We start from the raw sequence: 57,671 nt of genomic DNA, 5'->3' as shown, positions 1-57,671 counted from the left end.
GCCGCCCGCCCGGGCCGCTCACCTCACGGACACGGCGGGCGCGGTCAGAACGCGCCCGGATACCCCTGGCCCGGATCGGGCGCCGAACTCGGCGCGACGATCCACCCGGTGCCCACATGCGCCTCCCGGTCGAAGAACGGGCGGGTGTTGCGGCGCAGCCACATCACGACCGGGTCGTAGTCGTCCGCCATGTCCACGCTGGAGACGGGCAGTCCGTCCGGCGCGGCGGCCACCGACTGCCGCATCATCAGCCGCGCCGACTCCACCGGCCCCGGTCCGCTGTCGTACAGCTCCAGCCCGATGGCGAGGAACGGCGCGCCCAGCGCCGGATGCACCCAGGCCCTGCGCAGGGAGCGCACCGCCGAGGTGTGGTGCGCGTTCTGCGTGAGCAGGGCGTAGAACTGCGGGATGTCCAGGGTGGGTTCACCGATCCGGAACGGCCCGGCGGGCACCCGGTCCAGGCCGTTGGCCAGCCGCCGCAGGTCCAGCCAGGGAACGCCCAGGCCGCCGTTGCCCGCGTGGGGGTTGAGCCAGATACCCCAGCGCTCGGGGAAGAGGGCCGCCGCGATGTCCCGGCCGCTCACCACCTCGTGCGCCCGGTTCCAGCCGGAACGGGCCAGCTCCTCGGACGAGGTGACGCAGGGCGCGTAGCCGTACCCGGCGACCTCCATGTTCCCGTACTGGGCGTCCGGCGAGCCCGGCTCGCCGTTCCAGAGGAGCATCCACAGCTGGCTGTCCGCCAACGCGGACAGCAACTCCTCGTAGGCGCCGTACTCTCCGGGCGTCACCTGCCCCAGCAGGCGCTCGACCGTTCCCCCGCTGCCCCCGTTCACCTGGCCGCCTCTCCTCCACCGCGTTCCCGGCGTTCTCCGGTATCCGTCACACCGGGGGCCACCCGGCACCTGCCGCTCCGCCCGCGCCCGTCCCACCGCGCGGGGCCGGCCGGCGACCACCCGCCGGGCACCAGCTTACGAGCCCCGGCCACCACCGGCGTACCCTGCCCACCGCCCGGTCGGGCGCCGGGCCCACGGCGCGCGCCCACGACCGGGGACGGCGTCGCCCGCCCCGGCCTCAGGAGACGCGGGAGTAGAAGGGGCGCACGCACTGCCGCATCCACTCCACCACCGGGTCCCGCGCCGCGTCCAGCAACACCAGCTGCACCGGCCAGGGCACCGGCGCCTGCCCCAGCGCGCGGCTCAGCGCGTCATGGACGGCCTGCCGCGACTCCGGCTCCAGCAGGTCGAGTTCGACCCCGACGAACAGCGCGGGCGGGTCGCCCTCCGCGCTGGCCAGCGCCCGGCGCGCGCTCCGCACCGGACCGAGCGCGTCGAACTCCCGCCCGGCGGCGGCGAGGAAGGTGACCGGGTCCTCCTGCCAGTCCGGCTCGAAGAGCCGCACCCGGGAGCCCCGGCCGCCGCTCAGCGCCTGCTCGGCGGCGGTGCTCTTGCAGAGTTCGGCCACCGCCTCCGGCGGCAGCGGCACTCCGACCGTGCCCTCCGGGTTCACCGCGATCCCGACCCCGGGCGGCAGCCCGCGCGCGAACTCCCGCGCCGGAGCCACGGTGTGGCTCATATGCGCCCCGGAGACCTGGCGGAACTGCTGCTCGGAACTGAACACCGGGACGTACGGGGCGCCCCCCAGCTCGATCGTCGGCACGTCCAGGTCGGGGCTCTCCGGACCGCCGCCCTCCGGCAGTGGCAGCCACACCCGGCTGCGGCCCAGCACCTCCAGCAGCCGCGCCCCGGCGTTCGGCGTCTCCAGCGACGCGGCCAGGGTCTCCTCCAACTCGTTACCGGGCCAGCCGCCGCCGGGCCCGGGGTCGTCATGCTGCGGGAAGCTCATGGCCGCACATGGTAGGCCACCCCGCTCGCACCGGACCCCGCGCTCCCGGGCGGGGGCGGAACCCCTTCGGACCGGGAACGGCGGGGCGCGGCGACGACGCGAGCCGGCCGGGGGCGACGGCTCAGCGGGGGGCGGGCAGCCGTGCCGCGCCGGAGCGCTGACCGAGGTCGATCCGGTCCAGCCGGGCGGCGGACTGGCGGTCCAGCAGCACCACCGAGGCGCAGCCCCGCGGCAGCACACCCGACTCCGCCTCGGTGATCAGCCGTCGCACCGCGCGGCGGTGGCGGAGGAAGGCGTACCCGGAGACACCACGGCCGCGTTCGCTCTGCCCCCGGAGCGCCACCTCGGGCGGCACGTCGAGCAGCAGCAGATGGAGGGTCCGCCCGCGCCGCCGGCTGTCCCAGGCGAGCCACCGCCGCACCCAGCCCTGGGTGCCACAGTCGTGGACGACGACACCGGCGCCGGAGGCCAGCGCCGCGTACAGCCGCAGGTAGTGGGCGATCCGCACCAGCGGCCGGTAGACGGCGTACGGCAGCCAGCGCAGGGCGTCCGGCAGCGCGCGCTCCCACCGCTCCCTGGTGTCCTGCGAGTCGATCCGGCGCACCTCGGCGGACGCGCCGGGCGAACCCGCGCCCGCGCCGGAGGTTCCCGCGGCCCCGCCGGTGGGGCGGGTGGGGCCGGGAAGGGTGTCGGGCACGGTGCGCCGGATGAGCGTGGACTTGCCGCTGCCCGGCAGCCCGGAGATCACCAGCCGGGCCCCTTCCGGGAGGCGGAGGGTGCGGTGGCCGGGGTCCGGCCGGACCTCCGGGGCCGCCGTCCCGGCCGGGCCGGGGGCGGTGCCGCGCAGGTCCCGGACCCGCCCCATCCGCGGGGGCGGACGCGGTACGGGGGGACGGGTGCCCTCCCCCGCACGGCGCCGGGCCGCCGCCGTCACGCCCTCCGCCACCGTCGCGTACGCGCTGCGCAGGTTCGCCACCTAAGTCGTCCTCCCCGGATCCGACCGCTCCGCCGCGGCCCTCCGAGAGTGTCAACAAAAGGTAATGGGGTTCAAGAGGATTGCTCGCCTACCAGGGGGCCCATGTACCGCCCTCCCGTGCCATGATGGGCGGGCCACCAACTGCATACCGGCCGTTAGAACCCGCGCGGGAGAGTCCCCGGAGCGCAGCGAGCGCGTCGGGGCGCCGAAGGAGCAAGATCCTCCCTTGAATCTCTCAGGCCCCGATACCGCGCGGGTGAGGCAGATCTGAAAAGCGAGCCGTCCGCGGCTCCACCCACGGTGCAAGCCGGTCCAGCGCTACCGGCGAACCTCTCAGGTTCCGATGACAGATGGGGAGGACATCCCCATCACCCTGCCCGGGAGCCTGACATGAGCGCACAGTCCCCCCGTACGACCGCGCTGGACGCGAAACACCGCGCCCTCGGCGCCACCATGACCGACTTCGCCGGCTGGGACATGCCGCTGCGGTACGGCAGCGAGCGCGAGGAACACCTGGCGGTCCGCGCCCGCGCGGGCCTCTTCGACCTCTCCCACATGGGTGAGATCACCCTGAGCGGCCGGGACGCGGGCGCCCTGCTGGACTACGCGCTGGTCGGCAGCTTCGCCAAACTCGCCGTCGGCCGGGCCCGCTACACCATGATCTGCGACGAGCGCGGCGGCATCCTGGACGACCTGATCGTCTACCGCACGGAGGAGGACGTCTACCTCGTCGTCGCCAACGCGGCCAACGCGCGGGTGGTGCTGGACGCGCTGACCGAGCGGCGGGAGGCGTTCGCGGCCACCGGCGGCGAGGCCACCGTCCGCGACGACCGGGACGCCTACGCGCTGCTCGCCGTCCAGGGCCCGGAGGCCGCCGGGATCCTGGCCACCCTGACCGACGCCGACCTCACCGGCCTGCGGTACTACGCGGCGACGCCCGGCAAGGTCGCCGGAACCGAGGCGCTCATCGCCCGCACCGGCTACACCGGGGAGGACGGCTTCGAACTCTTCGTGACGCCGGACGCGGCCGTGGCCGTCTGGGAGGCGGTCAGCGAGGCGGGCGCCGGGGCCGGGCTGGTGCCGTGCGGCCTCAGCTGCCGGGACACGCTGCGCCTGGAGGCCGGGATGCCGCTCTACGGGCACGAACTGTCCCGCGAGACCACGCCGTTCGACGCCGGTCTGGGCCGGGTGGTGAAGTTCGGCAAGACCACGAACGGGGGCCGTTTCGTGGGCCGCGCGTCCCTGGAGGCGGCGGCCCAGCGCGCCGAGTCCGCTCCCCCGCGGCGGCTGACGGGGCTGGTGGCCACGGGCCGCCGGGTCCCCCGCGCCGGTTACCAGGTGACCACGGTGGACGGCACGGTGATCGGCGAGGTCACCTCCGGCGCCCCCTCCCCCACGCTGGGCAGGCCGATCGCGCTGGCCTACGTGGACGCCGGGTACGCCGAGCCGGGCACCCCCGGCGTGGCGGTCGACATCCGTGGCTCCCGAGAGCCGTACGAGATCGTCGCGCTGCCCTTCTACCAACGGGAGCGGTAGCCGGGGCCGGGCCCCGAACCCGGCGCCGCGTCCGGTCGGTGCGGTCGGCGTCTGGTCCGGTGCGGTCGGCGCGGGTCGCCTCGCGAGCCGTCCGGGGCGGGCGGGTCGGTCCCTGTGGACGGTGGCCGGACCGACCGTCCCGTACCGGCCAGCCGCCCGGTGGCCCACGCCGGAGCCCGCGCCCGATCCCCGTCCGCCGGGGTGGGCCGCGCCCCGCGCGCCGGGCGGGGCTCCGGTTCCCCCGAACCGGGACCGGGCGCGCCGGGTCACCCGCGGACGGTGTCCCGTACCGGCCCCGCCACCGCCTCCCGGGCCGGGCCGCCGCGTGCGTCCCGGGAGGCGGGGCGGCGCCCGTCCCCCGTGGCGTGTGAGCCCCAACTCCCCGTCCCCTGACCGCGATCCGATATATCCGAAACTCCACCCCCCGAGGTCACGGCGCCTGTCAAGGACGTGACTCCCATCCCACCCGCCCCCGCCGTTTTCCCCGTAGGCACTCTCATCCGGGAGAATCACCTCATGAGCAACCCCCAGCAGCTCCGCTACAGCAAGGAGCACGAGTGGCTGTCGGACGCCGTGGACGGCGTCTCGACGATCGGTATCACGGCACACGCCGCCGAGGCCCTCGGCGACGTCGTGTTCGTCCAGCTCCCCGAGGTCGGGGCCCAGGTCACCGCGGGCGAGCCCTGCGGTGAGCTGGAGTCGACCAAGTCGGTGAGCGACCTCTACGCGCCGGTCTCCGGCGAGGTCACGGAAACCAACCAGGAGGTCGCCGACGACCCGGCGCTGGTGAACTCGGCGCCGTTCGAGGGCGGTTGGCTGTTCAAGGTACGGATCGAGGGAGAGCCGGAAGGACTGCTCACCGCCGACGAGTACGCCGCGTTCGCCACGGGCGGCTGAGCACCGGAGCCAGTCCGCCCACGTCACCCTCCGCGCCCGCAGGATGGAAGGTTTTCATGTCGCTTCTCAACAGCTCCCTCCACGAGGTGGACCCGGACGTCGCCGCCGCCGTCGACGCCGAGCTCCACCGTCAGCAGTCCACCCTTGAGATGATCGCGTCGGAGAACTTCGCGCCGGTCGCCGCGTTGGAGGCCCAGGGCTCCGTCCTCACCAACAAGTACGCCGAGGGGTACCCCGGCCGCCGCTACTACGGCGGCTGCGAACACGTCGACGTCGTCGAGGACATCGCCCGGGACCGGATCAAGCGGCTCTTCGGCGCCGAGGCCGCCAACGTCCAGCCGCACTCCGGGGCCCAGGCCAACGCGGCGGCGATGTTCGCGCTGCTCAAGCCGGGCGACACCATCATGGGCCTGGACCTGGCGCACGGCGGCCACCTGACCCACGGCATGAAGATCAACTTCTCCGGCAAGCTCTACAACGTCGTCGCCTACCAGGTGGACGGCGAGACCAGCCAGGTCGACATGGCGGAGGTCGAGCGGCTGGCCCGCGAGCACCGGCCCCAGATGATCATCGCGGGCTGGTCCGCCTACCCGCGCCAGCTGGACTTCGCGGCCTTCCGCCGGATCGCGGACGAGGTCGGCGCGCTGCTGATGGTGGACATGGCGCACTTCGCCGGACTGGTCGCGGCCGGGCTGCACCCCTCCCCCATCCCGTACGCGGACGTGGTGACCACCACGACCCACAAGACCCTCGGCGGCCCGCGAGGCGGCGTGATCCTCTCCAGGAAGGAGTACGCGAAGAAGATCAACTCCGCGGTCTTCCCCGGTCAGCAGGGCGGCCCGCTGGAGCACGTGATCGCGGCGAAGGCGGTCTCCTTCAAGATCGCGGCGAGCGAGGAGTTCGCGGACCGCCAGCGGCGCACCCTGGCCGGTGCCAAGATCCTCGCCGAGCGGCTGCTCCAGCCCGACGCGGTGGCGGCCGGCGTCTCGGTGCTCTCCGGCGGGACCGACGTGCACCTCGTCCTGGTCGACCTGCGGAACAGCGCGCTCGACGGCCAGCAGGCCGAGGACCGGCTGCACGAGGTCGGGATCACGGTCAACCGGAACGCGGTCCCGAACGACCCGCGCCCGCCGATGGTCACCTCCGGGCTGCGGGTGGGCACCCCGGCGCTGGCCACCCGGGGCTTCCAGGAGGAGGACTTCCGGGAGGTCGCCGACATCATCGCGGAGACCCTCTCCCCCTCCTACGACGAGGCCGCGGCCAAGACCCTGGCCGCCCGCGTCACGGCACTGGCCGAAAAGCACCCCCTGTACCCCGGCCTCAGCGCCTGAGCGTCACCACTCCGGGCGCCCCGCGATCCGCGGGGCGCCCGCCCCATCCCCGCGGCGTCCCCGGCCGCTCCCCCGCACCACGCCACCGCCCGCACCACGGACGAGGGAGTCCGAACGCCATGGCCATCTCCGTCTTCGATCTCTTCTCGATCGGCATCGGCCCGTCCAGCTCGCACACGGTCGGCCCGATGCGGGCCGCGGGACTGTTCGCGCGGCGCCTCAAGAACGAGGGCGTCCTCGCGCACACCGTCACCGTCAGCGCCGACCTCTACGGCTCGCTGGGCGCCACCGGCCACGGCCACGGCACCCCCAAAGCCGTCCTCCTCGGGCTGGAGGGCGAATCGCCCCGCACCGTGGACGTCGAGGCGGCCGACGAACGCGTCGCCGCGATCCGGCAGACCGGACGGCTGCGCCTCCTCGGCGCCGAGATCGGCGACGCGCACGAGATCGACTTCTCGGAACGGCGCCACCTCACACTGCACCGCCGCCGCTCGCTCCCCTACCACGCGAACGGCATGACGCTCACCGCCTCGGACGCCTCCGGCGCCGCCCTGCTCACCAAGACCTACTACTCGGTCGGCGGCGGCTTCGTCGTCGACGAGGACGCGGTCGGCGAGAACCGCATCACCCTCGACGACACGGTGCTGCGCCACCCCTTCCGCACCGGCGACGAACTCCTGCGCCTCACCCGGGACACCGGGCTCTCCGTCTCCGCGCTGATGCTGGAGAACGAGCGGGCCTGGCGCACCGAGTCCGAGATCCGCGCCGGACTGCTGGAGATCTGGCAGGTCATGCGGGACTGCGTCGCCCGCGGCCTCTCCCGCGAGGGCATCCTGCCCGGCGGCCTCAAGGTCCGGCGCCGCGCCGCGCCCTCCGCCCGGCATCTGCGCGCCGAGGGCGAACCCGAGGCCCGCGCCATGGAGTGGGTCACGCTCTACGCCATGGCCGTCAACGAGGAGAACGCCGCCGGGGGACGCGTGGTGACCGCCCCCACCAACGGCGCCGCCGGGATCATCCCCGCCGTACTGCACTACGCGGAACGCTTCGTCCCCGGCACCGACGAGGACGCCGTCGTCCGCTTCCTGCTCGCCGCCGGCGCCATCGGCATGCTCTTCAAGGAGAACGCCTCCATCTCCGGCGCCGAGGTCGGCTGCCAGGGCGAGGTCGGCTCCGCCTGCTCCATGGCCGCGGGCGGCCTCGCGGAGATCCTCGGCGGCTCCCCCGAACAGGTCGAGAACGCCGCCGAGATCGGCATCGAGCACAACCTCGGCCTCACCTGCGACCCCGTCGGCGGCCTCGTCCAGATCCCCTGCATCGAACGGAACGGCATGGCCGCCGTCAAGGCGGTCACCGCCGCCCGCATGTCCCTACGCGGCGACGGACGCCACCACGTCTCCCTCGACAAGGCCATCAAGACCATGCGCGACACCGGCGCCGACATGAAGGTCAAGTACAAGGAGACAGCGCGCGGCGGGCTGGCGGTGAACGTCATCGAGTGCTGAGGACACCGCCTCGGGCGGGAGCTTCCGGCCGTCGCGCGACGGCCGGGCGCCGGAACGGGGTGGACGTGTCGGCGGCGGGTGGTGGGTGGGCACGGGTGTCCTCCGGGGCGTCCCGGTCCGGCACCCCGGCCAGCACGGCCTCGTGGGGACACTCGTTCGTGCATCGGTGCTCCCTGGTGCCGTGCTCCGGTTCGTGGCGTGTTCCGGGCGTCGTGGGACCCGGCACGGCGTGCGGCGTCGGCGGGAAGCCAACAACGGCATGAAAGGCGGGACCGCCTGGCGCGCGGTCGGGTGTGCGAGGGTCGAGCGCGGGGGTCAGGTGGGGGTGGAGTCCGGGTCGTTCGGGGTGTTCGGGGCGCTCTCGGCCGCAGTCGGGTCGTCGAGGGCGCGGCGGGCCTCCTCGACGAACCTCCGCTTCGCGCGGTGGAGTTCGTCGGGTGGCTGGTGCCGCCGCAGGGACTCGGCCAGCCGTTCGGCGGCCTCCACGACCTCGGCGGGTCCTTCCAACGCGAGGGCGCCCAGGGCACGTTGGAACCCGGCCTCGTCATCGGCCCGGCCGCGGCCGGTGCGTTCGGCGAGGATCCGCGTCTCGGCGGCACCGAGGAACTCGGCGTAGGTCTCGCGCCGGAGCGCGAGGGCCCGCTGCCTCGCCTCACGCCGGAACGTCATCCGGACCGACTCCAGCAGCGCGTCGGCCTGCCGTTCGCCCGCGTGCCGCGCGGCCTCGGCCTGCCGGATGCCGCCGCTGCGCGAGTACCAGCCGGTGACGACTCCGCCCGCGATCGCGGCCCCGGCGGCGATCAGGGCGACACCCAGCTCACTCATTCCCCCATCCTCCCGGTCCCGCGCGAGGCTGTCCGGCGCTCGCCCCACGTGCGTCGGGGATCACACACGGGGGGGGGCGTCGCGCCCGGTTGGAGCGGGCGCTTCCCGTCGCCGACGCGGCGGAGCGGGCGGCGAACCGGCGGCGGAACCTGCTCCGACCTGCGAAAACAGGCATCCTTCACGGCCCGCGTCCCCTAGGATGGACAATCGTGACGGGCGACGGGCGACGGGCGACGGGCGACGGGCGACGGGCGACGGGCGACGGGCGACGGGCGACGGGCGACGGGCGACGGGCGACGGGCGACGGGCGACGGGCGACGGGCGACGGGCGACGGGCGACGGGCGACGGGCGACGGGCGACGGGCGACGGGCGACGGGCGACGGGCGACGGTGCTGCTGGCCGCCCGGTCGGCGGTGGCGCTGTACCGCCTGCTCGACGTGCTCCCGGCCCTCTCCGGTGACGACCGTCTGACCCGCCTGTTCACCCTGGTACCCGGTTCCGACTTCGGGCCGGGTGTCCTCTCCGCCATCGATCGTGTCGGTGGCCGGGTCATCCCCTGGAGCGAGGCGTGCGCCCGCACCCACGACCTGGTGGTCGCTGCGAGTCCGAAGGGCGAACTGTCCCTGCTCCGGGGTCCGCACGTGCTGCTGCCGCACGGCGCCGGGTACAACAAGTCGATTCCCGGGGAGGGTTCGGCGGACTCGGCGTCCGGGCTCGATCCCGCGCACCTGCTCCGCGCGGACGGCGACGCGCCGCTCGGACTGCACGCGGTCGCCCATCCCGACCAGCTGGCGAGGCTCTCCACGCTCGGCCGGTGGGCCAGTGGCCGGGCGAGGGTGGTGGGCGACCCCACCCTGGAACGCGTCCTGGCCTCCCGCCCGTTGCGGGACCGCTACCGGGCGGCGCTGGGCACCGGCCCCCGCACCCTCCTCGTCCTGGCGTCGACGTGGGGACCGGAGTCCCTGCTGAGCCAACGGCCCGGTCTGCCTGTCGAGTTGGCGACCCGCCTGCCGCACGACGAGTACCAGGTGGCGCTGGTCGTGCACCCCAACGAGCACAGTCGGCTGGGCGGTTACGAGCTGAACGAACGGCTGGCCCCGGCGCTGGAGGCGGGTCTGGTCCTGGCGGCACCGCACGAGGAGTGGGCGTCCCTGCTGGTGGCCGCCGACGCGCTCGTCACCGACCACGGTTCGACGGCCCTCTACTACTGCGCCGCCGGGGACCGGCCGATCGTGAGCGCACCGCACGGCGGCACCGAGTTGATCCCCGGCAGCCCGATGCACACGCTCCTGCGCCGGATTCCACGGCTGGAGCCGCCGGAGACGGCCGGGGCGGCCGGGACGGTGGCCGCGGTGGCGGAGGCCCTGGACGCGTACCGGCCGGGGCCCGGACGCGAGGCCGCCGAGGCCGCGTTCGCCTGCCAGGGCGACGCACTGGACCGGCTGCGGACCGAGGTGTACGCCCTCCTCGGGCTCGAACCTCCCCCGCTCGCCAACCCGGTCCGGCCACTGCCGTCCCCAACTCGCCCCGGGCGCGGGCCCGTCGCCTTCGACGTGCACGCCGAGGTCGCCCCGGACGGTGTCCGGCTCGCGCGGCGCGCCCTCGGTGACACGCCCGGGCACCATCTGGCCGTGGAGTACGGCGCGGCGAGTGAGCCGCTCACCCGCTCAGCCGGGCTGCTGTTCCTGCGGCCAGTCAACTCCTCTGTGTCGCGGGCCGAGTTGGCCTGGACTCCGGAGGGCTGGACGGAGCACGCGCTCGCCGCCTGTCCGGGGTGCCGTACCGCGGCGGCGATCCTGCCCTCGGGCCACTGTCTGCTGCGGGTCCGTGGCCATCCCCGTCCGTACGTGGTGCGCGCCGAGCCCCGGCGGGAGGGGGGACGCACCGCGCGCGCCGATCCGGCCGCCGCCGCGTCGGCGGCGCACGCCTGGCTGGTCGCCCACGGGGCGACGCCTACGGCCCCGGTCCGGCTGGAGTGTCACCTCGGGGAACGGGCATACCGGCTCGTGCTCCGCCCGGTCGGCGCCGGGCCGGAGGACCCGAGCGAGTGCCCCTCGCCGCACAGCGGCTGACCTCGCCTGGACGGCTGGTGGCCCCGGCGCCTCGCGGGTGCGGGAACGGGGACGGAGCCGCCGGGGCCACGCCGGTGTCCCAACGGGCGTTGGCCCGGACGGCGTTCGGCCGGGGCGCGCCCGCCGGGTGCCAGGGCAGGGGCGGGGCCGTGTTCGTCCCGCCCGGGTCCGCGCCCGGCGTCTACGTGGAACTCCCGTCCGGGGCGAGGCCGTTGCGCCGCCGGATGTCGTGGGACGCGGCGCGGTTCTCCGCGGCCTCGGCGTCCCGCCCCTCGTCCGCGGCCAGTTCGGCCAGCGCGTCGTGGACGCGTGCCTGGTCGAAGTCCGAACCCCGCTGACGGGCGGCGCGCAGCGACCGCTCGTACAGCGGCCGGGCCTCGGCGGTACGCCCGAGTCGCCGCAGGACACCGGCGAGCGCGAACCCGGTACGCCCGGTCATCCGCGCCCGGCCCAGGGCTTCCGCCTCTGCGTGCGCCTCGGCCAACAGTTCGTGTGCCGCGTCGAGTTCGTCCAGTTCCAGGTGGGCCTCGCCCAGCCGGTAGGTCATCAACATGACCCCGTAGCGGTTGGGGATCTCCCGGTGGGCCTCGCGGGCACGGACGAAGGCGTCAGCGGCGGCGCGCCAGTCACCCCGCGCCGCGTCGTACACGCCCCGGAACTCGATCGCGGAGGCGCGCAGCTTCCGGTCATCGTCGTCGTTGCCGAGGAGTCCCAACGCCGCCTCGGCGGCGTCGAGTTCGCTTCCAGCCTCGGACAGCCGGTCCGACTCCCACAGGGGGCGGGCGAGTTGGAGCCGGGTCCGCACCAGCCACGTCGCCCTCGCCCCGTGCCGGACGGCGGAGGAGACGGCGAGGCGCAGCGCGCCGACCACGTCGGACTGGTGCGGATGGTCCAGGGCGTACGTCCACAGCGGTTCGGAGAGCGCCACCGCCTCGGCGTCCAGCCCGCGTTCGTGGGCCAGCCGCAACGCGGCGAACAGGGTGAGCCGTTCGCCGGTGAGCCAGCGCGCGGCGGCCTCGGCGCGCACGGTCCGCGTCGCCGGGTCGTCCGTCTGCTCCGGGTCCGCCAGTGGGGCGTCCGGCGCTCCGGCCAGGGGGGCCACGGGGTCGGCGACGGTCAATCGCCGCCCGGCGGCGAACAGGTCGGCTCGCTGCGCCTGCCGGACGAGCCAGCGCAGCAGCCGCGTCTGGGCCTCGGCCACCTCCCCGTCCGCGGCCTCGCGGCGGGAGCGGCGCAGGGCGTGCGCGCGCATCGGCCCGCACAGCCGCATCCGGCCGTCCTCCGTCTCCATCGCGCGCAGGTCCAGTAACCCGGCGCCGTCCAGGGCCTCCAGGGCCTCCTCGCCCTCCGACGGGCCCCGTCCGAGCAGCGCGGTGGCCGACTCCAGGGTGAACGTCGTCCCCGGGTGGTGCGGTAGCAGCCGGTAGAGCAGCCGGGCGGCGTACGGCAGTTCGTCACACACGGCGTCCCACACTCCTTCGACGTCGGGTCCGGCCCCGGCCTCCCGCAGATCGCACCGCAGGCTGGGGATCAGCCGGGACAGCGGGCGCAACCGGTGTGCGCGCACCCGCCGTCCGGCGACGTGCAGGGCGGCGGGCAGTCCCGCGCAGGAGCCCACCAGCGCGCGGGTGGCCTCGGGGTCGGCGGCCAGCCGGGGGTCCCGCGCGACGAGGCCGAGCAGTTCGGTGGCGGCCGTCTCGTCCAGCGGTGGCAGCGTCAGGCCGACGGCGGCGCCGTCCGCCAGATCGTGCAGCGGGCCGTGGCTGGCGACGATCACCAGGTTGCCGCCGGACGCCGGGAGCAGCGGGACCACCTCCGAGGCGTACCGCGCGTTGTCCACGAGGACGGTGAGCCGGGTGCGGGAGGTCAGGTCCCAGTACTGACGGCAGCGCGCCGGGAAGCCCGTGGCCACCAACTGCGGCTCCACGCCGAGGGATTCCAGGAACCGTGCGAGCACGTCCCCGGGGTCCAGCACCTCGTCGAAGCGGAAGTCGTCGAGGTCGACGGAGAGCACGCCGTCCGGGTGGCGGTCGCGCAGTGCCCGGGCGAGCAGCCGGGCCAGCTCGGTCTTGCCCATGCCGGCGGGGCCGTCCAGCCGGAGCACCGGGGGCCGCGCGTCGTCCCGCCAGTCGCGCACCGCGCGCAGGGCCGTCTCCCGCTCCTCGTCCCGGTTGACGAAGTGCACCGGTCCCGGCGGCAGTTCCACCCTCATCCGTTCCCTCCCAGGTCTCTCGTCCCCGCGCGGTCGGCTCCTCGGGGGAGGCCGCCACACACCCGCCCGGCCCATTGTTCCCCCACCTCGCGCTCCGGAGACGCCGCGCAACACACGCCGCGCGCAGGGCAGTTCAGACGCCTCCGCGTTCCCCGTCACGTCCCCCCGGGGCGGGCGGGACCAACCGGCACCCGCGGGACCACCGCCGCGACGGACCCGCGCTGCTCCAACGCCCCGGAAGCCGGGGGCGGTTCGGCGTCTCGCCCGCCACCGGCCCCTCGGCGCCGGGCGGTTCGCCATCGCCGGGACACCCGTACCGCGTGGCACACCGGCACCGGTACCGACATCGGGAGCGACGGAACCACCGGGGTACCGCGAGGAGGACCTCCGCGAGAACGCGCCGGAGTACGCGAGGGGAGTCGGGCCGGAACGTGGCGGGAGAGGCGGCGCCGCCACCGACGGTGACTCGTGAAGTACGCCGTGAAGGATGACGGGAGATACGACGGGACGTGCGCCGGAACGGAGCTTGGAACGGCTGGGATAACGACCCGGGTAGCGACCGGAGTAACGACCGTCAGCACCCCGGGAATTGATGAGCACTGGCACGAGAGGACGAGCGGAGAGGCGCGGTCCGAGCATCACCGGAAAGAAAGGCCGGGGCGTTCGGGAGGTCCGGGAAAGCGCGACGGGAGACGCGGAAAAAGAAAAGAGCGAGGGGCCGTCCGCCCTTCGCCACTCTCAACGTATAGCGCACCGGGGGGCTTGCGGCAAGGCCCGGGGGGTGCCGCAGAATCGCTGACCGTTACCAGAACCTGCGGGAAACGGGGGATTCACGGCATGTGTGCGTGGTTGTCGGCTGCCGGTCCGGGCGTGGACGGCGGACCGGAGGGGGCGGGCGAAGCGGCCCGGTCACGGCCCCCACGGAGCGGCGCGGTGGGCGTGGCGCGGGTCCGGGAGTGCGGCCCGGGATCGGAGCCGCGGCGGTGAGCCCCCTGCCCACCAGCGCGTTCGACCTTCCGGGGCGGCTGTCGGCCAAGGCCGCCCCGGCGCTGATCGCGGAGGACGAGCGGCACTTCGCGGACGTCGAGCGGACGCTGGAGGAGACGATCGCTGACGTGTCCGGGCAGCTGGAGGCGGCCCGCCGGGCGCCGGGAGGCCTGGGCCGCGCGGCGATGGACCGGGACACGGAGGTCCACCGGCTCAGCGGCCGGCTGCGCGCCCTGCGCCGCTTCGGGCTGGACCTGTGCCTGGGGCGCGTCGTCCCGGCGGACGGCTCCCCGCCGCGGTACGTGGGACGGCTGGGCCTCACCGACGGCGAGGGGCGGCGCCTGCTGCTCGACTGGCGCTCCCCCGCGGCCGAGCCGTTCTTCGCGGCGACGCACGCCAACCCGATGGGGCTGGCGAGCCGCCGCCGGTACCGCTGGACCGGTGGCCGGATCAGCGACTACTGGGACGAGGTGTTCACCCCCGACGGGCTGGAGGGGCACGCCGCGCTCGACGACCAGTCGGCGTTCGTCGCCAGTCTGGGCGGCAGCCGGTCGGAGCGGATGCGGGACGTGCTCGCCACCATCCAGTCCGACCAGGACGCGATCATCCGCGCGGGCTCCCGTGGCGCCCTCGTCGTGGACGGTGGCCCGGGGACGGGGAAGACGGTCGTGGCTCTGCACCGCACCGCGCATCTGCTCTACTCCGACCCCCGGCTGGGCCACCGCGGGGGCGGAGTGCTGTTCGTCGGCCCGCACCAGCCCTACCTGTCGTACGTCGCGGACGTCCTGCCGAGCCTGGGTGAGGAGGGCGTGCTCACCCGGACCCTGCGCGACCTCGTCCCGGAGGGCGCGGGGGCGCGGGACGAGACCGATCCGGAGGTGGCGCGCCTGAAGGCGTCGACGGGGATGGTGGACGCGATCGAGCGGGCGGTCCGGTTCTACGAGGAGCCGCCCACCGAGGGCATGACGGTCTCGACCGACTGGGCCGACCTGTGGCTGGGCCCCGGCGACTGGGCGGAGGCGTTCGACGCGGCCGACCCCGGCACCCCGCACAACGAGGCGCACGAGCTGATCTGGGCGGAGCTGTCCGAGATCCTGCTGGCCAAGTGCGGGGACGAGGTACCGCCCGAGGCGTTCCGGCGGGCCCTGCGCCGCGACCGGGAACTGACCGTTGCGCTCTACCGGGCGTGGCCGCTGCTGGAGACGCCCGACCTGGTGGGCGACCTGTGGTCGGTCCCCGCGTACCTGCGGATGTGCGCCCCCTGGCTCAGCCCGGAGGAGGTCCGGCTGCTCCAGCGCGCGGATCCGCACGCCTGGACGGTGTCCGACCTGCCGCTGCTGGACGCGGCGCGGCAGCGGCTGGGTGACCCCGGGGCGGCGGCGCGGGAACGGCGGCGCGAGGCCGCGGTCGCGGCGGAAAGGGAGCGGGTGTCCCTCGTCGTCGACGATGTGCTCCAGGCGGACGACGACGGGGAGGGGGCGGTGACGATGCTGAGCGGGCGGGACCTCCAGGACAGCCTGATCGACGCGGCGGCGCTGCCCGGCACCGTCCGGGATCCGCTCGCCGGTCCGTTCGCGCACGTCGTCGTGGACGAGGCACAGGAGCTGACCGACGCGGAGTGGCGGATGCTGCTGGCCCGCTGCCCGTCGCGGAGCCTCACCGTCGTCGGGGACCGCGCCCAGGCCCGGCGGGGGTTCGCGGAGTCGTGGGAGGAGCGGCTGCGCCGCGTCGGGCTGGACCGGGTGGACGTGGCCTCGCTGACCCTCAACTACCGGACGCCGAGGGAGGTCATGGCGGAGGCGGAGCTGGTCATCCGGGAGGTGCTGCCCGACGCCAACATGCCGGTCTCGGTGCGGAGCGGGGGCGTCCCGGTGGAGCGCCGGCCGGCCGGGGAGCGGGACGCGGTCCTGGACTCCTGGCTCGCCGGGCATCCGGAGGGCACCGCCTGCGTCATCGGCGATCCCACGTTCCGGGCGCGGCCACGGGTGCGGTCGCTGACGCCGGAGCTGTCGAAGGGGCTGGAGTTCGACCTGGTGGTGCTGGTCGCCCCGGCGCGGTTCGGGGGTCCGGAGCCGTGCGACGGCGCGGGGTGGACGCGGGACGCGGTCGACCGCTACGTCGCGATGACCCGGGCCACTCAGCGGCTGGTGATCCTCGGCGGGGCCTGAACGGCCGCCCGCCCGGTGGGCGGTCCCCTCCGGGCGGGCGGCCGTTGACCGGTGGCCGCGGGTCGCTAGGACTCCTCGGTCCCGGACTTCCGGGACGGGCCCGCGGTGAGGGAGTGCGTGCCGGTGACGTAGGTGTGGACGAGTCCGACGAGCACCGCGACGGCGGCCACGGAGATGCTCCACCGCGCCACGGTCCCGGCGAACTCGCTGATCGCGCCGCCCGCGGCGCCACCGAGCGCCAGGGCCAGCAGGAACAGCACGGCGATGAACGCGGCCAGTCCGGTGGCGAGCAGGGCGAGCGCCCCGTACACGGTGGTGAGGGTCTTCTTCACGGGTGCCTCCGGTCAGATTCCGATGATGGGCAGCAGCCCGGCGAGCAGCACCATCGACATCAGCAGGTGGGCGGCGACCCAGACCAGCGCGGATCTCGCGGTCTTGCCGAACTCCGATCCGGCGATGCCCATGGTGACGAAGAGGCCCAGGGCCAGGGGTGGGGTCATGCCCTCCAGCGCCCCGGTGAGGGCGGGCAGCATCACGCCGAGCAGGATCGGGTCGCCGCCGAGGGCGGCGAAGGCCGCTATGAGGGGGGCGCCGAGGATGGCCACCTGCGCGGTGCCGGGCAGCACCATGCCGAGGACGGCGAAGGCCAGCGGGACGATGATGACCAGTGCCGTGCGGCTGAGGTTGAGGCCGGTGAACCAGTCCTCGATCTCCTGGTCGGCGTTGAGTCCGGCGAACGCCTCGGAGATGGCGTAGGCGAAGTAGACGGTCGCCGCGACGGGGACCACCTTGCCCAGTGAGTCCCGCAGCGTCCCCAGCACCGGGGTGAGGCGCAGCCTGCCGCCCGGCAGCGCTCCGCGGCCGATGACCAAGGCGTAGACCACGGCGATGCCCGGGGTGAACATGAGGACCGCGTCGGAGAAGGCCGTGGCGCCGTCCTCGCCGAGCCGCGCGACGAGCAGGTCCTCCGCGACCACGTCGAGGATGAGCGGCACGAAGATCAGGATCGGCAGGAGCAGCGCCGCGCGCCCCTCGCGCCAGGCGGCCCGGAAGGTGGGGCGTTCCTCGACCGGGATCGGCTCCACCTTGGTCACGCGGCAGATGACGAACAGCACCAGCAGCTTCTGGAGCAGGAACCACAGGCCGACCGCGAAGGACGCGAGCGTCCACGCGCTGAGGCTGATCCGGCCGGGTTCGACGCGGTCGATGACGCCGTAGGAGAGGAAGATGATCCCGGCGGGCGGAATGATGTTGCCCAGCATGCTGGCGGACATCTCGATGGACGCCGCGACGTGGGGCTTGAAGCCGGACCGCTTCATCATGGGGATGGTGAAGGCGCCGACCGCCGCCGCGTTGCCCGGGCCGCTGCCGGACAGCGCGGCCATGAACGCGCTGGCCATCGTGGCGACGTAGCCGGATCCGCCACGGAACCGGCCGATCAGGGCCAGCGCGATCTTCACTATCCGCCCCACCACGTCGGTGGCGTCGAAGATCACGGCGACGACCATGAACGTGAAGATGACGTAGAACAGGCTGGCCTGGGCGGGATAGAGAAGGTATTCCCCAAGACTCCCCCACTGCCCGGAAAGAGCCACGAGCAGTACCAGGCCGAGGGCCATGTTCTCGTACATCGGCCGCTTGAGGACCAGGAACATGACGCCGATGAACGCGATGAGGACTATCAGGAGCACGAGTGCTTCCGGCAACCCGAACAAAAGCACCTCCCTGCCGGAGAGTTACTCAGTAACCAGTGGTCTTACTGGTCATGTCATGGTCGCGGACGCTAGCACGCGGCCGGTCCCCGGAGAAGGGATCGATCGCACTTCGTTCGTCCACTTTCCATCCCTGCGTACGGCGACGGTTTGCCTTCGGGGAGTGGCGCCGATCAAGATGGGGACCGAGCCCGCAGACGACCAGAGGTCATCATCACCGGGGGAGTGTGTGAGGTGCTGAACCGAGAAGGCGGTCTCCCGCTGTACGCGCAGCTGGTGGAGGACCTCCGCCAGGGGATCGAGTCCGGTCAGTGGCCGGTGGGCAGTCGGCTCCCCTCGGAGCGGGAGCTGTGCACCCGGTTCGACGTCAGCCGCATCACCGTGCGCCACGCCATCGACATAGCCCAGCAGGAGGGACTGCTGGAGCGCGTCCACGGGGTGGGCACCTTCGTGGCCCAGCCGCCGGTGGAGCAGACGCTCAACCACGTCAACAGCTTCGAACAGACCCTCGCGCAGCGGGGGCTGGTGGCCGCCACCTCGATCCACTCCGCCAGCGCGACCGTCGGCGACCTGGCGCTCGCGAGCGTCCTGCGTCTGGAGGCCATGGAGCCGGTGACCAACCTCCAGCTGGTCGGCCGGGGCAACGACGAGCCGGTCGTCTTCTACGACAGCTACTTCCCGCAGGACGTCGGGGAGCAGGTGGTGTCGGCGGCGAAGCGGGCGCAGCGGAAGGGCTCCCCCTTCTCCACGCTCGACCTGTACCGCGACTCCGTGCGGGCGGCGCCCGACCGGCTGGAGCAGACCTTCGAGGCCATGGTGGCCGACCGCGCGCTCGCCGACCTGCTCGCGGTCTCCGAGGGCTGGCCGGTGCTGCGGGTCATCTCGGTCATGTCCCAGGCGGGCAGGCCCATCGAGTACCGGATGGCGAGCTACCGGGGCGACCGGTACCGCTTCGCGGTCGAACGGGACCTCCCCACCCACGGCTGACCCAGCCCCGGCTGACCCGGCCACGACCGGGCGGGCCACGGCTGATCCACCCCCGGCGGAGCCGCAGCCCGCCACCCGTGCCCGGCGACCCCCGGGGCGCCCGCGCTCCGGCCCACCGCGCTGGCCCCGGCACGCCCACCTCACCCCGGCAGGCCCGGCCCGGCGTCCACCCGCGACCTCGGCCGGGCACGGGGCCGCCGCTCCACACGCCCACCTGGCGGTTCGCCAACCACCCCGGCCCACCGGCCGGTTGGGGCGGGGGACGGCGAGCCGGAGGCTTCCCCGGACGAGACGCCGGACGAGACGTTGACAGTACATGCGCCTGATGTCAGCCTGTCGCCAGTGGTCATAACCAGTACTGAGCGAGGTCTTATGAAGACGGAACTCCGCATCGTCAGCCCCAACGGGCACCTCGGGTTCGCTCCCACCAAGGAGGAGAGCTTCCGCATCGCCGCCGCGACGCGACCCGACTACTACTGCTGCGACTCGGGAAGCGACGACATCGGCCCGGCCGCGCTGGGCTCCGACCGTTCGGTGAGCATGTACGAATGGCAGCGGCACGACCTGGAGCTGATGCTGCTGGCCGCCCGCGAGCAGGGCGTCCCCATGCTCATCGGCTCCTCCGGGGACTGCGGCACCAACAGCCGCGTCGACATGTACGTGCGGATCATCCGGGACCTCGCCGCCGAGCACGGGCTCCCGCCGTTCAAGCTCGCCTACTTCTACTCCGAGACCGACACCGCCGAGCTGCGCTCCCGGATGGACGGCGGGGTGGTCTTCGAGGGCCTGGACGGACGGGGCGAACTGACCGGCGAGGCCCTGGACATGACCACACGCGCGGTGGCGGTGGCCGGTGTCCACCCGTTCATCGAGGCGCTGCGCCAGGGCGCGGACGTGGTCATCGGCGGACGGGCCAGCGACTGCGCGGTCTTCGCCGCCCCCGCCATCCACGAGGGCTTCCCGCCGGAGCACGCGTACTACCTCGGCAAGGTGCTGGAGTGCGCCTCGTTCTGCGCGGAGCCGTACGGCGCGAAGGAGAGCGTGATCGGCACGATCACGCAGGACGACGTCAAGGTCACCGCGATGGCGCCGAACCAGCGCTGCACCGTGGCGAGCGTGGCCGGCCACGCCATGTACGAGCGGAGCAACCCGTACTACGAGTACTTCGCGGGCGGCATGCTGGACATGTCCGAGTGCCACTACGAGCAGTACGACGAGCGGACCACCCGGATCACCGGCCAGAAGTACGTCCCGATCGAGGGGGACGTGAAGGTCAAGATCGAGGGATCGGCCTGGCTGGGCGAGAAGTTCATCGGCATCGCGGGGATCCGCGACCCCTACACGATCGCCCACATCGACACGGTGCTCGACCTGGCCCGCGGCGAGGTGGCGGCGCAGTTCCCCGGCATCGACTACCGCCTGAACTTCCGGGTCTTCGGCAAGAACGGCGTGATGGGCGACCTGGAGCCGGTCCGCGAGATCACCTCGCACGAGCTGTGCGTGGTGGTGGAGAGCGTCGCGGAGACCAGTGAACTGGCCGAGAGCGTCGCCCTGATGGGCACCCGGCAGATCTTCTACGCGCGGCTGCCCGAGGTGAAGGGGACCGCGGGGACCGCGTCCTTCGTGGTCGACGACGTGCTCCCGGCCGGCGCCGCCTACCTCTGGACGATCAACCACACCCTGCCGGTGGCGGATCCGATGGAGCTCTTCCCCCTCACCACGGTGGAGATCGACGGCACCGCGCGCTGAGCGCCCCGCCCACCACCACAGCACCGCAGGTTCGAGCAGCCCACCACCACCGGGAGCGAGCATGTCCACCACCACGCTGGCGGATCTGGCGAAGACCATCCGCAGCAAGAACGCCGGTACCGACCGCATCACCTTCGACGTGATCTTCCCGACCGAGGAGACGTACGAGCGGGTCAAGCGGAGCGGCGCCCTCACCAGGGAGACCGTCTCCGCCCTCTTCCGCGTGGACGACGAGCGGATCGTGGACTTCGTGTACTTCGATCCGGCCTTCGCCATCAAGTTCACCCTGTCCCGGGCGGCCCCGAGCGGCAGCCCGGGCGAGGGCGACGTGTTCGGCTGCCAGCAGTACCCGCCGCTGCTGGGCATCGTCGTCCCGGAGAACTGAGCCACCCGGCCCACGGTGGGGCGGCGGAGGACGCCTCCGCCGCCCCACCGCCGTCTCACGCCGTGGCCGGGGGCTCGTGCGCGGTGTACCGCTCGCCGAGGGCCGGGGGCGCCGAACGGTAGACGGGCGGGGTGGCGGAGAGCCCGATCGGATTGCGCGTCAGCCGCGCGACGCCGCCGTCCGCGCGCTCCACGTCGACCAGCGGGTCGAGCCCCAGCGACTCGGCCAGCGCGAAGGCCCCGGCGATGTCGTTGACCTGCCCGGCCGGGACCCCGGCACCGGTCAGCTCGCCGGTCCATGCGGCGGCCGGGCGGGCCGCGAGGGCGGCGACCAGCAGCTCCCGAAGCTCCACCCGGTGGGTGACGCGCAGGTCGTTGCCGCTGAAGCGCGGATCGTCGGCCAGCTCGGGGCGGCCCAGCACCCGGGCGAGGGAGCGGAACTGACGGTCGTTCCCGACGGCCAGCACCAGCTCCCCGTCGGCGGTGGGCAGCAGCTCGTAGGGGGCGATGCTCGGATGGGCGTTGCCCATGCGCGAACCGACGTGCCCCGCCAGGGAGTACGCCGAGCCCTGGTTCACGAGGGCGGCCAGCAGGGAGGAGAGCAGATCGACCTCGACGCGCTGCCCCTCGCCGGTGCGTTCGCGGTGACGCAGCGCCGCCAGCACGCCGACGCCGCCGAACAGCCCGCAGACCACGTCGACCAGTGCGACACCGACCTTCTGCGGTTCGCCCTCCGGGTCGCCGGTGATGCTCATCAGCCCGCCCACGGCCTGGACCAGCAGGTCGTAGCCGGGCAGCGCCGCGCCTGCCCCGGAGCCGAAGCCGGTGATGGAGCAGTAGACCAGCCCGGGGGACTCGGCCCGGAGCGTCTCGTAGTCCAGTCCGAGGCGGTCCATGACGCCGGGGCGGAAGTTCTCCACGACGACGTCGGCCCCGGCCACCAGGCGCCGCGCCTCGGCCTGCCCCTCCTCGGTGCGCAGGTCGAGGACGACGCTGTCCTTGTTGCGGTTGGCGGCCTGGAAGTAGGTGGACTGGCCGGCGTCGTCGTACGGCGGGCCCCAGGAGCGGGTGTCGTCGCCGGTGCCGGGCCGCTCCACCTTGATCACGGTGGCTCCGAGGTCGGCCAGGACCATCGTGGCGAACGGGCCCGCGAGCACCCGGGAGAAGTCGACGATCCGGAGGTCTGTCAGGGCTTGCGGCATGGGGCGGCTCTCCGGTGAGGGAAACGGCGCTCAACTGTTGAGCGGACGACAGAACATGTGATTTTCTAGTTTAGATTTTCGAAGTTTCTACCCACTGTCAAGAGAAGGACATTCCATGAGCGGGAAGAGCAACTCCGGCGGTTCGGGTCCGCGGCCCGAGGACTTCCTCGACATCGACCACCAGCTGTCGGACGAGGAGCGCGACATCCGGGACACCGTGCGGTCCTTCGTCGACGATCGTGTCGTGCCGTACGTCGGCGACTGGTTCGAGGAGGCCCGGATCCCGGCCGAACTCCCCGGCCAGCTCGGCGGTCTGGGCGTCCTCGGCATGCACCTGGAGGGCTACGGCTGCGCGGGCACCAGCGCCACCGCGTACGGCCTGGCCTGTCTCGAACTGGAGGCGGGCGACAGCGGGGTGCGCAGCCTGGTGTCCGTGCAGGGCTCGCTGGCGATGTACGCGATCTGGCGGTGGGGATCGGAGGAGCAGAAGAACCACTGGCTGCCGGGGATGGCGGCGGGCACCACGGTCGGCTGCTTCGGCCTGACGGAGCCGGACGCGGGGTCCGACCCGGGCGCGATGCGCACCCGCGCGCGGCGGGACGGCTCCGGCTGGGTGCTGAACGGCCGGAAGATGTGGATCACCAACGGCACGCTGGCGGACGTCGCCGTGGTGTGGGCGATGACCGAGGACGGACCCCGCGGCTTCGTCGTCCCCCGGGACACCCCCGGGTTCTCCGCCCGGGAGATCCACAAGAAGCTGTCGCTGCGCGCCTCGGTGACCGCCGAACTCGTCCTGGACGACGTGCGGTTGCCCGACGACGCGGTGCTGCCCGGCGTGACCTCGCTGCGGGGCCCGCTGTCCTGCCTGAACGAGGCCCGCTACGGCATCGTCTGGGGCGCGGCCGGCGCCGCCCGCGCCTGCTTCGAGGCCGCGCTCCGCTACAGCATGGAGCGCGAGGCGTTCGGCAAGCCGATCGGGGGGACCCAGCTCCAGCAGCAGAAGCTGGCGACCATGGCGCTGGAGGTCAACCGGGCCACCCTGCTGGCGCTGCACCTGGGGCGGCTAAAGGACGCGGACCGGCTGCGTCCCGCGCAGATCAGCATGGGCAAGCTCGCCAACGTGAACGCCGCGCTGGAGGTGGCCCGTTCCGCCCGTCAGGTGCTGGGTGCCAACGGCATCTCGCTGGAGTACCCCGTCATCCGGCACATGAACAACCTGGAGTCGGTGGTCACCTACGAGGGCACCGCGGACGTCCACGCGCTGGTGGTGGGCGGCGCGCTGACCGGGATCCAGGCGTTCCGGTGAGCGGTGGCCGCGTGCCACGGACCGGCGGGCGCCCCGGTGGCCCCCGCCGGTCCCCTCCCGGGCGGGGGCGGGGCCGTGGGGGCGACGGACTATGCTCCCAGCGGTGAACGATCCCCAGCGCCGCGCACCGGCCACCGCCCAGCAGCACGCCGTCGACGCCCTGCGCCGCCTGCTGGTCTCGGGCGCGCTCCGCCCCGGACAGCGCGTCAACCAGGAGGACGTCGCCGCGCACGCCGGGCTCAGCGTCGCGCCGGTGCGGGAGGCGCTGCGGGCGCTGGAGCAGGAGGGCCAGGTGACCTACCGGCCCCGGCGGGGGTACTTCGTCACCGAACTCGCCTACGCGGACCTGCGGGAGATCTACGAACTCCGGCAGGTCCTGGAGGAGCGCGCGATCCGGCACGCCCTGCCGCTGCTCGGCGAGGAGACGCTGCGCGAGGTCGACGAGGCCGCCCGGGAGTGCGCCCGGGCGGCGGAGGCCGGGGAAGTGGCGGCCGAACTCGCGGCGAACCGGCGGTTCCACCTCGCCCTGATGGAGGCGCCGGGCCAGCGTCAGGTGCTGCGGCTGATCCGGCTGCTGTGGGACTCGACCGAGGTCTACCGGGCGATGTACTACAACCTGCCGGAGGAGCGCACCGCCTCCGTGCACGCCCACGACCGCATCGTGCGCGCGGCCCGGGAGGGGGACGCCGACCGGCTGGTCGGCGAACTCGACGAGCACCGCGAGCGCGCGCTGGACGTGCTGCGCGAGGTGCTGGACCGCCCCGCCGACTGAGCCACCCCGCGGCCATGACCCCAACTCCCCCTCGCCGGACGGGCGATGGGTCCGTGCGGGCCTGCCGTCCGCCCGGGGCCGGAGATCCGGCGGCGGGCGGACGGTCAGGCGCCGTAGGACGGGTCGAGCGCGAGGGTGACCACCATCGCCCCGCACAGGACGAACCCCGCCAGGCCCCAGTACCGCGTCGGGACGAAGAAGAAGGTGTTCGCCCACCAGTCCTCGTGCTCCCCCTCCCGGTCGCCGACGCGCCAGAGCACCACCCCGGCGAGGCAGCCGCCGAAGAAGGCGGCGATGGGCTCGCCGGTGGCGGCGCCGAGCACGGCACCGAGCGCGTAGAGGAGGGGAACCAGGCCCCCCGAACCCGTCCACATGAGAACCGCACTATGGCAAGGGAACCGGGCGCGCTCAAGACGGCCCCCGCCGCGCGCTCCCGCCGCCGGAACGCGGGGACGGCCCTGGCACACCGCCCCCGACTCCCCCTCGCCGGGCGGGCGACGGCGGGCCAGGTGGGGGGATGAGGGTGGTGGTGAGGGGACGGGGCGGGCGCGGCCCCGCGCGACCTGTGGACAGCGCCGGGCACCCGGGGCACGATCTGGGACGACCGTTCCGGGCGTCCGGCGCGTGGTTCCCCGGGGCCCGCGCGCGCCCGTCCGCGGGCGAGGACCCGGGCGCGCGGAACCGCGGTCTCCAGCCGTCCGGTTCGCTCAGGGGGAGGTGGGCCATGCTGCGGGTGTACTTCACCGCCGAGGATCTGGCGCGGGTGCGGGTCGCCTCCGGGCCGGACTACCTGTGGGAGATCAGCAACAGCGTGCAGACCCTGCGCCGCCGGGACGGGGCGCGGGTCTTCGGGGAGTGGCGGCGCTGGGCGCGGCCCCGGCTGTCGGACAGCTGTCAGCTGCTGTCGCCGCTGCTGCCCCCGCGCGGCAGTTCGCCGGACTTCCTCACGCCCACCCTGGGGGACTGCCCCACGCTCCAGGCGGCGGTGGACACCCTCGTCCGCACGCCCCCGCCGCGGCTGCGCGCCGATCTGACGCGGGTGGCGGCGGCCCGTCCGCTCCCGGGCTGGACGGACTCGCTGGCCGGGGGCGACGGGGAGGTGCTGCGGCGGCTGGGGCAGGCGCTGCGCACCTACCACCGGGAGGCGCTCGCCCCGTTCTGGCAGCGGGTGCACGCCCATATCGACGCCGACCGGATGGTGCGCACGCGCGCGCTACTGGACGGCGCGGTCGACGGGCTGCTCGGCAGCCTGGGACCGCACTTCCGCTGGCGTCCGCCGGTGCTGGAGGTCGACTATCCGGTGGAGCACCAGCTGCGCCTCGACGGCCGGGGGCTCACGCTCCAGCCCTCGTTCTTCTGCTGGCCGACGCCGATCACGCTGGCCGACGGCGCGCTCCCGCCCGTCCTGGTGTATCCCATCGAGCACGCGGTGGACTGGGCGCGGCCCCTCGCGCCCGACTCCCCGGACGGTGGCGCGCTGGGGCCGCTCATCGGGCACACCCGCGCCGAGGTCCTCCGCGCGACCCGTACCGGCGCCAGCACGGTCGAGCTGGCGCGGCTGCTGTCGGTCACCCACCCGGCCATCAGCCAGCACGTGAAGGTGCTGCGCGCGGCGGGTCTGGTCACCACCGTCCGGGGCGCGGGGCGGTCGCTGCACGTGGCGACGGCGGAGGGCCGGGCGCTGGTGCGCGGCTGCGAGCGCGGGGCGGCGGCCCGGCCGGACGCTCCCGGCGCCCGCTGAGCCGGGCTCAACGGGGCCGCGTCACCGTCGTGTCGGGGCATGGCCGGGGCGGGCCGTAAGTCTGGGCTTTCGCCGGTTGCGACTGTCATGGGCATGCGTGGATGCTGGCCGGGCTCAGGACCCCCCACCCCAGAGCGTCCCGGCCGGGCTCCGGCCGACCGCCCCACCGCGAGCGCACCCCGACGGGAGAGGCGGCTCGCCGCCGGACCCGGCCGCGAGAACCCCCGCGCCCGGCGACGGCAGCTCCGCGCACGGGCGGTGGACGCACTGACGATCCCCCCGAGGAGGAGCGTTGCGCACGTCCCGCACTCGCACCGCCACCGTGGCCGTCGCCCTCGCGGCCGTCGGCACGCTGTTCGCCATGCCCACGGCGGCCCACGCGGCCGCCCCGAGCCCGGTCTCCACCGCGGCCCCCGGACAGGGCCTGGAGCGCTTCCAGGAGCGGCACGGGCTGCCGAGCACCGGCGAGGTCGACCGCCGGACCGCCGAGGCCCTGCGCCAGGCACCCGACTCCGAACTGCGCCAGACCTTCCGGACCGCGGCCGACCTGGGGCCCGAGGAACTGGCCAACGCGCGCACCGTGATCGGCGTCGGCAAGGGCGCCGGGATACCCGAACAGGGCCAGGTCATCGCGCTGATGACGGCCATGCAGGAGTCGAAGTTCGTCAACTACCTCACGCCGGTCGACCACGACTCCCTCGGGATCTTCCAGCAGCGTCCCAGCATGGGCTGGGGCACACCCGAGCAGATCACCGACGTGCCCACCTCGTCGAAGTCCTTCTACGGGGTGGCGCCCTTCGGCAGCAACCCCGGGCTGATCCAGATCCAGGGCTGGGAGACGATGGCGCCCGGTGACGTCTGCCAGGCCGTCCAGCGCTCGGCCTACCCCGACCGCTACGCGCAGTGGGAGCAGTTCGCCCGGGACCTGCTGGCCCGGGAGAGCCCGACGGTCCCGCCGATCCCCTGACCCGCGCTCCTGGCCGCGCCCAGCCGCGGCCGGGAAGCCCGGCCGCGGCGCGCTCCCGCGCCACCGTCCCCACCCGGTCCCGCGCCCCTCGCGCGCGGCCCCACGTTCCGCACGTCCCCCGCACGTCCCCACACCCCCACTCCCCCACACTCAGGAGTCCGGATGCGTAAGAGACTTCTCCCCACCGCGGTCGCCGTGGCCGCGGCGGGTGCTCTCCTCACCCCCGTCGCGGCCCACGCGGACTCGCCGGCGTCCCCGCCCGCCGTCTCGGTGCTGAGCCACGGCTCGGAGGCCGGGACGGCCGTCGTCAGCGGGCAGAACGAGCCCGGCACCAAGCTGGACATCAAGGGCGCGCGCACCAAGGCCGCCAACACGCTGCCGGTCGACTACCAGGTCCAGGAGACCGGCTACTGGTGCGGACCGGCGGCCACCCGCATCGCGCTGTCCGCCCGGACGGGCCCACCCAGCCAGGCCGACCTGGCCGCGCAGCTCGGCACCCACGAGGGCGGCACCGACCACATCAGCCAGGTGACCAACGTCCTCAACGCCAACCTCGGCACCGGCTGGTACGAGACCAAGGAGATGCCCAACGACCCGCCCACCCAGGCCCAGAAGGACCTGCTGTGGCGGGACATCGTGCTGGACATCGACAACAAGTACCCGATCGTCGCGAACATCGTCGCGCCGCCCGGCAACCAGCCGCCCGGCTACCCGCCGGACCAGACGATCTACCACTACTTCACGGTGATCGGCTACGACGAGGCAAACCGCACCGTGCTGATCGCCGACCCCGCCTCCTTCGGCGGCAACCAGATCTACTGGCTCTCCTTCGACCAGCTCGCCAGCCTCATCCCGCCGAAGGGCTACGCCGCCTGATCCCCCCTGTCCCGGCCGCCGCCGCGCGCCCGCTCACCGCGCGGCGGCGGCCGCGACCGGCGGGTGCCGGGCGGGGCCGGGACGCCCGGCACGGGCACCCGCCCGTGAACGCCCCCGGCACCCGCCCGGTTCACACCCGGATCAGCGTCTGCTGGCCCGCCGCGACCGCCTTCCGGGTTCCCTCCCGTACGGCGGCGACCTCCAGCTGGCAGACGGTGAGGGTGCGCCCGGACCGCAGGACCGTCCCCACCGCCTCCAGGTACTCGCCCACGGCGGGGGCGAGCAGGTTGACCTTGTACTCCACGGTGAGCACCGAGGAGTCCTCGGGGAAGAGGGTGAAGGCGGCGTACCCACCCGCGCTGTCCGCGATGGCGCTGGTGGCCCCCGCGTGGAAGTAGCCGTCCTGCTGGGTCACTTCGGGACGGGACGGCAGCGCGATGTGCACCCGCCCCGGTCCGATGTGGGTGATCCGGGCGCCAAGGTGCGCCATCAGCCCCTGGCGGTCGAAACTCCCCTGGATCCGGTCCCGGACCTCCGGGCTGGCCGGTTCCAGGCCACCGCGCTCCGCCGCGCGCTCGTCCGCCACCTGTTCTCCCCGGGTGCTCGTCGGTACGGCCGGACCGGTGGGCCCGGCGGCCAGCCGGACGCGGCGGCCGCACGGGCGCCACGGGAACCCCGCCGACGGCGGTCATCATGCCCCGCCGCCCCGGACCCCGGCACCGCCGGGGCAGGGTGGGGCCCTCGCTCGCGATCCGCCCTGCCATGCTGGCCGGGTGTCGCGCCGTCAGCAGCCGCAGCCCATCACCCCCGATCCCCCGACGCCCGTCGCCAGACCGCTGCTCACCCAGGAGTGGCTGGACCTGGCCTTCCTGCACTGGGAGGTGGCGCCCGAGCGCGTGGCGCCGCTGCTGCCCGCCGGGGCCGTTCCGGACACCCTGCACGGCAGCACGTACGTGGGTCTGGTCGCCTTCCGCATGCACCGGGTCGGCTGGTTCCGGCTGCCCGGCGTCCCGTACCTGGGCAGCTTCCCGGAGACCAACGTCCGCCTGTACTCGGTCGACGCGCACGGACGGCGCGGTGTCGTCTTCCGCTCGCTGGACGCCTCCCGGCTGGTGCCGGTGCTGATGGCGCGGGCCGCATTCCGGCTGCCCTACCTCTGGTCCCGGATGCGCCTCGCCGTCGAGGGGGACACGGTGACCTACACGAGCGCGCGCCGCTGGCCCGGGCCGCGCGGGGCGGGCGGCCGGATCACCGTGCGCCGGGGCGAGCCGATAGCGGAGCCCACCGAACTGGAGCACTTCCTCACCGCCCGCTGGGGCATGCACTACGCCTTCTTCGGCCGGTCGACGTACCTGCCGAACACCCACCCGCGCTGGCCGCTGCACCGGGCCGAGCTGCTGGAGTGCCGGGAGGACCTGCTCGCCGCCGCGGGGTTCGCCGAACCGCTCGGGGACCCGGTGAGCGTGCTCTTCTCCCCCGGCGTCCCGGTGCGGTTCGGCGCCCCCGCCCGCCCGGCGGGCATCCCCACTCCCTGAACTCCCCTTCCGCCGGGGTGCGTTACCCCCGCCGGCGGGAGCGCCGAGCGCCACGGCCCCGCGTACGGAGTGACCGCGCGGCGGCGCGGACCGCGCGACGGAGACCGGGACCGTCCGCGGGCCGGGACCAGACGCGGGCCGGGGCCGTCCCCGCGAGCCGGGACCGTCCCGGCGGGACCGGCCGGGGAACAGAGGCCCGGCGTTCCGGGAGAACATCCGGGCGCGCGGGTACGGGGGTGAGGTGCCCGTGCCGAACAGGGAACGGCACGGGCACCTCGGCTCAGCGGCACCGGTGGGGTACGCGTCCGTCTCCGGCTCGCCGGAACGGTGCGGTCCACGGGTGGCACTGGGCACATCATGCAGCAAATAAGACATAACCGAGGGGAGCGACGCCGCCCCGCGCGCCGCACGCCTCGCGCACCCCGGCCACCCCGGACGCCCGGACCGCGCCGCCCGACGAGGGGCACCGCCCGCCCCGCACCCGGCACATCCGACGGGCGTCCACCCCGCCCTACCAAACCGCGCACGCCGGGGCCAGAGACCCGAACCGCCCCGCGAGCGACGGCTTTCGGACGATTACGAGGCCTCGGCACAGGATGCGGCACCCGGACCCGCCTCGCCCCATATGCTTCTACGCGCTTGTAGAGAAAGCGAGGGCGCGCGTTCCCGTGGAGGAGCCGTGCCCTCGCCCCGTCTGGTGATCCGAAGGAGACGTATGGCCTCGATAGACCTGGACAAGGTGCTGGACAAGGCGTGGGCGGACAAGGACCTGCCCGAGATCCTGGACGCGCCGGTCTCCGCGCTCAAGGGGGTCTCGGACCGTCAGGGCGAGCTGCTGCGGGAGGCGTTCGGCATCAAGACCGTCGCGGACCTGGGGCGGCTGAAGTACGCCCGCTGGGCCCAGGCCCTCGCCGAACTCGACCCGGCCGGACGGTAACCGGCGAGCGGGCGCGGGCGCCGCGCGCCACCGCGGCGCGCCGCGTCCCGGCGGCCACCCCGGGCAGCGCCCCGGGGCCGCCTCCGGAACCGCCGACCCGGGGAACGGCCCGGGCGGGCGGTACGGGCGGGCGGTACGGGCGCCCGGCACAGCCGGGCAAGCACGGCGAGCACAGCCAGCACGGCACACGGCACGGACACACGAAGGGGTGCGCCACGATGGTGTTCACACGGTTCCTGGAGTCGCTGGGCGCGGGCGGTCCCGCGGTCGACACGGTCTTCGACACCGAGGCGGCGCTCCCCGGCGACACGCTCTCCGGTGAGGTCCGGCTGACCGGTGGGGGCTCCGGCGTCGAGGTCGAGCACGTCGGGCTGGAGCTGGTGGCGCGGGTGGAGGTGGAGCACGGCGAGGGCCAGGGCGTCGACACCCTCGTCTTCGACCAGACGACGGTGGCCGGGGGCTTCCAGCTGGCGAGGGGCGAGACGCGCACGGTCGCGTTCGGACTGACCCTGCCCTGGGAGACGCCGGTCACCGAACTGTACGGGCAGGGGCTGGGGGTGGTGCTCGGCGTCCGGACCGAGGTCGCGATCGACGGCGCCCGGGACCGGGGGGACCTCGACCCCCTGACGGTGCGTCCGCTTCCCGCGCAGGAGGCGGTCCTGACGGCGCTGGGCGAGCTGGGCTTCGGCTTCGTCTCGGCGGACGTGGAGTACGGCCGGATCGAGGGCACCGGTCAGCGCCTGCCCTTCTACCAGGAGGTAGAACTGAGCCCCTCCCCCGCGTACGCCGAGGTGGCGCGGGAGATCGAGGTGACCTTCCTCGCGAACCCGGACGGCGTGGAGGTGGTGCTGGAGGCGGACAAGCGCGCCGGCCGCCTCTCCCCCGGCGGTGACGCGCTGGCCCGCCACTCGGTCACCCACGCCGGGGTCCCGCACGTGGACTGGCCCGGCACGGTGGACGGCTGGCTCCGGCGGCTCCTGCTCCCCGGCGGCACGTCCGGCCGCGCACCGGCCGGTGGACCCGGGACGCCCGGGCAGCCGTAGCACGCGGGCCACCGCCCGGATCCGGGACGGGGCCCCGCGAGCGGCGGGAGCGGGCCGGACCCGGCGAGCGGACCGGGCCCGGCCGGGCGCCCGTCCGGCAAATCGGTGGTCGTCCAAGCCCGCCCGCTGCATGCGCGGGAACACGGGGAACGGCTCCCTCCGCACCCGTGGGATCGCCCACGTGGATCACCGGAGGGAGCCGTACCGTGGCCGACGACTTTGTCCTGGACGTCACCAGGATCCGTGACGAGGCACGCAGGAAGATGGAGGAGGGCCCGGTCACCGATACCTACGGCAGTGACCGGGACCGGGTGATCGGCGTCCTCAACGACGTGGTGGCGACCGAGGTGGTCTGCTGGATGCGCTACACCCGGCACGCCATCGCGGCGACCGGGATCGACCGCGCCCAGGTGTCCGCCGAGTTCACCGACCACGCCAAGGAGGAGATGCAGCACGCCCTCCAGGCCGCCGAGCGCATCTCGCAGCTGGGCGGGGACCCGGACTTCGACCCCGCGACGATCAAGCAGCGCGCGCACACCGACTACACCACCCCGGCCGACGGCGACCTCCAGCAGATGCTGCGGGACAACCTGCTGGCGGAACGCATCGTGATCTCCACCTACCAGGAGATCATCCGCTGGCTGTCCGACCGGGACCCCACCACCCGGCGGGTGCTGGAGAACATCCTGGAGGAAGAGGAGGAGCACGCCGACGACCTGCTGGACCTGATCGGCAACTGACCCCTCGTACCTCTCGCCCCGCCACCCCGCCACCCCGCCACCCCGCCGCCCCTCGCCCCGCCCCGCCGTCCCGCCCCGACCGGGTGGGGCGGCGGGGCGGCCGCGTGCGGGACCGCCACGGGGCCGGGCGCGGCGCGGTACGGAGCGCGAACGTGGGGCGGGCGGGGCGTCGGAACGCTGGTCCGGGCCGCGCCGACAGCCGGAACAAGCCCCGTCCGGGCACTGTTGACAGCGCGTCAACTGCGTTCCGGAGGCCGCGGATCGGCCGGTCAGAGCCCGGTTTCCTTCAGCGGGACGGCGCTTGGCCGCCAACGCCGGGACTTTCCGCAGGAATTCGGGGCCGCCACTGGTGCACACCCGTGAAAAGTCTTGCACAGAAAGGGTTTTCAGACCCTTGGCGTAATCCACCCTGACCTCTTACTCTCCCGATTACTAAAGTTCCCTCAACCACGTTCGGACCGCCCCTCGCGAAGCCCGGGGCGACGTCCGCAAAACCGCGGAAATCGCCGCGGATTCCGAACACAAAGGAAGAAGGTGAGTCAGTGCGCAGGAGAACGCTGATAGCGGTGCCGACAACCGTGATGGCGCTCGGCATGGTGCTGGGCGGCGGGGCGGTCGCGGCCCCGGCGAAGGGCGGCGGCGCGGAGCGGGCCGGGGCCTGCCCGGAGAAAATGATCTTCGAGGTCGGCGGCCACCGGGACGGCAACGCCACCGCCTACGACGCGAGCAACGCCCGTCTGCCCGCGGGGGTCCAGTTCACCAAGATCAAGTACTCGGCCTCCATCGCCCCCTTCCCGGGGGACACCATCTCCAAGGACGACTCGGTGCGCGAGGGCATCGAGAAGCTCGACCGCGAGGTGCGCGGATTCCACGGGGCCTGCCCCGGATCCCGGATCACCATCACGGGGTACTCGCAGGGCGCGATCGTCGCCGGGGACGAACTGCACCGGCTCTCCCAGGAGAACACGATCCCGCACGACCTCATCAACGGGGTGCTCTACGGCGACCCGCGCCGTCCCGGGGTGAACGGTGGCCCGGGCGGCATCGAGGGCAACCTGCCGACCATCATCCCCGGGCTCTCCATGAACGGTCCGCGCGGCTTCGGTGACCTGCGCGTACAGGAGATCTGCAAGAAGAACGACGGGATCTGCCACTCCGAGAACCCGATCACCAACCTGCTCGGCTTCGCCAACGGGGTCGCGGGCTACTTCATGGGCGACCACGGCTACGACATCGAGCCGAACGCGGAGAACGGCAGCGGGGACCGGCTCATCGACCAGCCGCCGCGGGTGCCGCACGGCCCGCCGCTGCCGATCCCGGTGGCCACGCCGTGGAAGCAGTTCAACGGCGATCTGCCCACCGCGCGCCGGGAGATGGGCGCGTACCGGGACGGCCTGGTCAACGCGCTGCCCAAGGAGCTGCGCGAGCGGATGGCCGAGTTCCCGTGGATGTCGGTTCCCGCCTCCTGACGGCCACCGGCACCGGGCGTCCCCCTCCGGGTGACGGCCCGTGAATACCGTTCCCCGGGTGCGTTTCCCCGCACCCGGGGAACGGGTCGTTGAATGTCGGACGGAATACCCGGCCGCATCCGTGACGGCTCCATACATCACGGACGGAAGGGTCGGGAATGGTGCCCGGAAAACCCCAGAAGCCCCCTGTCCTCCCAGTATTACCCTTGGTAATTTTGCGGGATGACCGCTTCTCAGAACGTACGCTTCACGGGTCGCAGGATTCTCATCACCGGCGCCGCCCGCGGAATCGGCGCGGCACTCGCCCGGCGGCTCCATGCCAGGGGCGTCCGGCTGGCCCTGGCCGGGCTGGAACCGGAGGCGCTGTCGGCCGTGGCGGCCGAGTGCGACGCGCCCTGGCGCACGCTGGACGTGGGTGACCCGGCGGCGACGACGGCGGTGGTGAACGAACTCGCCGACGAGCTGGGCGGGTTGGACGCCGTGGTGGCCAACGCCGGGATCGCGAAGCAGCTTCCACTCGTCGGCGGCGACCCGGAGGCGCTGGAGCGGATGCTGCGCGTCAACGTGCTCGGCGTGTACCACACGCTGCGCGCCGCCGGGCCACACATATCCCATCCGCGCGGGTACGCGCTGGTGGTCTCCTCCCTCGCCGCCGCCGTCCACCTGCCGCTGCTCGGCGCCTACAGCGCCTCGAAGGCCGCCGTCGAGGCGCTGGGCAACACCGCCCGTATCGAACTGCGCCCCAGCGGGGCCCGGGTGGGCGTCGCCTACTTCGCGGAGCTGGACACCGAGATGACCAGCCGGGGCTTCGGCACCCGGGCGGCCGAGATGCTCACCGGGGGCGGTTCGCTCTCCCGGCTGACCCCACTGAGCGCCGGGATCGACGCGCTGGAACGGGGCATCGCCCGACGCTCCCGCCGCGTGTTCGCGCCCTGGTGGGTGGGCGCGGTCCTGCCCGCGCGGCCGGTGGCCCAGCGCGTCGTCGACCGGATGGGGCAGCGGAACCTGGAGGCCGCGCTGGCCGTGGCGCGCGAGGAACGGGTGCCGTTCACCACGCCACAGCCACAGGCCGTGCCGCGGGCCGCTCCACGGGTGGTGCCACCGGCGCGGGCGGAGGAACGGCCGCGGCCACCGCGCGAGCCCGCGCCCGAACCCGCGCAACCGCCCGCCTCCGAGGGGGGCCGCCCGGAGCAGCCGGAGCGTACCGAGACGGACGAGCGGTGAGCGCGCCGCGTGTCGCCCCCGGCACCCGTCGCGAACTGGGGCTGCTCACCTGGCTGATGGCCGGGGGCGCCGGGCTCGTCGCCCGGACCCGGCCGCTGAACCTCTTCCGCACCCTGGGCAAGCACCGCCCGCTGTTCCGGGGCTGGGTGCACTTCGCGGGGCGGCTGATGCCGGGTGGGGTGCTGCCGCGCCGGGAGAGCGAGCTGATCATCCTGCGCGTGGCGCACCTCCGCTCCTGCGCCTACGAGTTCGAGCACCACCAGCGGCTCGCCCTGCGGGTCGGCGTCACCCGCGAGGAGGTCGAGCGGATCGCGGTGGGCCCGAGCGCCGACGGCTGGTCGGACCGCGAACGGGCGCTGCTCACCGCCGTGGACGGGGTGGTGCGCGACGGCGACCTGGACGACGCCGACTGGGCGGCGCTCCGCGCCCACCTGGACGAGCGGGCGGCCCTGGAGTTCCTGCTGCTCGTCGGCCACTACACGATGCTCGCCTCCGTGGTCACCACCCTGCGCCTCACCCCGGACGCCCCGCTGCGCTCCCCCCTGCGGCGGCGCCGCGCCCCGGTCACCCCCGTCCCGCTGCGGAAACCGGCTCCGCTCACGGGCTCGCCGGACGGCGGGAGCGGCCCGGAGCGGGTGAACGGCGCCGCCCCGGAGTCCGCTCCGGGCACCAAGGGCGATGCCGGGGCGCCGGGTTCGCCCCCGGCCCGGCCCGGCACCGGGGACTGAGCGGGCGGCGCCCGGCGACGCGCGCCAGGGCGGCCCTCCGGTGTTCTCCGGAGGGCCGCCCCTCGGTCGCGTCGCCGTCGCCGGCGGGTCCGGGTGGTCAGCCGGTGGTGAGGCTGAGCCCGTAGGCCTGGAGCGCGGGGTTGACGGGCTGGAAGAAGGTGGTCCCGCCGGAGCTGCAATTGCCGGAACCGCCGGAGGTCATGCCCTGAGCCTGGCTGCCGGAGATGAAGGAGCCGCCGGAGTCGCCGGGCTCGGCGCAGACGTTGGTGCGGGTCACGCCGTTCACCGTGCCCTGCGGGTAGGTGACGCTGGTGTTCCGCAGCTGCACGGAGCCGCAGTGCCAGCCGGTGGTGGAGCCGGAGCGGCAGATCGAGGCGCCCTCCACGGCCTCCGTCGAACCGCTGACGCGCACGTCACCGTTGCCGTAGCCGTTCACGGTGGGGGTGGGCGTCCAGCTGCTGTTGGTCTCGACCCAGGCGTAGTCGCGGCCGGGGAAGGTGGAGCCCCGGAAGGTGCCCTGGGCCTGCTGGTTGTAGCCGGTGGTCGAGGTGCCCACGGTGCCGCAGTGGCCCGCGGTGACGAAGCCGGTGCCGCCCGACCCGGAGACCGAGAAGCCGACCGAGCAGCGGCCGCCGCCCATGTAGTACGCGTCGCCGCCACGGATGTTGGCGAAGGTACGGGGCTTGAGGTCCGACTCGCGGACCGTCACGTCCTTGGTGGTGAGTCCGGCCTCGTCCAGGAACGCCTGCGCGGCCCGGGTGCCGGACGCCTCGACGACGACGCGGTTCTCCCGCGTGTCGACGTACCAGGAGGGCACACCACGCGGCGAGTTCTTCTCGGCGGCCCGGTCGAGCTGCTTCTTGACGCCGTTCAGCTCGGCGAGGCCGTGCTCCACGACCTGGGCGGTGGCGCCCGCCGCGCTGATCCGCCGCGCGTCGGCGGCGGAGGTGGTGGAGACGGTGAGGCGGTCGGCGGTCTGGCCGCTGACCCGGGCCCCGGCGAAGCGGTCGCCGAGCGCCTTCTCCAGCCGCTCGGCGGTCTTCGCCGCGGAGGACTCGTTGGCGAGCCGGGTCTTGGCCTCGGCGGAGGTCAGGCCGAGGTCCTGCTGCATGGCGTCCAGCAGGCCCGGGGACAGGTCGGACGCCGCGGTGCCCGTCCGGTCGGACGCGCCGTTCTGGTCGGCGTTGGCGGAACCGGTGAACCCGGCGAGGACGAGACCGCCAGCGGCGAGGGTGGCCGCGCAGGCGGTCAGGGTGCGTCTGCGGAAAGCTGAACTCTTCAGGGGGGTGACCACGGAGTTCTCCTTGACTCGTCGGAATGGGCGAAACCGTAGTCGGGAGCACCACTGGTCTGGACCCCCTCAACTTGCCCCCCTGCACGGCGTTATGGCCCCGCCGGGCGGAGCCGTCCGGTCAGGCGCGGCGGAGGGCGCCGTGCCCGTCGCCGTGCTCCTCGGGGTGGGAGCGCCGCCACCGCAGGTAGGTGGGGCTGGCCAGCGCGGCCTGCTCGTGCGCGGCGCGGGCGTGTTCCAGGGCCGTGCGGCTGAACTCGGCTGCGGAGCCCGCCGGATGCCAGCCGAGCACGTGCCGCCAGACCAGCGGGGTGCCGCTGATCGGCCGGATGACCAGGCCGGGGGTCGGCGGGAAGGTGGCCCGGCAGAGTCCCACCGCCCGGCCGACCTGCACGAGGTGGACGCAGGAGGCGGGGTCCGTCTCGTACACCGCGTCGGGGGTGAAGCCGACGCGGGCGCAGGCGGCGGCGAAGCATTCCGCGAAGCAGCCGTCCCCGGGGGCGTTGGCCCAGCGCTCGTCGGCGAGTTCGGCGAGCCCGACCTCCTCGTGGCCGGCGAGCGGATGGTCCTCGCGGAGCATGACGAAGACCGGATCGACGGCCACCTCCCGCCAGACCAGCCGGTGGGCCAGCGGCGGGGTGCTCCCCCCGCAGACCCCGGAGAGCGCGTAGTCGATACGGCCCTCGGTCAGCAGCTCGGCCAACTCCTCCGTCGACCAGGAGGTGAGGGTGGAGAGGGTGGCGCTCGGGTAGGCGGTGGCGAGCCGGTCCACCAGTCCGCCGACCAGCGGTCCGTGGGTACCGCCGAGCCGGAACCGCGGCACCCGCGGGGAGGTGGCCCGTTCCCTGCTGAACCGCCGTGCCTCCTCCTGGAGTTCGGTCACCACCGGCACCAGCAACCGCGCGCGCTCCAGGACGAGCTCGCCCAGTTCGGTCGGGCGGACACCCGCCCGCCCCCGGACGAACAGCTCACCGCCGAGCGCGCGTTCCATGCGTTTCAGCTGCGCGCTGAGCGCCGGTTGGGCCAGGCCGAGCACGCTGGCGGCCCTGCTGAGACTGCCCGCTTCGGCGATGGTCCAGATGACCTTGAGGTGCCGCAGCTCCAGATCCATGGGCCACAGCTTGGGGCGGGGTCACGGGCCCCGCAAGACGCCCGGGTCCTATCAGAGACCCGGAGTGACGAGTGGTGCGGCCCGGGTGCCCACCCGGGGCGGACGGGACCGTTCCGCCAGCGCCCGGAGGGGACCCTGTCCCACCGTCCCCCGCCCGGCCGCCCGGTGGGGACCTTCGGGCACTCGCGAATTTGGTCCCCAACTATCGTGTGGACACGTCGAGTTGGGGGTCCCGACGGGGGGCGCGGCGGGCGCTGCGATCATGACCGCGCACTCTCCCCCCACCTCCGGAGGAACGATGGACCTGCTGGAACACCTGGAACGCCGCCTCGGCCGAACGCGGCGGGGCTGGACGGCCGACGCGGACGGGCGGCCGCTGCCGTTCCTGGTGGGACAGCTGGGCAACGGTGAACTGCCCGACGTGGAGAGCTTCGTCACCACCGGACTCTCCGAGTACCCCTTCGACGCTCCGGACGCGGACCGGCGGATCCGGCTGGAGCTGCTGCTCTCCGTCCGCGCCCGGTACGCCGACGGGCCCTACCCCGCCGTGCTCCAGCGGATAGCGCTGGACATGCTGCGCTCCGGCCGCCCGCCGCTGCGCGGGCAGGTGCTGGGGCCGCGCGGGGCGATCCTGCCGGGCAGCGCCCTGGAGTCGTTCTACCTGACCACACCGTGCTACTACGACGCGGAGTTCGGCTCGCTGGAGAGTGAGGGCGGCTTCCCGGTCGCGCTGGCCTGGCTGGTCCCGGTCGCCCGGGCGGAGGCGGCGTTCGTCCGGAAACGGGGCTGGGACGCCTTCGAGGACGAGCTGGAGCGGCACGACCCGGACCTGCTGGACCCGTTCCGCGATCCGCTGCCGCTGCCCTCGCGCCGCTGAACGCCCGTCACACGTCCGGGAGTTGGACACTCCCCGGGGTGGCGGCCAGCGGGCCACGGCCGCTGGGGAGGACGGAGCGGGCGCGGGCGCGTCCCGAGCGGATCCGGGCCGTCCCGCCGCGTCGGACGCCGACCCGTGCCGTCGCCGGGAACGCCGTTGACGGGACAGGTCACAGCGGCCGGGGCTGGCGCGCGGACGGAACTCCTGCGAGGATCCGTTCAGCAGCGCGACGGCGGACGAGGAAGCCGGTGGGACTCCGGCACGGTACCGCCACTGTGAAGGGCGAGCGACCCCCACAGGCCACGGCCCCGCGAGGGGCGGGAAGGCCGGGGAAGCCAGGACCCCGAGTCAGGAGACTCACGCCGTCGCACCTCGACGTACCGGGGCGGATTTCCCCGAGAGAGGCCGGTGGCACCATGTGCCGTGACGTCCGTGCGCGCGCCGCGCGCCACGCCACCCCGCGAGCCCGCGTCCCCCGCTTCCGGTGGGCGCCCGGCTGAGCCGCCCGTCCGACGACGGACGCGGGAGCGCTCCCCGGCCAGCCCACCGCGCCGCGACCTCGCCCGGTCCGGCGCCGGAGGCTCGCGGACCCCGGGCCCGGGGCCGTGCCCCCACGGCCGCCGGGACGCCGACTCCCCTCCGTACACGGGATGTTCGGGCCTCGGACACCGCTCTCCCCCTTCGGGCCCCGGCCTCGGGGAGCGCGCTCGGTCAGCCCGCCGTCCCGCCGTTCCGTGCGCGTCCGGCCCCTCCGGGCCACGGAACCGTCAGACTCTGCCCCGGGGGCGACTCCGGGGCAGGGGCGCCGAGGGGACGTCCGCGCACGCGCGGTCGCGACGTCCTCGCTTCGGCGCCGTCCGCCGCCGGTACCGGCAAGCACAGGCCGGTACCGGCGGCCACGGCCCCGGCGGCGCGGGGCCTCCGGCTCCGCCGCCGGGGCCCAACCTCCGTCCCCGACCGATCAGGTGGTGCGCCTGCCGTGACCCAGACCAGCGACGCCACGGCCGCCCTCGGCCAAGTGGCCGCGATCGGCCCGTTCTTCACCGTGCGGTGCGGTGAGCGAGCGGGCGCCAGTGACTTCCGGCCGCTCGGCGAGCTGCACGACCCGGCGCTTCTCGCCCCGCGCGTACGGGAGTTCGCCGAGCGGATGGGCACCCCGGACCTCCGGGTCGCCGCCTCGACGATGCAGCTCGGCCTCGTCTCCCGCCTGTGGTCGGCCGCGCTGGGCTCCGCCGTCCTGGCCGGGTGGGTGCCCGACCTCGCCCCCGACCGGCTGTACTGGCGGCGCCCCCGGGACAGCGGGCTCGAACTCTGGCTCCCGGCACCGCGGTTCCTCCCCGGGCCCGCCGCGCGCCCCGCCCGGTCCGGCGAACCCCCGGAGCCCGGACGGCACACGGGCGGCGACAACGGGCCGGACACCGGGCGGGTGAGCGAGCTGAGCGGTCTGGCGCACACCGCCGTCGTGGGGGCCCACCTCGGCCCGCTGCACGAGAGCGTCCGGCGGGTGAGCGGGCTCTCGCCCCAGGTGCTGCGGGGCAACGCCGGTTCCGGGCTGGTGGGCGCGGCGCGGGTGCTGCTCGGCCGCCACCCGGAGTCCTTCCGGCTGACCACGGCGCTGGTGGAGCGGCTGCTGGCGAGTGAACCGCTCGCCGGGACGGGGGAGTTCACCGCCGAGGAGGGGCTGGGTACCGCCTTCCGGCGCCGCAGCTGCTGCCTCTACTACCGGGTCGTGGGCCGTGGCGGTCTCTGCGGTGACTGCGTACTGCACGACCGCGCGGCCCGGCGCTGAGCCCGTCCGCCGCCACGGCACGGCGGTGGACGGGCCGCGCCGACGCGCGTCAGGAACCCCGCACGGCCTGACGGGCGGCCCAGAACTCCTCGAAGGACAGCAGGCCGTCGGCGTTGGTGTCGCTCGCGTCGATGAGCCGCCGCGCGTCCTCCGCGCTGAGCAGGTCCTCGCCCAACTCCGCGACGACACCGCGCAGTTCCTCCGCGCTGACGTGGCCGTCCCCGTCGAGGTCGAAGCGGTCGAAGACGGCGCGCGCCGCGTCGATGTCCGGCATGGTTCCAGCACCCTTCCCTGGAGCGGTCGTTGACGGCCTCACCCTAGGGGGTGACAGGCGGCCCGGGGCGGGAACGCCCGCCCCGCACCTCCGGTGGCGCCCACAGGACAGGGTCCGGAGTGTGCGCGCCCGTCCGAGTGTGGCGAACTCACGGGATGTGCCGGGTGGTTGGGGTGGGCGGGGGCCGGATCGGGCGCCGTTCAGCGGTCGGTGAGCCGCATCTCGAACCAGGTGGTCTTGCCCCGGGGCAGCAGGTCCACGCCCCAGCGGTCGGAGAGGGTCTCGACGAGGAACAGGCCCCGCCCACTGGTGTCCAGCTCGCCCACCGGCAGCAGACAGGGCAGCCCACGGGACGGATCGCGGACCTCCACCCGGACCCAGCCGCCCCGGCGCAGCAGCCGCAGACCGAAGGTGTGCGCGCCGGTGTGCCGCACGGCGTTTCCCACCAGCTCGGAGACGAGCAGCACCGCCTGCTCGGCCGGTTCGCGCGGCATCGCCCAGCGGGTCCGGAGAGCGCACGCGGTGAGGTCGCGGGCCGCCCTGGCGGACCTCGCCCGGTTCGGGAACCGGACCTCCGCCACGGTGGGATCGCCCAGGCGTTCCAGGAGGCCGCCGGTGGGGCCGTCCCCGCCCGGCTCGCCCGGGACCTCCGACACCCGCTCGGCCACGCTCGCCCCATCTCCCTGACCCGCCATGGGCACCATCATGGCCCGCGGCGACCGGACAGGGGCCGGTACTCCGGTATCGACGGGTGGGGAATCCGTCATCCGCCGCCCGGGTCGGCGCCCGGGCGGCGGTCACGGGCGGGCCCGTCCCCACCGGTCGGGCCGTGGCCGGGACGAGACCGGGGGCGTGCGGGAGGGGCTGAAACGCCCCCGGGCCGGGCCCGAACAATGGCTCAAACAAGCCGAAGGGCATTGCCGCACGGGGGAGGCGCACGCGGGATTCGCGCGCCCCTGTCCGTCCGGCGGGGCGGGTCACGGACGCGACACGGCGCGGTGGCCCGGTGGTTGACCGCGAGCGGTGCCGCCGTGGGACCGCCCGGGGCGGCCGGACGGTCCCCCGGTGTGGCGGCTCAGCGGAAGGCTCAGCGGAAGGTGGCCTTGCCGGGCCCGTCCTCCACGAAGCTGCGCATGCCGGTCTCGCGGTCCTCGGTGGCGAACAGCCCCGCGAACAGGGTGCGTTCGATGGTGAGACCGGTGTCGATGTCCGTCTCCAGGCCGGAGTCCACGGCCTCCTTGGCCGCGCGCAGGGCGAGTTCGGGCCCGGCGGCGAGCTTGGCGGCCCAGGCGTGGGCCTGGTCGTAGACCTCCTCGTCGGGGACCACCCGGTCGACGAGGCCGAGGCTGAGCGCCTCCTCGGCGGTCACCTGACGCCCGGTGAAGATCAGGTCCTTCGCGGTGGACGGGCCGACCAGCCGGGCCAGCCGCTGGGTGCCGCCCGCGCCCGGGATCAGCCCGAGCAGGATCTCGGGCTGCCCGAAGCGGGCGCCGGTCCCCGCGATCCGGAAGTCGGCGCAGAGCGTCAACTCGCAGCCGCCACCCAGCGCGTAGCCGTTGACGGCGGCGACCACGGGCTTCGGGATCCGCGCGACGGCGGTGAAGCTGTCCTGGAGAGCCCGGGAGCGCCGCACCATGGCAGCGTGGTCCATGTCCCGCATCTCGTTGATGTCGGCTCCGGCGGCGAAGACCTTCTCGCCGCCCCAGAGCACCACCGCGCGCACGTCGTCCCGTTCGGTGGCCTCGGCGGCGAGTTCCCGCAGCCGGTCCTGGAGGGCGACGTCCAGGGCGTTCATCTTCGGCCGGTCGATGCGCAGGGTGCCCACCCGGTCGGTGACCTGAAGAGTGACTGTCATGACCGCAGGCTAACGGCCACACGCGCCACCGGCGCCCGTGCGGTGGCTCACACTCCGGGCACGCGCGGCTACTTCTGCTCGGCCTTCCACTTGTCCCAGCTCATGTTCCAGCCGTTGAGCCCGTTGTCCGGCTGGATCGTCCGGTCCTGGGAGTTCTTGACCTCCACCACGTCGCCGACGCGCGAGTTGGCGTAGAACCAGGCGCCCGGCGTCTTCTTGTCGCCGCCGCCCCGCTTGTCGAAGAGGCCGACGCAGCCGTGGCTGCCGTTCGCCTGCCCGAACTGCGACCGGGCCAGCCAGTAGTTGCCGTGGATGAAGGTGCCGGAGGTGCTGAGCCGCATCGCGTGCGGCACGTCCTTGATGTCGTACCCGCCCTTGGACTCGTCCGTGCCGAAGCCCACGGTGTCGCCGTTCATCCGGGTCACCTTGTGCTTCTCGCTGACGACCATCTTGCCGTTGTAGGTGGGGTGTTCGGCGCTGCCCGAGGTGATCGGAACGGTCCTGACCCGCTTGCCGTCCCGGGTGACGGTCATGGTCTTCTTCTTCGCGTCGACCACGCTGACCTGCTGCCTGCCGACCGTGAACGAGACGGTCTTCCGCTGCTTTCCGTAGACGCCGTCGGCGCCCTCGACGCCGTTGAGGTCCAGGTCCATCGTGACCTTCGTCCCCGACTTCCAGTATTCCTCCGGGCGGAAGTCGAGCCGGTTGTTCCCGAACCAGTGCCCCTCGATCTCGACCGAGGGTTCGGCGGTGACGGAAATGGCCTTCTCCACCGCCGCCCGGTTCGTGATCCCGTGATTGAAGTCGAACGACACCGGCATTCCGGCGCCGACCGTGGAGCCGTCCTCCGGGGTGAAGCGCCCGACGAAGGTCTCACCGGGGGTGAGGGTGGTGAAGGTGGACCGCTCGGTGGCCTTCCGGCCCTCCGCGTCCTTCGCCGCCGCGCGCACCGTGTAGGTGGTGCCGGTGGCGAGATGGGAGTCGGGGCGCCAGGCGGTGCCACCCTTGACGACCTTGCCCGGGACCTTGCCGCCGTCCTTGTCGCGGACGGTGACCTCGCCCAACTTCCCCTTCGCCACGCGGACGTCGAGGGCGCCGGTGGTGGCCACCTTCTTGGCGCCGTCGCGCGGGGATATCTCGATGTCGGCGAGCGAGCGTGGCGGCGCGTCCGAACCGTCCGCCCCGCGCCCGTCGTTGTTCTCCGCGGCCGAACCACCGCCCCCACCACAGGTGGCGAGCGCCAGCAACATGACGACGAGGAGGATGACGAGCCCGACCGCCGAGCCCCCTATGACCTGCGCCCGGCGTTCCTCCCGCAGGGTCCGCCAGTTGAGCTTCTCCCTGGCCACAGCCCTCAGATCCACTACTGACTTCTCCCCTCGCCCCGGCCCGCGTCGCCCGCGCGTGGTACGCGTGTGCTCCGTCAGGAAATCACACACAGGTGATAACGGGACCCCCGGGATTGTCACCATTACGTCGCGAGTGGCCCGGCGCACCGACCCGGTTCGTCATTCATGAGGTATTCGGGGCTATTTCGGATAACCGTTGCCCAGGAGGCTTCGTCGGGACGGATGTTCCCTTTCGACGTCGCCAGCCGCCCGCCAGCGGCCCCCGGATGGCGAGATCACCGCGCGGCATCCCGGTTCCCGTCCCGTGCGTACCCGTTCACCCCACGGGCCACGAACTCCGGTGCTTCCGCCGGGCCTTTCTCGGAGGGGGCACCGTGCGCCCACCCGGGCACGTACGCACGGGCCGGGGCGACGGGACGGAGCGCCGGTGACGGACCCCACCCCCGCGCCGCCCGGCGCCCCCTCCCCCACCGGAACCAGCGCTCCACCACCCGCAACCGGCAGGGGCCGGGCCGTGAGAGGAGCCCGGAGGCGGCCCGGCCCCGCCGGGGGAAGGGACCCCACCCCGGCCGGGTGCGGCGGGGACGGGCGGGACGGGGCGCGGTACGTCCCGGGGGCGTTATCCGCCGGGCGCGGGTGCCGCACAAAGGGCGGCGAACCGGACACCTCGGCCACCCGGGCCCCGGTCAGGGCGCGTACGAACCGCCGGGACGCCGCCCGAGAGGACCCCACGCCGGACACCACCCACCAGCCGGGGAGGCACCGCCCCTCCCACCGTGCCCCAGGCACCGCCCCGCCTGCCGGGCCGCCGACCACCGGGCGGTGGAGGCCCCGGTCACGCCGGAGGACCGAGGACGCCGGAAGGGTGTATTCCACCCGCCTCCGGCTCGGGAGGCGACGGCCCCGGGGACGGCCAGGGGGTGCACCCACGACGCTCTCGCCCGGTCGCGGCCCTGTGTGCCGCGACGGCCCTCGCCCTCTGTCTGACCGGAGCCGAGACGGCCCCGCCGCGCACCGGCGCCTCCGATCCCCCCGTCAGCCGCCCCCGACCGCCGGAAGCGGAGGGCGGTTCGCCCGCCGCCGCGCGGCCGGAGTCCAGCCGTCCCGTCGTCCCCACCATCCGGCCGATGCCCACCCGGCCCGGTGCCGCTCCCTCCCCCGTCCCGGCCGTCCGGGGAGCGCGTCCGGTGCCGGACGCGGACCTGGTGCCCGGCCACCCCAGCCCGCCGGAGGCCCCGTACCAGCGGGACACCCCCGACCAGGGCAAGCCGCGGGACCCGGAGCCGGAGGGCCCGGGCGTCGCGCCGCCGCCCCCCAACCCCGGCCCGGAGGCCGTGGATCCGGGCTTCGCGGTCGAGTACGTGCCCCCCGGGGAGCAGGTACAGCGCGCCGGGGGGAAGGTGCGGTGCTCCCGCAGCACCGGCGTCCACCAGCGCGTGGTGGAGCGCTATCTCAAGCTCCCGGTCGACGGTGTGCAGTCGCGCCGGGACTGCCTGCGGATCCAGCGGTTCCAGAAGAACGCGGGCATCCGGCCCGCCAACGGCTTCGCCGGGCCGGTCACCTACCGGCTGGTCCTGCTGCGGCTGGCCAAGCGCGATCCGGCCCGGCTGAAGCGCTGCCCGCCCGCCGCGGGCCGCACCGCCTGCCTGGACCTGACGCGCCAGTACATGTGGGTGCGGGAGGGCCGCCGGGTGGTGCTCGGCCCGGTCCCGATGCGCACCGGCACCCCGCGCCACCCCACCCGGACCGGACGGTTCCGGGTGCACCGGAAGGTGCGGGACGAGTGGTCCAGGCCGTATGACTCCCCGATGCCGTTCAGCCAGTACTTCAGCGGCGGACAGGCGATCCACGGCATCTACAAGAACATCTTCAGCCGTGGCGGCTCGCACGGCTGCGTCAACCTCCGCTACACCGACGCCCGACGGCTCTGGCGGGTCCTCAAGGTGGGGGACCGGGTGCACATCTGGGGCCGGAAACCCCGCGTCTAGCCCGTCCAGCGCGGCTGGCACCGCCCGCCCCGACACGGACCCTCCCGGCGGTTCCCCGCCAGGGGGCGGCGGCCGCACCCCTCGCCCGCACGGCGGGCGGGCAGCGGACTGAAACCCGGACCGAGCGGCCGATCCGCCGGGAGACCCGGCCGGACGCACCCGGGAGGGCCGGGGCCGGGGCGGGACGGGGCGAAGCCACCGGGGCCACCCGAGCCGGGCGGGGGAGGCGGCGCCCCCGATGGCGCCGACGCGGCACGGCACGGACGAGCGAGCAGGTTGCAGGAAGAAATGACCGCATTTAGCGTGATTTCCGCACGACGGTGACCGGTCGAGTACACACCGTGACCGTCCTGCGTCCGTCACGGGCCCCGGCACGGGGCTGACCTCCCTGAGAGGAAGAACTGTGTTCCAGTCCACGCTCAGCAAGCTCTCGCTCTCTCTCGCCGGTGGCGCCGTCGCGACGGTGACCGCGATCGCCCCCGCGACGGCCGTCACCCACGACGCCGCGAACACCTCGGCGCCCCGCGCCTCGGTCACCCAGAGCACCCCCCAGAAGGGCGGCGACCACCGCTACTACAAGGGCAAGGTGATCTCCAAGCTGCCGCTGATGATCCGCAACAAGCCGAACCAGCACGGCAAGATCATCGGCAAGCTGCGCCCCGGCCAGATCGTGGCGATCATCTGCAAGGTCAAGGGACAGGTCATCGACGGCAACCCGCGCTGGTACAAGCTGCCCGCGGGGGGCTACGCCTTTGCCTCCGCCCGCTACATCAAGAACATCGGCCCGGCGCCGCACTGGTGCAAGCACCACCACCACTGATTCCGGCCGCGCCCGGCTGACGCCCCGCCACGCCCCCAGCCCCCACGGGAGCTGGGGGCGTGGCGCGTGCCGGGCCACTCCCTCGGCACACCCGCACCCAACCGCCCGGGGGATCCCGGAACCCGGGGAGGCCGGTGGCCCCGAGGACGCGGGGAAGCCTGGGAAGCGGGGGAGCCCGGGGACGGGAGGCGGGGGCCGTGGGGTGCCGGGGTCACGGGGGCCGGGGTGACCGGAGCGTGTGGGGTGGGCGGGCCACCGGGGTGGGCGGAAAACCGTGTGATCCGGGTCCCCCGGGCTCCCTATCCTCGGTGCTCATGACCCCCACCGCGCCTCCGGAGCCCGCCACGGCCCCCGCCCTCCAGCAGGGTCCCGCACACTCCTCGGTCCGTTCGCTCCTGCGGCTGTGGCCGTGGGTCCGCCCGGTGCGGGCGCGGCTGTTCACCGCCGCCTTCGTCGCCATCCTCGCCTCCTGCACCGGGCTGGTCGTCCCGCTGGTGCTGAAGTGGCTGGTGGACGGGCCGGTAGCGGACCGGGACACGGCGGGCGTGTGGCTGGGCGGAGCGCTGCTGCTGGCCGTCGGCTTCGTGGAGGCGGGGCTCTTCGGGTTGCGGCGCTGGCTGGTCGCCCGGCCACTGTCCCGGGTGGAGGCGGGGCTGCGGGAGAGCCTGTTCCACCATCTCCAGCGGCTGCCGGTGGCCTTCCACGACCGCTGGGCCAGCGGCCAGCTGCTCTCCCGGGCCACCACCGACCTCCAGCTGCTCCGGCTCTTCCTCGCCTTCCCGCTGACCTTCCTCGTCGTCAACGGGACGACGATCGCGGTGGGTTGCGTGATCCTGCTGGTCCAGGAGTGGACGCTGGGGCTGGTGCTGCTCGCCCCGGTGCTGCCGCTGCTGGTCTTCTGCTCCGTCTTCGAGGCCCGGTACGCGGTGGAGTCGCGCCGGGCCCAGGACCAGATCGGGGACCTGACCACGGTGGTCGAGGAGTCGGTGCTCGGCATCCGCGTCATCAAGGGGTTCGGCCGTCACCGCAGCCAGGCCAGGGCGTTCCGGGCGCTCTCCGAACGGCTGCTGAGCACGGAGCTGTACAAGGCCCGGCTGCTGGCGATGGTCTGGCTGATGATCACCGTGCTGCCGGAGCTGGCCATCGGTGCCGCGCTGGTGCTCGGCTCGGTGCAGGTCGCCGACGGCGCGCTCTCCGCCGGGACGCTGATCGCCTTCCTCTCCACGGCGCTGGCGCTGCGCTGGCCGGTGGACTCCATCGGCTTCATGCTGGCGATGTGCCACGAGGCCGCGACGGCCAGCGACCGGTACTTCGAGGTGCTCGACGAACCGGTACCGCCGTCGGTGCGAACTCCCGTGGCGGGCCCGGAACTTCCGGAAGCCCGGCGCCCGGACGGGGCGGCCCCGGCCAGCCGGCGTCCGGACGGGGCGGGCGGCGGCGAGCCGGGGAACGGCGCCCCCGGGGTGGCCGGGGAGGCCGCGCGGGCGGCCCCGGGTGAGGCCCCGGTGGACGGCGGGCTCCCGGCGCGGGACCTGCTCTGCTTCGAGGACGTGACCTTCCGCTATCCGGACGCGCCGCCCGACGCCCCGCCGGTGCTGGACGGCGTCACCCTGCGCGTCCGCGCGGGCGAGACGCTGGCGCTGGTCGGGGCGACCGGCAGCGGGAAGACCACGCTGACCGCGCTCGTCCCCCGGCTGCACGAGGCCACCGGCGGCCGGATCCTGCTCGACGGCACCGACATCGCCACCATCCCGCTCCCCCGGCTACGCGAACGGCTCGCGGTCGCCTTCGAGGAGGCCACCCTGTTCTCCGCCTCGGTGCGGGAGAACGTCCTGATGGGCGCCGAGCCGTCCGGGCCGGTACCCGAACCGGACGGCGAGGCACCCCGGCCAGGGCCGCCCGATCCGCTGCCCGACGCGGGACCCGACACCCCGGACGCGAACGCCCCGCTGCGGCGGCCACCGGGCGCCGCGGACGAGCCGGAAGCGGAGGACCGGGCGCGGCGGGCGCTGGAGGTCGCGCAGGCCGGGCACTTCGTCGGCGCCCTGCCGGACGGGGCCGCCACCCAGGTGGGCGAGCAGGGGCTGAGCCTCTCCGGCGGGCAGCGCCAACGGCTGGCGCTCGCCCGCGCGGTGGTCGGCGACCCCGGCGTCCTGGTGCTGGACGACCCGCTGTCCGCGCTCGACGTACGGACCGAGGCGGCCGTGGAGGCGGCGCTGCGCGAACTGCTGTCCGGCACCACCGCGCTGGTCGTCGCGCACCGCCCGTCGACGGTGCTGCTGGCGGACCGGGTGGCGCTGCTCTCCGGCGGGCGGATAGCGGCGCTCGGCACCCACCACGAACTGCTGGCGGACAGCGCCGAGTACCGGCACCTGATGTCCGGCGAGGCCACGGGAGGGACCGCATGAGCACCGCCACGTCCGACCACGAGGTACCCGGCGAGCGGCCCGACCCCGCCGCCCCCTCCCCCGGCGCGCCCGAACCCGCCCTGGACCCGTTCGACAACGACGTGCTGCCCGCGCCGCCGAACGCCACCCGGACGCTGCTCGGCTCGCTGCTGCGCCCGCACCGGCGGCGGGTGGGCCTGGCGGCGGCGCTGCTGCTGTTCCAGCAGGCCGCCGTCCAGGCCGGGCCGCTGCTGGTGGCGCTGGCGATCGACCGCGCCGTCCCGGCCCTGCGCGCCGAGGACGGCCGGGACTACGGTCCGCTGCTCGCCGTCGGCCTGGCCTTCCTGGGCTGCGCGGTGGCCGCCGGGCTGTTCCAGTACGCCTTCATCCGCACGGCGGCCAGCGTCAACCAGCCGGTGCTGATGGAACTGCGCGGCCGGATCTACCGGCACGCGCAGACGCTCGACGTGGACTTCCACGACCGCTACACCTCGGGGCGGCTGATATCGCGCTCCACCACCGACGTGGAGGCGCTGCGCGAACTGCTCGACGAGGGCTTGCAGGAGCTGCTGTCGGTCGCGATGTCGGTGGTGTACATCCTGACCCTGCTGCTCTGGCTGGACCTGGGGCTGGGCGGCGCCGCGCTGCTCTCCTTCGTCCCGCTGTACCTGCTGATCCGCAGCTTCCAGCGGCGCTCGATCCGGGCGTACCGGAAGCGCTCCACCGCGATGGCGCGGGTGATCGTCACGTTCGCGGAGACGATGAACGGCATCCGGCCGGTGCAGACCTTCCGCCGGGAGCGCGCCAACGAGTCGGTCTTCGCCCAGCTGAACGCCCGTCATCTGCGGGCCAACGGGGACGCGCTGCTGGAGATGGCCCGCTACGTGGTGCTGTCCCGCCTGGTGGCCAACACCACGATCGCGGTGCTGGTGGTGTGGGGGGCGCATCGAGTGGTCACCGGGGAGCTGGCGCTCGGGGCGCTCGCCGCCGCCGCGCTCTACCTGCGGCGGCTGTACGACCCGATCGACCGGCTGGGCATGTTCCTGAACACCTACCAGTCGGCCGCCGCCTCCCTGGAGAAGATCGCCGGGCTGCTGGCACAGCGGCCCTCGGTGCCCGAACCGGCGCCGCCCGCCGCCGAGTTGCCCCCGCTGGCGGCCGGGCAGCGGGGCCGGGAGGTGGTCTTCGACGCGGTCAGCTTCAGCTACCGGACGGGCGGCGAGGTGCTGCCCCCCTTCGACCTGCGGCTGGCAGCCGGGGAGACGGTGGCGGTGGTCGGGGAGACCGGGGCGGGCAAGTCGACCCTGGTGAAGCTGCTCGCCCGGTTCTACGACCCGTCCACCGGAGAGGTGCTGCTGGACGGCGTCCCGGTGCGGCGGCTGGCGTCCGGGGCGCTGCGCCGCGAGGTGGCGATGGTGACGCAGGAGGCGTTCCTGTTCTCCGGTTCCGTGGCGGACAACATCGCGATCGGCCGTCCGGACGCCGACCGCGCGGACATCGAGCGGGCCGCCAAGGCGATCGGGGCGCACGACTTCATCATGGCGCTGCCCGACGGGTACGACACCGACCTGCGCAAGCGCGGCAGCCGGATCTCGGCGGGCCAGCGGCAGTTGGTGTCCTTCGCGCGGGCTCTGCTGGCCGACCCGGCGGTGCTGATCCTGGACGAGGCGACCTCCTCGCTGGACGTCCCCGGTGAGCGGGCGGTGCAGCGGGCGATGGCCACCGTGCTCCGGGGGCGTACGGCGGTGGTGATCGCGCACCGGCTGTCGACGGTGGAGATCGCCGACCGGGTGCTGGTGATGGACTGCGGCCGGGTCGTCGAGTCCGGGCGGCCGGACGAACTCATCGCGGGCGACGGGCGGTTCGCGGAGCTGCACCGGGCGTGGCGGGCCAGCCTGACCTGACCCCCCACGGCGGGCGGTGGGGGTCAGCGGCGCAGGGCCAGAACCGTGCCCCGGGTGACGGCCTCCTTGAAGTGGGCGGAGGGGCGGCCGGTGAGGAGGGCGGCGACCGGGTGGTCGTCGGCGCGGGTGAACTGGGTGAGCCCGTCGTCGCGGCCGAGGCTGATGTTCCGCCAGACGTGACGCAGCCGCAGCGGCGGGGGGACGCGTCCGGTGACCGTGGCGGCGACGGCGCGGGCGACGTACGCGCCCATCGGCAGGCCCGTCTGGCAGGACATGCGGCACGGGGCCCCGTCGGGTCCGGTCGCGGCGGCCGCGTCGCCCGCCGCGAAGACCTCCGGGTGGGAGAGGGAGCGCAGCGTCGCGTCGACGGCGAGCCGCCCGTGGACGTCGACGGCGAACCCGGCCGCCCGCGCGAGGTCCGGGGCGCGGAACCCGGCGGTCCAGACGACGGTGCCGGCCGGGATCTCGTCGCCGCAGGCGAGGAGCAGGCCGTCGGGGGTGACCTCCGCGACGGGGCTGTGCTCCCGCGGCGCGACGCCGTGCCGCCGCAGGGCGTCGCGGAGGTAGCGGCGGCCGCGTTCCGCGAGCCCCGCGCCGAGTGCGCCCGCCGTGACCAGGCGGACGTGGAGCCCGGGGTGGGCCTCGGCCAGCTCGGTGGCGGTCTCGATGCCGGTCAGACCGGCCCCGGCCACCACCAGCGAACCGCGCGCCGCGGCCGTCCGCTCCCGCAGCCGGACCGCGTCCCGGTGGGTGGCCACCGTCGAGGCGTGGGTGGCGGCCCCGGGGACGGTGGTGTCGGCCTCGCTGCCCAGCGCGTAGACGAGGGTGTCGTACGGGATGACGTGCGGGGCGGAGTCGAGCCGCACGGTGCGGGCGGCGGCGTCGACGGCGGTCACCCGCGCGACGCGCAGCCCGACGCCGGTTCCGGCGAGGAGGTCCCGCAGCGGCGGTTCCTTCGGCGGCCGCCCCGCGGCGAGTTGGTGCAGCCGGACCCGCTCGACGAAGTGCCCGGCCGCGTTGACCAGGGTGACGCGCGCAGGGGCGCGGCGCAGCCGCCGGGCCACGCCCTTGGCGGCGGACAGTCCGGCGTACCCGGCTCCCAGAACCACGATGTGATGTGCCATGCCCCCTGAACCGGCGGGCGGGCGGATCCGTGACAGCTCCCCGGGTGACGCGGGTCACCCGGCCGCCCGGTCAGACCGGCCGACCAGCCGCCGGGCCAACCGGTCAGACCGGCCGCCGGGCCAACCGGCCACCGGTGGCGGCGGGTTGGCCGGCCGGGGCGGTGGGACGGCTCGGTCGTCTGAGGCAGCGGGTCGGCCCGGCTCGGCGGGTCGGCCGGGTCAGTCCCACTGGAAGTACCGGATGGCCACGTGTGACCCCACCGCGCCCCAGGCCGCGAGCACGATCAGGTGGAGCGCGCCGGGCCAGTGGCCGAGGCTGGCGTCGGTCAGGCTCTGGACGGCCGCGCCGCTCGGTGTGACGTCGGAGAGGCGCAGCAGCCACGTGGGCATGGCGGGCCGGGGCAGCCAGAGCCCGGCGAGGAACTGGAGCACGAAGAAGAGGAACGAGCCGAGCCCCGCGGCGAACCGGGCGCTGCGGAACAGCCCGGCGACGACCAGCCCGAGTCCGAGCATCGCCCACGCCCCGAGCAGGTAGGCGAGGAGGAAGCCGCCGGGGTCGCGCGGCCAGCCCGCGCCCACCAGCGCCGGGACCACGACCATCACCGCCAGGCAGGCGACCGCCACCGCGAGGATGAGCGTGAGGTGCGCGAACAGCAGCAGCGCCGCCGAGACCGGGGTCGTGCGCAGCCGCTTGAGGACGCCCATCTCGCGGTAGCGGGTCACCACGCTGGGCAGTCCCTGGACGGACAGCAGGGTCATCGTGAAGAAGATCAGGATCGGCTGGTAGATCTGGAAGAGGCTCAGGCCGCCGAGGTCCGGTGAGGTCTCGCGGACACCGGGGATCGAGGCGAGGACGACGCAGGCGGTGACCGGCAGGAGCACGGTCCAGATCAGGACACCGGGGCTGCGGCCCATCAGCCGCGCCTCGCTGCCCAGCATCGCCCGGCTCGCCCGCCAGTTGACGCGGGGCGGGCGGACGGCGTCCGCGGACTCGGCGGTCGTCACCTCGCTCATCGGGGCGCCGCCTCGGCCGCCGGACGCCGCTCCCCCGGCGGCCCTGTCTCCCCCCGCCACCCGGTCTCGTCCGCGGGCGTCTCCTCCGTGGCGGTGAGGGCGACGAACGCGTCGTCCAGACTCGGCTGGTCGACGCGGAGCCCGCCGACCGAGACACCGCGCTCGTGCAGCGCGATGATCACCGCGCTGGTGACCTGGTCGGTGCCGGTCACCGTGACCCGGCCGCCCGAGGAGGCGACGGTGCGCACCTCCGGCAGCGCGTCGAGGGTGGCGAGGTCGAACGTCTCGGACGGCGCGAAGCTCATCCGCTGTTCGGCGCGGACGCCGCTGGCGAGCCCGTCAGGGGTGTCGGCCGCGATGATCCGGCCGCGGTCGAGCACCACGACCCGGTCGCACAGCCGCGTGGCCTCCTCCATGAAGTGCGAGACCAGCAGCAGCGTCAGCCCGGTCCCGCGCAGGTCCTCCAGCAGCTCCCAGACCTCGCGGCGGGCGACCGGGTCCAGCCCGGTGGTCAGCTCGTCGAGGATCGCGACGCGCGGCCTGCCGACCAGCGCGAGGGCGACGGACAGCCTTTGTCGCTGACCGCCGGAGAGCTTCGCGAAGTACGTCCCGCGCTGCCCGGACAGTCCGAGCCGCTCCAGCAGTTCGTCGGGGTCGTGCGGCCGGGGGTAGAAGCTGGCGTACAGCCGGAGCGCCTCGCCCACCCGCATCTTGTCCGGCAGTTGGGACTCCTGGAGCTGGATGCCGAGCGTGGTGCGCAGCGCGGCTTCCTCCTCGGCCGGGTCCCTGCCCGCGACACGGACGCTGCCGCCGTCGCGCCGCCGCAGTCCCCCGACGCACTCCACCATCGTCGTCTTGCCGGCGCCGTTGGGCCCCAGCACGCCGAATATCTCGCCCTGTTCGACGGAGAAGCTCACGCCGTCCACCACGGTGCGACGGCCGTACGTCTTGCGCAGGTCGGCTACCTCGATCACGTCCATGACACCATCCCCCGGTCACCCCGTACGTGTCCCGTGCCGCGCCGGTATCGTCCCCGTGCCTCGCTCCGCGCACGCGGGACCGGTCCTCGGCGCCCACTGGCAGTATGCCCGGTAACGCCTCGCTGTCCGGGGCTCGTTGACGGCCGGGGGCACCGTCACCGCCTCGGCCCGGTCACCAGCTCCCGGAACGCGCCTGGCCGCCCGGCCTCCCGAACCACCCCGCCGCCACCGTGCGTTCGGACTCCCGAACCACCCGGCCCACCGAAGCACCTCACCGGTACCGCGAGTTGGGCCATCCAGCCCGGGTCTCCCGAACCGCCCGTCCCGCCCGATGAGTTCGAGGGGGCGGGCTCACCGGACGCGGGGCTCCGGAACCGCCCGGCCGGGCTCCGCCCGGGCGCTCACGCGGCGGACTGGCGGGCGGCGAAGGCGAGTTTGGCGGGGTTGACGATCGTGCGCACCCCGCTGACCAGACCGTCGTGGATCTCCGGGACGACCACGGCGACCAGCGTCCGGTCCGCGCGGACGAGCGCCGCCGGGGCGCCGTTCGCCTCGACGAACTCGAAGTGGACGTACGCCACTTCGGGCCGGGAGCCCAGGCCCAGCAGATAGCGCAGGACCCGCGCGCGTCCGGCGATCGGCCGCCGCGCGGCGGTCACCTGGCCACCGCCGTCCGTCCAGGCGACCACGTCGTCGGCGAGCAGCCGCTCCAGCCCGGCCAGGTCGCCGTCGAGGGTGGCGGCGAGGAAGCGTTCGACGATCCGCCGGTGCCCCGCCCCGTCGACGTCGAAGTGCCGCCGCCCGTCGAGGCGTTCGCGGGCCCGGCGATGCAACTGGCGTGAGTGCGCCTCCTCGATACCGACGGCCTCGGCGACCTCGCGGTGGCTGTGCCCGAACGCCTCCCGCAGGACGAACACCGCGCGCTCCGCCGGGGTGAGCCGCTCCATCAGGGTGAGCAGCGCGAGCGACACCGACTCCCGCTGCTCGGCGGTCTCCAGCGGGCCCAGTTCACTGGCGGCGGGGTGGGTGAGGACCGGTTCGGGCAGCCAGGTCCCGACGTACACCTCCCGCCGGGCGCGGGCCGAGGTGAGCCGGTTGACGCAGAGGTTCGTCAGGACCCGGGTCAGCCAGGCGGCCGGGGTGTGGATGAGGGCGCGGTCGGCCGCGCTCCAGCGCAGGTAGGTGTCCTGCACGGCGTCCTCGGCCTCGGACGCGGAACCGAGCGTCCGGTACGCGAGCGAGAAGAGCCGGGATCGGTGCGAGGCGAACTCCGCGGCGGCCTCCGTGGTCATGTCCGTAGCATGCCCGACGGGGTGACGGGCCCTCGGCACGGGGCCCGTCCGCCCGGGCGTGATACGCGTCCGCTATCCGGCTCCCCCCATCGTGTCATGAGACGAAATCGACGGGCCGGGGTGGATAACCGCGCCAGGGACCGTGACATGTACTCGCCTGTAGTGGCAGTCTGCCTCAGCACGCTGTGCTGTCGCCGAACAGCACGCGCGCAAGCCGTACTTCGGTTCTGCCCGGACGGTTCCGCCGTCCGGTCCCCACGCAGAAGGAGTTCCTGAGTGAGAACCCTCAGCAGGAAGCAGCGGATATCCGCGCTGGCCGCGACCGCCGCGCTGGTGGCGGCGGGCATCACCGCCGGCACCGCGGGGGCCGCCCCGTCCGAGCCGGACGGTGCCCGCCAGGGCGCGCTTCCGGCACAGCTCTCCGGAGCCGAGCACACCAAGCTGATCAAGAAGGCGGACACCGAGCGGGCCACCTCTGCCGAGGCCACCGCCCTCAAGCTCGGCGCCAAGGAGAAGCTGCACGTCAAGGACGTCATCAAGAACGAGGACGGGGCCACCCACACTCGTTACGAGCGCACCTACGACGGGCTGCCGGTCCTCGGCGGCGACCTGGTGGTGCACAAGTCGGCCTCGGGCGAGCGGACCGGCGTCACCAAGGCGACGAAGGCGAAGATCACCGTCGCCACGACCAAGGCGGTCGCCGAGCACAAGCCCGCCACCCCCGCCGCCAAGGGCAGCGAGGCCCCCCGCAAGGTGGTCTGGGCGGCCGACGGCAAACCGACGCTGGCCTGGGAGAAGGTCGTCGGCGGGACGCAGGAGAACGGCACCCCGAACCGGATGCACGTCATCACCGACGCGGCGACCGGCGAGAAGCTCTTCGAGTACCAGGCCATCAAGGAGGGCACGGGCGAGAGCCAGTACAGCGGCTCCGTCGAGATCGGCACCTCCGGTTCGGACGGCGCCTTCACCCTCGACGACGAGGGCCGGGGCGGCAACCGGACGCAGAACCTGGACGGCGGCCAGAGCGGCGAGGGCGAGCCCTTCACCGACGAGGACGACGCCTTCGGCGACGGCACCCCGGGCGACCCGGCGACCGCCGGGGTCGACGCCCACTACGGCGCTGGCGTGACCTGGGACTACTTCAAGGACACGCACGGCCGCGAGGGCATCGCGGGCGACGGCAAGGGCGCCCTGTCCCGGGTCCACTACGGCGACAACTACGTCAACGCCTTCTGGGACGACAGCTGCTTCTGCATGACCTACGGCGACGGCGAGGGCAACAAGAAGCCCCTCACCTCGCTGGACGTCGCCGCGCACGAGATGACGCACGGCGTCACCTCCACCACCGCGGGGCTGGTCTACGCGGGCGAGTCGGGCGGCCTGAACGAGGCCACCTCCGACATCTTCGCGGCGGCCGTGGAGTTCAAGGCCAACAGCGAGGTCGACGTCGCCGACTACCACGTCGGCGAGCAGATCGACATCAACGGCGACGGCACCCCGCTGCGGTACATGGACGAGCCCAGCAAGGACGGCGACTCGCTGGACTACTGGGACGAGAACGCGGGCAACGTGGACGTGCACTACTCGTCCGGCATCGCGAACCACTTCTTCTTCCTGCTGTCCGAGGGCAGCGGCGAGAAGGAGATCAACGGCGTGAAGTACAACTCGCCGACCGCGGACGGCTCCACGCTGGAGGGCATCGGCATCGACAAGGCCGAGCAGATCTGGTTCAAGGCCCTCACCGAGCAGATGACCTCCACCACCGACTACGCGGCGGCGCGCGAGGCCACGGTGGCCTCGGCGACCGACCTGTACGGCGCGGACAGCGCCGAGGTGAAGGCGGTCGAGGCGGCCTGGACGGCGGTCTCCGTCAAGTGACCGACGCGGCGCGCTGA

General features: G+C 74.2%; 48 protein-coding genes and 2 riboswitches. Of the genes, 28 read left to right on the top strand and 20 right to left on the bottom strand.

Annotated features, from left to right (window positions below; all coding sequences use genetic code 11):
* Positions 1-44 precede the first annotated feature (44 nt).
* The 3 genes from E0L36_RS12520 to E0L36_RS12510 form a co-directional block, all read right to left on the bottom strand.
* Positions 45-833 carry an enhanced serine sensitivity protein SseB C-terminal domain-containing protein gene (locus E0L36_RS12520; RefSeq protein ID WP_180929096.1) on the bottom strand — a complete coding sequence of 263 codons (789 nt, stop codon included), beginning with the start codon at positions 831-833 and terminating at the stop codon, positions 45-47.
* 238 nt (positions 834-1,071) lie between these two features.
* Complete coding sequence (locus E0L36_RS12515) at positions 1,072-1,842, bottom strand: enhanced serine sensitivity protein SseB (RefSeq protein WP_180929095.1); 771 nt, start codon at positions 1,840-1,842, stop codon at positions 1,072-1,074.
* A gap of 121 nt (positions 1,843-1,963) precedes the next feature.
* Positions 1,964-2,818, bottom strand: coding sequence for an ATP-binding protein (locus E0L36_RS12510; RefSeq protein WP_308416741.1), 855 nt, complete (start codon positions 2,816-2,818; stop codon positions 1,964-1,966).
* A 157-nt stretch (positions 2,819-2,975) separates the two neighbouring features.
* A riboswitch (glycine riboswitch) is annotated at positions 2,976-3,079 on the top strand.
* Positions 3,080-3,208: 129 nt separating this feature from the next.
* Between E0L36_RS12510 and gcvT the strand changes: the two genes are divergently transcribed.
* The 4 genes from gcvT to E0L36_RS12490 all read left to right on the top strand — a co-directional run bounded on the left by gcvT (position 3,209) and on the right by E0L36_RS12490 (position 8,084).
* Positions 3,209-4,354 carry a glycine cleavage system aminomethyltransferase GcvT gene (gene gcvT, locus E0L36_RS12505; protein ID WP_180929094.1) on the top strand — a complete coding sequence of 382 codons (1,146 nt, stop codon included), beginning with the start codon at positions 3,209-3,211 and terminating at the stop codon, positions 4,352-4,354.
* 516 nt (positions 4,355-4,870) lie between these two features.
* Positions 4,871-5,251, top strand: a complete 381-nt coding sequence (gene gcvH / locus E0L36_RS12500) for a glycine cleavage system protein GcvH (protein WP_180929093.1) — start codon at positions 4,871-4,873, stop codon at positions 5,249-5,251.
* A gap of 56 nt (positions 5,252-5,307) precedes the next feature.
* Entirely contained in the window at positions 5,308-6,582 is a 1,275-nt protein-coding gene (gene glyA / locus E0L36_RS12495) for a serine hydroxymethyltransferase (protein ID WP_180929092.1), read from the top strand.
* A gap of 119 nt (positions 6,583-6,701) precedes the next feature.
* Positions 6,702-8,084 carry an L-serine ammonia-lyase gene (locus E0L36_RS12490; protein ID WP_180929091.1) on the top strand — a complete coding sequence of 461 codons (1,383 nt, stop codon included), beginning with the start codon at positions 6,702-6,704 and terminating at the stop codon, positions 8,082-8,084.
* A gap of 315 nt (positions 8,085-8,399) precedes the next feature.
* Here the strand turns inward: E0L36_RS12490 and E0L36_RS12485 are convergent, their stop codons facing one another.
* Entirely contained in the window at positions 8,400-8,909 is a 510-nt protein-coding gene (locus E0L36_RS12485; RefSeq protein WP_258016149.1) for a hypothetical protein, read from the bottom strand.
* A 390-nt stretch (positions 8,910-9,299) separates the two neighbouring features.
* Between E0L36_RS12485 and E0L36_RS12480 the strand changes: the two genes are divergently transcribed.
* Positions 9,300-10,982, top strand: coding sequence for a translation initiation factor 2 (locus E0L36_RS12480; protein ID WP_308416740.1), 1,683 nt, complete (start codon positions 9,300-9,302; stop codon positions 10,980-10,982).
* Positions 10,983-11,163: 181 nt separating this feature from the next.
* On the opposite strand, the gene E0L36_RS12475 is transcribed toward E0L36_RS12480, so the two are convergent.
* Entirely contained in the window at positions 11,164-13,194 is a 2,031-nt protein-coding gene (locus E0L36_RS12475) for a hypothetical protein (protein ID WP_180929090.1), read from the bottom strand.
* Between the two features lie 983 nt (positions 13,195-14,177).
* On the opposite strand from E0L36_RS12475, the gene helR reads away from it, so the two are divergent.
* On the top strand, positions 14,178-16,349 hold the full coding sequence (gene helR / locus E0L36_RS12470; protein WP_180929089.1) for an RNA polymerase recycling motor ATPase HelR: 2,172 nt from the start codon (positions 14,178-14,180) through the stop codon (positions 16,347-16,349).
* 65 nt (positions 16,350-16,414) lie between these two features.
* Here helR and E0L36_RS12465 read toward each other — a convergent pair whose 3' ends face one another.
* Both E0L36_RS12465 and E0L36_RS12460 read right to left on the bottom strand, forming a co-directional pair.
* Positions 16,415-16,681, bottom strand: a complete 267-nt coding sequence (locus E0L36_RS12465) for a hypothetical protein (RefSeq protein WP_180929088.1) — start codon at positions 16,679-16,681, stop codon at positions 16,415-16,417.
* Between the two features lie 12 nt (positions 16,682-16,693).
* Positions 16,694-18,055: a TRAP transporter permease gene (locus tag E0L36_RS12460; RefSeq protein ID WP_258016148.1), complete on the bottom strand. Its 1,362-nt coding sequence runs from the start codon at positions 18,053-18,055 to the stop codon at positions 16,694-16,696.
* Positions 18,056-18,295: 240 nt separating this feature from the next.
* On the opposite strand from E0L36_RS12460, the gene E0L36_RS12455 reads away from it, so the two are divergent.
* From E0L36_RS12455 to E0L36_RS12445, 3 genes are all read left to right on the top strand, one after another.
* Positions 18,296-19,048 carry a GntR family transcriptional regulator gene (locus E0L36_RS12455; protein WP_180929086.1) on the top strand — a complete coding sequence of 251 codons (753 nt, stop codon included), beginning with the start codon at positions 18,296-18,298 and terminating at the stop codon, positions 19,046-19,048.
* A gap of 372 nt (positions 19,049-19,420) precedes the next feature.
* Positions 19,421-20,797: an acyclic terpene utilization AtuA family protein gene (locus E0L36_RS12450; protein WP_180929085.1), complete on the top strand. Its 1,377-nt coding sequence runs from the start codon at positions 19,421-19,423 to the stop codon at positions 20,795-20,797.
* 61 nt (positions 20,798-20,858) lie between these two features.
* Complete coding sequence (locus tag E0L36_RS12445) at positions 20,859-21,182, top strand: DUF4387 domain-containing protein (protein WP_180929084.1); 324 nt, start codon at positions 20,859-20,861, stop codon at positions 21,180-21,182.
* A gap of 55 nt (positions 21,183-21,237) precedes the next feature.
* On the opposite strand, the gene E0L36_RS12440 is transcribed toward E0L36_RS12445, so the two are convergent.
* Entirely contained in the window at positions 21,238-22,383 is a 1,146-nt protein-coding gene (locus E0L36_RS12440) for a CaiB/BaiF CoA-transferase family protein (RefSeq protein ID WP_180929083.1), read from the bottom strand.
* Positions 22,384-22,498: 115 nt separating this feature from the next.
* On the opposite strand from E0L36_RS12440, the gene E0L36_RS12435 reads away from it, so the two are divergent.
* Together E0L36_RS12435 and E0L36_RS12430 are read left to right on the top strand one after the other, a co-directional pair.
* Entirely contained in the window at positions 22,499-23,689 is a 1,191-nt protein-coding gene (locus E0L36_RS12435) for an acyl-CoA dehydrogenase family protein (RefSeq protein ID WP_180929082.1), read from the top strand.
* Between the two features lie 103 nt (positions 23,690-23,792).
* Positions 23,793-24,461, top strand: a complete 669-nt coding sequence (locus E0L36_RS12430; protein WP_308416739.1) for a GntR family transcriptional regulator — start codon at positions 23,793-23,795, stop codon at positions 24,459-24,461.
* Positions 24,462-24,565: 104 nt separating this feature from the next.
* Here E0L36_RS12430 and E0L36_RS12425 read toward each other — a convergent pair whose 3' ends face one another.
* On the bottom strand, positions 24,566-24,835 hold the full coding sequence (locus E0L36_RS12425; RefSeq protein ID WP_180929080.1) for a hypothetical protein: 270 nt from the start codon (positions 24,833-24,835) through the stop codon (positions 24,566-24,568).
* 350 nt (positions 24,836-25,185) lie between these two features.
* Here E0L36_RS12425 and E0L36_RS12420 point away from each other — a divergent pair, with 350 nt between their 5' ends.
* The 3 genes from E0L36_RS12420 (at position 25,186) to E0L36_RS12410 (ending at position 28,045) form a co-directional block, all read left to right on the top strand.
* The gene (locus tag E0L36_RS12420; protein WP_180929079.1) at positions 25,186-26,202 is read left to right on the top strand and encodes a helix-turn-helix transcriptional regulator; all 1,017 of its coding nucleotides are present in this window, start codon (positions 25,186-25,188) and stop codon (positions 26,200-26,202) included.
* A 292-nt stretch (positions 26,203-26,494) separates the two neighbouring features.
* Positions 26,495-27,169 carry a peptidoglycan-binding protein gene (locus E0L36_RS12415; protein ID WP_180929078.1) on the top strand — a complete coding sequence of 225 codons (675 nt, stop codon included), beginning with the start codon at positions 26,495-26,497 and terminating at the stop codon, positions 27,167-27,169.
* A gap of 162 nt (positions 27,170-27,331) precedes the next feature.
* On the top strand, positions 27,332-28,045 hold the full coding sequence (locus E0L36_RS12410; RefSeq protein ID WP_180929077.1) for a C39 family peptidase: 714 nt from the start codon (positions 27,332-27,334) through the stop codon (positions 28,043-28,045).
* 130 nt (positions 28,046-28,175) lie between these two features.
* Here E0L36_RS12410 and E0L36_RS12405 read toward each other — a convergent pair whose 3' ends face one another.
* Positions 28,176-28,535 carry a PaaI family thioesterase gene (locus tag E0L36_RS12405; RefSeq protein WP_180929965.1) on the bottom strand — a complete coding sequence of 120 codons (360 nt, stop codon included), beginning with the start codon at positions 28,533-28,535 and terminating at the stop codon, positions 28,176-28,178.
* Positions 28,536-28,818: 283 nt separating this feature from the next.
* Here E0L36_RS12405 and E0L36_RS12400 point away from each other — a divergent pair, with 283 nt between their 5' ends.
* From E0L36_RS12400 to E0L36_RS12370, 7 genes are all read left to right on the top strand, one after another.
* The gene (locus E0L36_RS12400) at positions 28,819-29,580 is read left to right on the top strand and encodes a YqjF family protein (protein WP_180929076.1); all 762 of its coding nucleotides are present in this window, start codon (positions 28,819-28,821) and stop codon (positions 29,578-29,580) included.
* Between the two features lie 715 nt (positions 29,581-30,295).
* Positions 30,296-30,517: a hypothetical protein gene (locus E0L36_RS12395; protein WP_180929075.1), complete on the top strand. Its 222-nt coding sequence runs from the start codon at positions 30,296-30,298 to the stop codon at positions 30,515-30,517.
* A gap of 218 nt (positions 30,518-30,735) precedes the next feature.
* Complete coding sequence (locus E0L36_RS12390) at positions 30,736-31,560, top strand: sporulation protein (RefSeq protein ID WP_180929074.1); 825 nt, start codon at positions 30,736-30,738, stop codon at positions 31,558-31,560.
* A gap of 206 nt (positions 31,561-31,766) precedes the next feature.
* A complete protein-coding gene (locus E0L36_RS12385) occupies positions 31,767-32,300 on the top strand; it encodes a ferritin-like domain-containing protein (RefSeq protein ID WP_180929073.1) in 534 nt (177 codons plus the stop codon).
* A gap of 542 nt (positions 32,301-32,842) precedes the next feature.
* On the top strand, positions 32,843-33,769 hold the full coding sequence (locus E0L36_RS12380; RefSeq protein ID WP_180929072.1) for a PE-PPE domain-containing protein: 927 nt from the start codon (positions 32,843-32,845) through the stop codon (positions 33,767-33,769).
* 222 nt (positions 33,770-33,991) lie between these two features.
* Positions 33,992-34,993 carry an SDR family NAD(P)-dependent oxidoreductase gene (locus tag E0L36_RS12375; protein ID WP_180929071.1) on the top strand — a complete coding sequence of 334 codons (1,002 nt, stop codon included), beginning with the start codon at positions 33,992-33,994 and terminating at the stop codon, positions 34,991-34,993.
* On the top strand, positions 34,990-35,721 hold the full coding sequence (locus E0L36_RS12370; RefSeq protein WP_180929070.1) for a carboxymuconolactone decarboxylase family protein: 732 nt from the start codon (positions 34,990-34,992) through the stop codon (positions 35,719-35,721). The genes E0L36_RS12375 and E0L36_RS12370 overlap by 4 nt, the downstream gene beginning before the upstream one ends.
* 97 nt (positions 35,722-35,818) lie before the next feature.
* Here E0L36_RS12370 and E0L36_RS12365 read toward each other — a convergent pair whose 3' ends face one another.
* On the bottom strand, positions 35,819-37,015 hold the full coding sequence (locus E0L36_RS12365) for a S1 family peptidase (RefSeq protein WP_374705531.1): 1,197 nt from the start codon (positions 37,013-37,015) through the stop codon (positions 35,819-35,821).
* 118 nt (positions 37,016-37,133) lie between these two features.
* The gene (locus E0L36_RS12360; RefSeq protein ID WP_180929069.1) at positions 37,134-38,123 is read right to left on the bottom strand and encodes a LysR family transcriptional regulator; all 990 of its coding nucleotides are present in this window, start codon (positions 38,121-38,123) and stop codon (positions 37,134-37,136) included.
* A gap of 298 nt (positions 38,124-38,421) precedes the next feature.
* Between E0L36_RS12360 and E0L36_RS12355 the strand changes: the two genes are divergently transcribed.
* Entirely contained in the window at positions 38,422-39,000 is a 579-nt protein-coding gene (locus E0L36_RS12355) for a suppressor of fused domain protein (protein WP_180929068.1), read from the top strand.
* A 236-nt stretch (positions 39,001-39,236) separates the two neighbouring features.
* A riboswitch (cobalamin riboswitch) is annotated at positions 39,237-39,359 on the top strand.
* A 620-nt stretch (positions 39,360-39,979) separates the two neighbouring features.
* Positions 39,980-40,789, top strand: coding sequence for a (2Fe-2S)-binding protein (locus tag E0L36_RS27635; protein WP_180929067.1), 810 nt, complete (start codon positions 39,980-39,982; stop codon positions 40,787-40,789).
* Between the two features lie 49 nt (positions 40,790-40,838).
* Here E0L36_RS27635 and E0L36_RS12345 read toward each other — a convergent pair whose 3' ends face one another.
* The 4 genes from E0L36_RS12345 to E0L36_RS12330 form a co-directional block, all read right to left on the bottom strand.
* Complete coding sequence (locus E0L36_RS12345) at positions 40,839-41,063, bottom strand: EF-hand domain-containing protein (RefSeq protein WP_180929066.1); 225 nt, start codon at positions 41,061-41,063, stop codon at positions 40,839-40,841.
* A gap of 200 nt (positions 41,064-41,263) precedes the next feature.
* Positions 41,264-41,758 carry an ATP-binding protein gene (locus tag E0L36_RS12340; RefSeq protein ID WP_374705530.1) on the bottom strand — a complete coding sequence of 165 codons (495 nt, stop codon included), beginning with the start codon at positions 41,756-41,758 and terminating at the stop codon, positions 41,264-41,266.
* A 392-nt stretch (positions 41,759-42,150) separates the two neighbouring features.
* A complete protein-coding gene (locus tag E0L36_RS12335) occupies positions 42,151-42,918 on the bottom strand; it encodes an enoyl-CoA hydratase/isomerase family protein (RefSeq protein ID WP_180929064.1) in 768 nt (255 codons plus the stop codon).
* 68 nt (positions 42,919-42,986) lie between these two features.
* Positions 42,987-44,282, bottom strand: a complete 1,296-nt coding sequence (locus E0L36_RS12330) for an Ig-like domain-containing protein (RefSeq protein ID WP_308416738.1) — start codon at positions 44,280-44,282, stop codon at positions 42,987-42,989.
* A 1,112-nt stretch (positions 44,283-45,394) separates the two neighbouring features.
* Between E0L36_RS12330 and E0L36_RS12325 the strand changes: the two genes are divergently transcribed.
* The 4 genes from E0L36_RS12325 (at position 45,395) to E0L36_RS12310 (ending at position 51,366) form a co-directional block, all read left to right on the top strand.
* A complete protein-coding gene (locus E0L36_RS12325; protein ID WP_180929062.1) occupies positions 45,395-46,255 on the top strand; it encodes a L,D-transpeptidase in 861 nt (286 codons plus the stop codon).
* A gap of 403 nt (positions 46,256-46,658) precedes the next feature.
* On the top strand, positions 46,659-47,075 hold the full coding sequence (locus E0L36_RS28270; RefSeq protein ID WP_180929061.1) for an SH3 domain-containing protein: 417 nt from the start codon (positions 46,659-46,661) through the stop codon (positions 47,073-47,075).
* Between the two features lie 314 nt (positions 47,076-47,389).
* A complete protein-coding gene (locus E0L36_RS12315; protein ID WP_180929060.1) occupies positions 47,390-49,483 on the top strand; it encodes an ABC transporter ATP-binding protein in 2,094 nt (697 codons plus the stop codon).
* Entirely contained in the window at positions 49,480-51,366 is a 1,887-nt protein-coding gene (locus tag E0L36_RS12310) for an ABC transporter ATP-binding protein (protein ID WP_180929059.1), read from the top strand. Before E0L36_RS12315 ends, E0L36_RS12310 begins: the two co-directional genes overlap by 4 nt.
* 23 nt (positions 51,367-51,389) lie before the next feature.
* Here the strand turns inward: E0L36_RS12310 and E0L36_RS12305 are convergent, their stop codons facing one another.
* From E0L36_RS12305 to E0L36_RS12290, 4 genes are all read right to left on the bottom strand, one after another.
* Entirely contained in the window at positions 51,390-52,490 is a 1,101-nt protein-coding gene (locus tag E0L36_RS12305) for an NAD(P)/FAD-dependent oxidoreductase (RefSeq protein ID WP_180929058.1), read from the bottom strand.
* 219 nt (positions 52,491-52,709) lie between these two features.
* A complete protein-coding gene (locus E0L36_RS12300) occupies positions 52,710-53,504 on the bottom strand; it encodes an ABC transporter permease (RefSeq protein WP_219636544.1) in 795 nt (264 codons plus the stop codon).
* Positions 53,501-54,484, bottom strand: a complete 984-nt coding sequence (locus E0L36_RS12295) for an ABC transporter ATP-binding protein (RefSeq protein ID WP_180929057.1) — start codon at positions 54,482-54,484, stop codon at positions 53,501-53,503. The genes E0L36_RS12300 and E0L36_RS12295 overlap by 4 nt, the downstream gene beginning before the upstream one ends.
* Before the next feature lie 401 nt (positions 54,485-54,885).
* Entirely contained in the window at positions 54,886-55,776 is an 891-nt protein-coding gene (locus E0L36_RS12290; RefSeq protein ID WP_180929056.1) for an RNA polymerase sigma-70 factor, read from the bottom strand.
* A 276-nt stretch (positions 55,777-56,052) separates the two neighbouring features.
* Between E0L36_RS12290 and E0L36_RS12285 the strand changes: the two genes are divergently transcribed.
* Entirely contained in the window at positions 56,053-57,654 is a 1,602-nt protein-coding gene (locus E0L36_RS12285) for a M4 family metallopeptidase (RefSeq protein ID WP_180929055.1), read from the top strand.
* The last annotated feature ends 17 nt before the right edge of the window (positions 57,655-57,671 follow it).

Source organism: Streptomyces sp. AJS327, from assembly GCF_013450295.1.
GTDB lineage: Bacteria > Actinomycetota > Actinomycetes > Streptomycetales > Streptomycetaceae > Streptomyces.
The sequence above is the reverse complement of the archived record's forward strand: the minus strand, read 5'-3'. Positions and strand labels throughout refer to the sequence as shown.

Bases quoted from the DNA above. Each gene is read 5' to 3' on its own strand.
- E0L36_RS12515 (WP_180929095.1), bottom strand. From the start codon at position 1,842: ATGAGCTTCCCGCAGCATGACGACCCCGGGCCCGGCGGCGGCTGGCCC.
- E0L36_RS12315 (WP_180929060.1), top strand. From the start codon at position 47,390: ATGACCCCCACCGCGCCTCCGGAGCCCGCCACGGCCCCCGCCCTCCAG.
- E0L36_RS12325 (WP_180929062.1), top strand. From the start codon at position 45,395: ATGCCCACCCGGCCCGGTGCCGCTCCCTCCCCCGTCCCGGCCGTCCGG.
- glyA (WP_180929092.1), top strand. From the start codon at position 5,308: ATGTCGCTTCTCAACAGCTCCCTCCACGAGGTGGACCCGGACGTCGCC.
- E0L36_RS12335 (WP_180929064.1), bottom strand. From the start codon at position 42,918: ATGACAGTCACTCTTCAGGTCACCGACCGGGTGGGCACCCTGCGCATC.
- E0L36_RS12490 (WP_180929091.1), top strand. From the start codon at position 6,702: ATGGCCATCTCCGTCTTCGATCTCTTCTCGATCGGCATCGGCCCGTCC.
- E0L36_RS12420 (WP_180929079.1), top strand. From the start codon at position 25,186: ATGCTGCGGGTGTACTTCACCGCCGAGGATCTGGCGCGGGTGCGGGTC.
- gcvT (WP_180929094.1), top strand. From the start codon at position 3,209: ATGAGCGCACAGTCCCCCCGTACGACCGCGCTGGACGCGAAACACCGC.
- E0L36_RS12340 (WP_374705530.1), bottom strand. From the start codon at position 41,758: ATGGCGGGTCAGGGAGATGGGGCGAGCGTGGCCGAGCGGGTGTCGGAG.
- E0L36_RS12305 (WP_180929058.1), bottom strand. From the start codon at position 52,490: ATGGCACATCACATCGTGGTTCTGGGAGCCGGGTACGCCGGACTGTCC.
- E0L36_RS12345 (WP_180929066.1), bottom strand. From the start codon at position 41,063: ATGCCGGACATCGACGCGGCGCGCGCCGTCTTCGACCGCTTCGACCTC.
- E0L36_RS12445 (WP_180929084.1), top strand. From the start codon at position 20,859: ATGTCCACCACCACGCTGGCGGATCTGGCGAAGACCATCCGCAGCAAG.
- E0L36_RS12450 (WP_180929085.1), top strand. From the start codon at position 19,421: ATGAAGACGGAACTCCGCATCGTCAGCCCCAACGGGCACCTCGGGTTC.
- E0L36_RS12425 (WP_180929080.1), bottom strand. From the start codon at position 24,835: ATGTGGACGGGTTCGGGGGGCCTGGTTCCCCTCCTCTACGCGCTCGGT.
- E0L36_RS12290 (WP_180929056.1), bottom strand. From the start codon at position 55,776: ATGACCACGGAGGCCGCCGCGGAGTTCGCCTCGCACCGATCCCGGCTC.
- E0L36_RS12295 (WP_180929057.1), bottom strand. From the start codon at position 54,484: ATGGACGTGATCGAGGTAGCCGACCTGCGCAAGACGTACGGCCGTCGC.
- E0L36_RS12405 (WP_180929965.1), bottom strand. From the start codon at position 28,535: ATGGCGCACCTTGGCGCCCGGATCACCCACATCGGACCGGGGCGGGTG.
- E0L36_RS12360 (WP_180929069.1), bottom strand. From the start codon at position 38,123: ATGGATCTGGAGCTGCGGCACCTCAAGGTCATCTGGACCATCGCCGAA.
- E0L36_RS12310 (WP_180929059.1), top strand. From the start codon at position 49,480: ATGAGCACCGCCACGTCCGACCACGAGGTACCCGGCGAGCGGCCCGAC.
- E0L36_RS12375 (WP_180929071.1), top strand. From the start codon at position 33,992: ATGACCGCTTCTCAGAACGTACGCTTCACGGGTCGCAGGATTCTCATC.
- E0L36_RS12390 (WP_180929074.1), top strand. From the start codon at position 30,736: ATGGTGTTCACACGGTTCCTGGAGTCGCTGGGCGCGGGCGGTCCCGCG.
- E0L36_RS12395 (WP_180929075.1), top strand. From the start codon at position 30,296: ATGGCCTCGATAGACCTGGACAAGGTGCTGGACAAGGCGTGGGCGGAC.
- E0L36_RS12485 (WP_258016149.1), bottom strand. From the start codon at position 8,909: ATGAGTGAGCTGGGTGTCGCCCTGATCGCCGCCGGGGCCGCGATCGCG.
- E0L36_RS12355 (WP_180929068.1), top strand. From the start codon at position 38,422: ATGGACCTGCTGGAACACCTGGAACGCCGCCTCGGCCGAACGCGGCGG.
- E0L36_RS12410 (WP_180929077.1), top strand. From the start codon at position 27,332: ATGCGTAAGAGACTTCTCCCCACCGCGGTCGCCGTGGCCGCGGCGGGT.
- E0L36_RS12300 (WP_219636544.1), bottom strand. From the start codon at position 53,504: ATGAGCGAGGTGACGACCGCCGAGTCCGCGGACGCCGTCCGCCCGCCC.
- E0L36_RS12475 (WP_180929090.1), bottom strand. From the start codon at position 13,194: ATGAGGGTGGAACTGCCGCCGGGACCGGTGCACTTCGTCAACCGGGAC.
- E0L36_RS12435 (WP_180929082.1), top strand. From the start codon at position 22,499: ATGAGCGGGAAGAGCAACTCCGGCGGTTCGGGTCCGCGGCCCGAGGAC.
- E0L36_RS12440 (WP_180929083.1), bottom strand. From the start codon at position 22,383: ATGCCGCAAGCCCTGACAGACCTCCGGATCGTCGACTTCTCCCGGGTG.
- gcvH (WP_180929093.1), top strand. From the start codon at position 4,871: ATGAGCAACCCCCAGCAGCTCCGCTACAGCAAGGAGCACGAGTGGCTG.